Annotated in this window: 48 protein-coding genes and 2 tRNA genes (1 of these 50 running past the window's edge); 30 read left to right on the top strand and 20 right to left on the bottom strand. The window is 68.3% G+C overall.

Going from position 1 to position 57,671, the window contains the following annotated elements; translation table 11 throughout:
- The 4 genes from ABZ345_RS33875 to ssb all read right to left on the bottom strand — a co-directional run.
- Window positions 1-3,264 carry the 5' portion of an NAD-glutamate dehydrogenase gene (locus ABZ345_RS33875; RefSeq protein WP_359857903.1) on the bottom strand. Its footprint begins 1,680 nt before the window's first position, so only the first 3,264 of its 4,944 coding nucleotides appear in the window; it begins with the start codon at window positions 3,262-3,264; the stop codon falls past the left edge of the window.
- Window positions 3,265-3,613: 349 nt separating this feature from the next.
- On the bottom strand, window positions 3,614-7,684 hold the full coding sequence (locus tag ABZ345_RS33870; RefSeq protein ID WP_359857900.1) for a hypothetical protein: 4,071 nt from the start codon (window positions 7,682-7,684) through the stop codon (window positions 3,614-3,616).
- A gap of 18 nt (window positions 7,685-7,702) precedes the next feature.
- On the bottom strand, window positions 7,703-9,379 hold the full coding sequence (gene ettA, locus ABZ345_RS33865) for an energy-dependent translational throttle protein EttA (protein ID WP_359857897.1): 1,677 nt from the start codon (window positions 9,377-9,379) through the stop codon (window positions 7,703-7,705).
- A gap of 284 nt (window positions 9,380-9,663) precedes the next feature.
- Entirely contained in the window at window positions 9,664-10,059 is a 396-nt protein-coding gene (ssb, locus tag ABZ345_RS33860) for a single-stranded DNA-binding protein (RefSeq protein WP_359857895.1), read from the bottom strand.
- Between the two features lie 254 nt (window positions 10,060-10,313).
- Between ssb and ABZ345_RS33855 the strand changes: the two genes are divergently transcribed.
- From ABZ345_RS33855 to ABZ345_RS33845, 3 genes are read left to right on the top strand one after another with little or no spacing between them, the layout of a single operon-like run.
- Complete coding sequence (locus ABZ345_RS33855) at window positions 10,314-10,928, top strand: TetR family transcriptional regulator (RefSeq protein WP_359857893.1); 615 nt, start codon at window positions 10,314-10,316, stop codon at window positions 10,926-10,928.
- On the top strand, window positions 10,921-11,844 hold the full coding sequence (locus ABZ345_RS33850; protein WP_359857891.1) for an ATP-binding cassette domain-containing protein: 924 nt from the start codon (window positions 10,921-10,923) through the stop codon (window positions 11,842-11,844). The genes ABZ345_RS33855 and ABZ345_RS33850 overlap by 8 nt, the downstream gene beginning before the upstream one ends.
- A gap of 10 nt (window positions 11,845-11,854) precedes the next feature.
- Window positions 11,855-12,652, top strand: coding sequence for an ABC transporter permease (locus tag ABZ345_RS33845; protein ID WP_359857888.1), 798 nt, complete (start codon window positions 11,855-11,857; stop codon window positions 12,650-12,652).
- Here the strand turns inward: ABZ345_RS33845 and ABZ345_RS33840 are convergent.
- Window positions 12,649-14,580, bottom strand: coding sequence for a cytochrome c oxidase assembly protein (locus ABZ345_RS33840; RefSeq protein WP_359857886.1), 1,932 nt, complete (start codon window positions 14,578-14,580; stop codon window positions 12,649-12,651). The two genes, ABZ345_RS33845 and ABZ345_RS33840, sit on opposite strands and share 4 nt — an antisense overlap.
- Before the next feature lie 35 nt (window positions 14,581-14,615).
- On the opposite strand from ABZ345_RS33840, the gene ABZ345_RS33835 reads away from it, so the two are divergent.
- A complete protein-coding gene (locus ABZ345_RS33835) occupies window positions 14,616-15,131 on the top strand; it encodes a lipoprotein (RefSeq protein ID WP_359857883.1) in 516 nt (171 codons plus the stop codon).
- Here ABZ345_RS33835 and ABZ345_RS33830 read toward each other — a convergent pair.
- Window positions 15,109-16,269, bottom strand: coding sequence for an MFS transporter (locus ABZ345_RS33830; RefSeq protein WP_359857881.1), 1,161 nt, complete (start codon window positions 16,267-16,269; stop codon window positions 15,109-15,111). The two genes, ABZ345_RS33835 and ABZ345_RS33830, sit on opposite strands and share 23 nt — an antisense overlap.
- A gap of 73 nt (window positions 16,270-16,342) precedes the next feature.
- Here ABZ345_RS33830 and ABZ345_RS33825 point away from each other — a divergent pair, with 73 nt between their 5' ends.
- From ABZ345_RS33825 to ABZ345_RS33815, 3 genes are all read left to right on the top strand, one after another.
- Entirely contained in the window at window positions 16,343-17,422 is a 1,080-nt protein-coding gene (locus tag ABZ345_RS33825) for a LacI family DNA-binding transcriptional regulator (RefSeq protein ID WP_359857878.1), read from the top strand.
- A gap of 127 nt (window positions 17,423-17,549) precedes the next feature.
- Window positions 17,550-17,622, top strand: a tRNA-Arg gene (locus ABZ345_RS33820).
- Between the two features lie 1,727 nt (window positions 17,623-19,349).
- On the top strand, window positions 19,350-19,721 hold the full coding sequence (locus tag ABZ345_RS33815) for a hypothetical protein (protein ID WP_359857876.1): 372 nt from the start codon (window positions 19,350-19,352) through the stop codon (window positions 19,719-19,721).
- On the opposite strand, the gene ABZ345_RS33810 is transcribed toward ABZ345_RS33815, so the two are convergent.
- Entirely contained in the window at window positions 19,718-20,605 is an 888-nt protein-coding gene (locus tag ABZ345_RS33810) for a LysR family transcriptional regulator (protein WP_359857874.1), read from the bottom strand. The two genes, ABZ345_RS33815 and ABZ345_RS33810, sit on opposite strands and share 4 nt — an antisense overlap.
- A gap of 24 nt (window positions 20,606-20,629) precedes the next feature.
- Complete coding sequence (locus ABZ345_RS33805) at window positions 20,630-21,199, bottom strand: TetR/AcrR family transcriptional regulator (RefSeq protein ID WP_359857871.1); 570 nt, start codon at window positions 21,197-21,199, stop codon at window positions 20,630-20,632.
- An 88-nt stretch (window positions 21,200-21,287) separates the two neighbouring features.
- Between ABZ345_RS33805 and ABZ345_RS33800 the strand changes: the two genes are divergently transcribed.
- A complete protein-coding gene (locus ABZ345_RS33800; protein ID WP_359857868.1) occupies window positions 21,288-21,926 on the top strand; it encodes a class I SAM-dependent methyltransferase in 639 nt (212 codons plus the stop codon).
- On the opposite strand, the gene ABZ345_RS33795 is transcribed toward ABZ345_RS33800, so the two are convergent.
- Window positions 21,874-22,677: a DUF3152 domain-containing protein gene (locus tag ABZ345_RS33795; RefSeq protein ID WP_359857865.1), complete on the bottom strand. Its 804-nt coding sequence runs from the start codon at window positions 22,675-22,677 to the stop codon at window positions 21,874-21,876. The two genes, ABZ345_RS33800 and ABZ345_RS33795, sit on opposite strands and share 53 nt — an antisense overlap.
- A 79-nt stretch (window positions 22,678-22,756) precedes the next feature.
- Between ABZ345_RS33795 and ABZ345_RS33790 the strand changes: the two genes are divergently transcribed.
- Together ABZ345_RS33790 and ABZ345_RS33785 are read left to right on the top strand one after the other, a co-directional pair.
- Window positions 22,757-23,422 carry a response regulator transcription factor gene (locus tag ABZ345_RS33790; RefSeq protein ID WP_359857862.1) on the top strand — a complete coding sequence of 222 codons (666 nt, stop codon included), beginning with the start codon at window positions 22,757-22,759 and terminating at the stop codon, window positions 23,420-23,422.
- Window positions 23,419-25,179, top strand: coding sequence for a HAMP domain-containing sensor histidine kinase (locus ABZ345_RS33785; RefSeq protein ID WP_359857860.1), 1,761 nt, complete (start codon window positions 23,419-23,421; stop codon window positions 25,177-25,179). Before ABZ345_RS33790 ends, ABZ345_RS33785 begins: the two co-directional genes overlap by 4 nt.
- Here ABZ345_RS33785 and ABZ345_RS33780 read toward each other — a convergent pair.
- Window positions 25,163-25,969: an NAD(P)/FAD-dependent oxidoreductase gene (locus ABZ345_RS33780; protein WP_359857857.1), complete on the bottom strand. Its 807-nt coding sequence runs from the start codon at window positions 25,967-25,969 to the stop codon at window positions 25,163-25,165. The genes ABZ345_RS33785 and ABZ345_RS33780 overlap by 17 nt on opposite strands.
- Window positions 25,970-26,019: 50 nt before the next feature.
- On the opposite strand from ABZ345_RS33780, the gene ABZ345_RS33775 reads away from it, so the two are divergent.
- Window positions 26,020-26,580 carry a cupin domain-containing protein gene (locus ABZ345_RS33775; protein ID WP_359857855.1) on the top strand — a complete coding sequence of 187 codons (561 nt, stop codon included), beginning with the start codon at window positions 26,020-26,022 and terminating at the stop codon, window positions 26,578-26,580.
- A 7-nt stretch (window positions 26,581-26,587) separates the two neighbouring features.
- Window positions 26,588-26,857, top strand: a complete 270-nt coding sequence (locus ABZ345_RS33770) for a DUF2277 domain-containing protein (RefSeq protein WP_359857852.1) — start codon at window positions 26,588-26,590, stop codon at window positions 26,855-26,857.
- Here the strand turns inward: ABZ345_RS33770 and ABZ345_RS33765 are convergent.
- Window positions 26,854-27,069 carry a hypothetical protein gene (locus ABZ345_RS33765; RefSeq protein WP_359857849.1) on the bottom strand — a complete coding sequence of 72 codons (216 nt, stop codon included), beginning with the start codon at window positions 27,067-27,069 and terminating at the stop codon, window positions 26,854-26,856. The two genes, ABZ345_RS33770 and ABZ345_RS33765, sit on opposite strands and share 4 nt — an antisense overlap.
- A gap of 339 nt (window positions 27,070-27,408) precedes the next feature.
- Between ABZ345_RS33765 and ABZ345_RS33760 the strand changes: the two genes are divergently transcribed.
- Window positions 27,409-28,089 carry a hypothetical protein gene (locus tag ABZ345_RS33760; protein ID WP_359857847.1) on the top strand — a complete coding sequence of 227 codons (681 nt, stop codon included), beginning with the start codon at window positions 27,409-27,411 and terminating at the stop codon, window positions 28,087-28,089.
- 55 nt (window positions 28,090-28,144) lie between these two features.
- On the opposite strand, the gene ABZ345_RS33755 is transcribed toward ABZ345_RS33760, so the two are convergent.
- Together ABZ345_RS33755 and ABZ345_RS33750 are read right to left on the bottom strand one after the other, a co-directional pair.
- Window positions 28,145-28,795, bottom strand: a complete 651-nt coding sequence (locus ABZ345_RS33755) for an HNH endonuclease family protein (protein ID WP_359857844.1) — start codon at window positions 28,793-28,795, stop codon at window positions 28,145-28,147.
- Window positions 28,796-28,852: 57 nt separating this feature from the next.
- A complete protein-coding gene (locus tag ABZ345_RS33750; RefSeq protein WP_359857841.1) occupies window positions 28,853-29,806 on the bottom strand; it encodes a methionyl-tRNA formyltransferase in 954 nt (317 codons plus the stop codon).
- A 92-nt stretch (window positions 29,807-29,898) separates the two neighbouring features.
- On the opposite strand from ABZ345_RS33750, the gene ABZ345_RS33745 reads away from it, so the two are divergent.
- On the top strand, window positions 29,899-31,149 hold the full coding sequence (locus ABZ345_RS33745) for a SidA/IucD/PvdA family monooxygenase (protein ID WP_359857838.1): 1,251 nt from the start codon (window positions 29,899-29,901) through the stop codon (window positions 31,147-31,149).
- Complete coding sequence (locus tag ABZ345_RS33740; protein WP_359857835.1) at window positions 31,146-32,681, top strand: amidohydrolase; 1,536 nt, start codon at window positions 31,146-31,148, stop codon at window positions 32,679-32,681. Before ABZ345_RS33745 ends, ABZ345_RS33740 begins: the two co-directional genes overlap by 4 nt.
- Here the strand turns inward: ABZ345_RS33740 and ABZ345_RS33735 are convergent.
- Both ABZ345_RS33735 and ABZ345_RS33730 read right to left on the bottom strand, forming a co-directional pair.
- Window positions 32,659-32,970 (bottom strand): metalloregulator ArsR/SmtB family transcription factor, encoded by a 312-nt coding sequence (locus tag ABZ345_RS33735; protein WP_359857833.1) that lies wholly within the window; start codon window positions 32,968-32,970, stop codon window positions 32,659-32,661. The genes ABZ345_RS33740 and ABZ345_RS33735 overlap by 23 nt on opposite strands.
- A 69-nt stretch (window positions 32,971-33,039) precedes the next feature.
- A complete protein-coding gene (locus ABZ345_RS33730; RefSeq protein WP_359857831.1) occupies window positions 33,040-33,849 on the bottom strand; it encodes a hypothetical protein in 810 nt (269 codons plus the stop codon).
- A 153-nt stretch (window positions 33,850-34,002) separates the two neighbouring features.
- Here ABZ345_RS33730 and ABZ345_RS33725 point away from each other — a divergent pair, with 153 nt between their 5' ends.
- The gene (locus ABZ345_RS33725) at window positions 34,003-35,478 is read left to right on the top strand and encodes a CYTH and CHAD domain-containing protein (RefSeq protein ID WP_359857828.1); all 1,476 of its coding nucleotides are present in this window, start codon (window positions 34,003-34,005) and stop codon (window positions 35,476-35,478) included.
- Between the two features lie 512 nt (window positions 35,479-35,990).
- Window positions 35,991-37,607 carry a beta-N-acetylhexosaminidase gene (locus ABZ345_RS33720; RefSeq protein WP_359857826.1) on the top strand — a complete coding sequence of 539 codons (1,617 nt, stop codon included), beginning with the start codon at window positions 35,991-35,993 and terminating at the stop codon, window positions 37,605-37,607.
- A gap of 3 nt (window positions 37,608-37,610) precedes the next feature.
- On the opposite strand, the gene ABZ345_RS33715 is transcribed toward ABZ345_RS33720, so the two are convergent.
- Window positions 37,611-38,948 (bottom strand): aldehyde dehydrogenase family protein, encoded by a 1,338-nt coding sequence (locus ABZ345_RS33715; RefSeq protein ID WP_359857823.1) that lies wholly within the window; start codon window positions 38,946-38,948, stop codon window positions 37,611-37,613.
- A 179-nt stretch (window positions 38,949-39,127) separates the two neighbouring features.
- On the opposite strand from ABZ345_RS33715, the gene ABZ345_RS33710 reads away from it, so the two are divergent.
- The 8 genes from ABZ345_RS33710 to ABZ345_RS33675 are packed head-to-tail and all read left to right on the top strand — an operon-like array spanning window position 39,128 to window position 45,229.
- Window positions 39,128-40,501, top strand: a complete 1,374-nt coding sequence (locus tag ABZ345_RS33710; RefSeq protein ID WP_359857820.1) for a GAF domain-containing protein — start codon at window positions 39,128-39,130, stop codon at window positions 40,499-40,501.
- Between the two features lie 57 nt (window positions 40,502-40,558).
- On the top strand, window positions 40,559-41,833 hold the full coding sequence (locus tag ABZ345_RS33705; protein ID WP_359857818.1) for an NAD(P)/FAD-dependent oxidoreductase: 1,275 nt from the start codon (window positions 40,559-40,561) through the stop codon (window positions 41,831-41,833).
- Window positions 41,811-42,353, top strand: coding sequence for a DUF402 domain-containing protein (locus ABZ345_RS33700; protein ID WP_359857815.1), 543 nt, complete (start codon window positions 41,811-41,813; stop codon window positions 42,351-42,353). Before ABZ345_RS33705 ends, ABZ345_RS33700 begins: the two co-directional genes overlap by 23 nt.
- On the top strand, window positions 42,350-42,937 hold the full coding sequence (locus ABZ345_RS33695) for a uridine kinase (protein ID WP_359857812.1): 588 nt from the start codon (window positions 42,350-42,352) through the stop codon (window positions 42,935-42,937). The genes ABZ345_RS33700 and ABZ345_RS33695 overlap by 4 nt, the downstream gene beginning before the upstream one ends.
- A gap of 46 nt (window positions 42,938-42,983) precedes the next feature.
- Window positions 42,984-43,529 (top strand): sigma-70 family RNA polymerase sigma factor, encoded by a 546-nt coding sequence (locus ABZ345_RS33690; protein WP_359857809.1) that lies wholly within the window; start codon window positions 42,984-42,986, stop codon window positions 43,527-43,529.
- The gene (locus ABZ345_RS33685) at window positions 43,526-44,263 is read left to right on the top strand and encodes a hypothetical protein (RefSeq protein WP_359857806.1); all 738 of its coding nucleotides are present in this window, start codon (window positions 43,526-43,528) and stop codon (window positions 44,261-44,263) included. The genes ABZ345_RS33690 and ABZ345_RS33685 overlap by 4 nt, the downstream gene beginning before the upstream one ends.
- A gap of 10 nt (window positions 44,264-44,273) precedes the next feature.
- Window positions 44,274-44,558 (top strand): DUF6412 domain-containing protein, encoded by a 285-nt coding sequence (locus tag ABZ345_RS33680; RefSeq protein WP_359857803.1) that lies wholly within the window; start codon window positions 44,274-44,276, stop codon window positions 44,556-44,558.
- 41 nt (window positions 44,559-44,599) lie between these two features.
- Complete coding sequence (locus tag ABZ345_RS33675; RefSeq protein ID WP_359857800.1) at window positions 44,600-45,229, top strand: YidC/Oxa1 family membrane protein insertase; 630 nt, start codon at window positions 44,600-44,602, stop codon at window positions 45,227-45,229.
- On the opposite strand, the gene ABZ345_RS33670 is transcribed toward ABZ345_RS33675, so the two are convergent.
- On the bottom strand, window positions 45,211-46,734 hold the full coding sequence (locus tag ABZ345_RS33670) for a helix-turn-helix domain-containing protein (protein ID WP_359857797.1): 1,524 nt from the start codon (window positions 46,732-46,734) through the stop codon (window positions 45,211-45,213). The genes ABZ345_RS33675 and ABZ345_RS33670 overlap by 19 nt on opposite strands.
- A gap of 110 nt (window positions 46,735-46,844) precedes the next feature.
- Here ABZ345_RS33670 and pruA point away from each other — a divergent pair, with 110 nt between their 5' ends.
- Complete coding sequence (pruA, locus tag ABZ345_RS33665; protein ID WP_359857794.1) at window positions 46,845-48,473, top strand: L-glutamate gamma-semialdehyde dehydrogenase; 1,629 nt, start codon at window positions 46,845-46,847, stop codon at window positions 48,471-48,473.
- Window positions 48,473-49,396 carry a proline dehydrogenase family protein gene (locus tag ABZ345_RS33660; RefSeq protein WP_359857791.1) on the top strand — a complete coding sequence of 308 codons (924 nt, stop codon included), beginning with the start codon at window positions 48,473-48,475 and terminating at the stop codon, window positions 49,394-49,396. The genes pruA and ABZ345_RS33660 overlap by 1 nt, the downstream gene beginning before the upstream one ends.
- Here ABZ345_RS33660 and ABZ345_RS33655 read toward each other — a convergent pair.
- Together ABZ345_RS33655 and ABZ345_RS33650 are read right to left on the bottom strand one after the other, a co-directional pair.
- Complete coding sequence (locus tag ABZ345_RS33655) at window positions 49,383-51,800, bottom strand: hypothetical protein (protein ID WP_359857788.1); 2,418 nt, start codon at window positions 51,798-51,800, stop codon at window positions 49,383-49,385. The two genes, ABZ345_RS33660 and ABZ345_RS33655, sit on opposite strands and share 14 nt — an antisense overlap.
- A 111-nt stretch (window positions 51,801-51,911) precedes the next feature.
- Window positions 51,912-52,829 carry a class I SAM-dependent methyltransferase gene (locus ABZ345_RS33650; RefSeq protein WP_359857785.1) on the bottom strand — a complete coding sequence of 306 codons (918 nt, stop codon included), beginning with the start codon at window positions 52,827-52,829 and terminating at the stop codon, window positions 51,912-51,914.
- Between the two features lie 216 nt (window positions 52,830-53,045).
- Between ABZ345_RS33650 and ABZ345_RS33645 the strand changes: the two genes are divergently transcribed.
- From ABZ345_RS33645 to ABZ345_RS33635, 3 genes are all read left to right on the top strand, one after another.
- A complete protein-coding gene (locus ABZ345_RS33645) occupies window positions 53,046-54,689 on the top strand; it encodes a bifunctional 3'-5' exonuclease/DNA polymerase (protein WP_359857782.1) in 1,644 nt (547 codons plus the stop codon).
- Window positions 54,690-54,814: 125 nt separating this feature from the next.
- Window positions 54,815-56,194, top strand: a complete 1,380-nt coding sequence (locus ABZ345_RS33640; RefSeq protein WP_359857779.1) for a carbohydrate-binding protein — start codon at window positions 54,815-54,817, stop codon at window positions 56,192-56,194.
- A 56-nt stretch (window positions 56,195-56,250) separates the two neighbouring features.
- Window positions 56,251-56,322: transfer RNA gene (locus ABZ345_RS33635), tRNA-Val, on the top strand.
- A gap of 153 nt (window positions 56,323-56,475) precedes the next feature.
- Here the strand turns inward: ABZ345_RS33635 and ABZ345_RS33630 are convergent.
- Entirely contained in the window at window positions 56,476-57,603 is a 1,128-nt protein-coding gene (locus tag ABZ345_RS33630; protein WP_359857776.1) for an alginate lyase family protein, read from the bottom strand.
- Window positions 57,604-57,671: the final 68 nt, after the last annotated feature.

Below are 57,671 nucleotides of genomic sequence, written 5' to 3'. Positions count from 1 at the left end.
GGAGATCGGGATCGACTTGGCGGTCAGCGGGAAGATGCCGCCGCCCTCGCTGATCAGCGAGCGGTCGTAGTCGTCCCACGACGAGCGCGGGACGTTGAACAACCGCACGCGCTCGGCGAACGAGGTGTCCGCGACCGGGTTCGGGTCGATGAAGATGTGCCGGTGGTCGAACGCGGCCACGAGCCGGATGTGCTCGGACAGCATCATGCCGTTGCCGAACACGTCACCGGACATGTCGCCGATGCCGACGACGGTGAACTCCTCGGTCTGCGTGTCCACCCCGAGCTCGCGGAACGAGCGCTTCACGCTCTCCCACGCGCCCTTGGCCGTGATGCCCATGGCCTTGTGGTCGTAGCCGATCGACCCACCGGAGGCGAACGCGTCGCCCAGCCAGAAGCCGTAGCTCTGCGACACACCGTTCGCGATGTCCGAGAACGTCGCGGTGCCCTTGTCCGCGGCCACGACCAGGTACGTGTCGTCGCCGTCGTAGCGCACGACCTGCGGTGCGGGCACGACCTCGTTGTTGATCAGGTTGTCGGTGAGGTCGAGCAGGCCCGAGATGAACATCTTGTAGCAGGCGATGCCCTCGGACATGAAGTTCTCGCGGTCGATGCCGGGGTCGCCGGTCGCCGGGATCGGGCGCTTGACGACGAAGCCGCCCTTGGCGCCGACCGGCACGATCACCGCGTTCTTGACCGCCTGCGCCTTGACCAGGCCGAGCACCTCCGTGCGGAAGTCCTCGCGGCGGTCCGACCAGCGCAGGCCACCACGCGCGACGCTGCCGAAGCGCAGGTGCACGCCCTCGACCCGCGGCGAATAGACGAAGATCTCGAACTTCGGCCGCGGAGCGGGCAGGTCCGGGATCGCCTGCGGGTCGAGCTTGACCGACAGGTACGGCCGGGCGTTGCCGTCGGCGTCGCGGAAGAAGTAGTTCGTCCGCAGCGTGGCGTTGATCAGCGTGAGCAGGCTGCGCAGGATCCGGTCCGCGTCGAGGCTCGTCACGTCGTCGATCAGCTTGCCGGTCTCGGTGACCATCGTCTCGGTGCGGTCGGCACGCGTGGCCTCGTCGAGGCGCGGGTCGAACCGGGCCTCGAACAACGCGACCAGCGCGATCGCCACGCTGGTGTGGCCGAGCACCGCGTCCTCGATGTAGTCCTGCGAGTACGGCGTGCCCGCCTGCCGCAGGTACTTCGCGTACGCGCGCAGCATCGCGGCCTGCTGCCAGGTGAGCCCGCCCTGCAGCACCAGCGAGTTGAAGCGGTCGATCTCGGCCTCACCGCGCCAGACGGCGGCGAACGCGTCCTGGAAACGCACGCGCACGTTCTCCAGGTCGGACTCCGACAGCTGGGAGAGCGACTTCTGGTCGATGCGCAGGCCGAAGTCGTAGATCCAGCACTTCACGCCGTCTTCGCGGGTGATCTCGTACGGCCGCTCGTCGACCACGATCACGCCCATGCGCTGCAGCATCGGCAGCACGTCGGACAGCGTGATGCCGTCGCCGGTCAGGAACAGCTTGAACCGCCGCTCCCCCGGTTCGGCGTCCTCGGGCACGTAGAAGACCATGTCGAGGTCGCCCTCGACCAGCGCCTCGATGCGCCGGTAGTCCTCGAGACCCGTGGCGGCGTGGAAGTCCTCCTTGTAGGCCTCGGGGAAGACCGCGGCGAACCGCTGACCCTGCTCCGTGGCCGACTCGGCACCGAGCTCGCCGAAGTCGCCGCCGACGGCCTCGACCATGCGGTCGTCCCAGCTGCGGACGGCCTCGGCGAGTTTCTGCTGGATGGCGTTGGTGTCCGGCACCAACGTGCGCGCCGGGTCCGTGTGGACCATGAAGTGCACACGAGCCAGCGCGGACTCACCGACGCGCGCGCTGTACTCGAGGTTCAGGCCGCCGAGCTCGGCGAGCAACACCTCCTGCATCGCGAGGCGGCTCGTCGTCGTGTAGCGGTCGCGCGGCAGGTAGACCAGGCACGAGAAGAAACGACCGTACGGGTCGCGGCGCAGGAACAGCCGCAGCCTGCGCCGTTCCGCGAGGGCGATGACACCCGTCGTTGTCTGGTACAGCGTGTCGCCGTCGACCGAGAACAGCTCGGTGCGCGGGTAGTTCTGGATCACCTCGAGCATCCGCTGCCCCGAGTAGGACTGCAGCGGGAAGCCGGCGCGGTGGATCACGTCGCGCACCCGGCGCTCGATCACGGGGATGTCGAGCACGTCCTCGTGCAGCGCCGTCGTGCTGAAGATGCCCAGGAACCGGTGCTCGCCGGAGACGTTGCCCTCGGCGTCGAACGTCTTCACGCCCACGTAGTAGGGGTAGACGCTGCGGTGCACGCTGCTCTGCGCGCTCGCCTGGGTGAGCACCAGCAGGTCGGGGCTGAGCGCCTGCGCGCCGTTGTCCGGCCCAGCGGTGAGGCTGCGCGCCGCGAGGCTGTCCTGGCGCAGCACGCCGAGACCACTCGCGAGCACGGCCCGCAGCGCGGGCTCGCCGTCCTCCTGCACCAGCTCGTACTGCCGGTAGCCCATGAACGTGAAGTGCCCGTCCGCGAGCCACTTGAGGAGCTTCGCGGCGTCCGTGGTGGCCTCGGACGAGTCCTTCTCGAGCTCCTCGGCGAGCTGAATCGCCGTGGTGGTCATGCGGTCGGTGTCCTCGACGACCTCGCGGACGTCGGTCAGCACCGTCTGCAGCCGGGTCTCCAACTCCCGCGCCCGATCGGCGTCGGTGATGAGGTCGACCTCGACGTTCATCCACGACTCGGCCAGCGCGTCGGCGGGCGGGTCGGCCGGGTCGGCGGTCGGCAGCACCTCGGTGCGCTCACCCGTCACCGGGTCACGCCGCACGACGACGATGGGGTGCACAACGCGTTGCACCTGCACGCCACCACGCGTGAGCTCGGACGCGACCGAGTCCACGAGGTACGGCATGTCGTCCGTCACGACCTGGACCACGGTGACCGGACACTGCCACCCATCGGTGGCCCGTGTCGGGTTCAGGATGCGCACCGCGGCGCGTCCGGGAACGCGGCTCTCGGCGAGCTGGTAGTTCGACCGCACCGCTCCGACCAGGTCCACCGGGTCGTCGTCGTTGACTTCCTCGGCGGGCACGTGCCGGTAGAAGAGGCGGATCAGATCGGCGAGTTCGGGGGCATTGGCGGCGGCCCGTTCGATCAGCTCGTCACGGACCTGCTCAGGACTGGCCGGTCGAGCGCCACCGTCCGCGGTCGGGGCCGCGGAGGCGTCGTCGGTACGGGTCGGGGCTCCAGTCGAGGTCATCTTCAGGCGACTCCACGCTATCCGGCACCTCTGTGTGCCGGGTCCGCCTCCACCCTAGATGGGGTGGCGGCCGTCACCGGCAACGGGAGGGGCACTGACGGACCACTGAATCGTGGGCTGAATCGAGTCACATCATCAGTGGCTCCAACACATTTCGCATCGTGGGCGCGCGAGGGACATCGCCCAGCTCCGCCCCCGCGTAAGACCTCGCGTCCGGCCGATTCCGCGCCATACCAGCGCTCACCGGCCCGACGTCGTTCCGGCCGCGGAACCACCGCCTCACCCGCGCTCGGGGCAGGTGCCCGCGCGGGTGGGTTGGGCAAGGCTTGAGGTGTGGCGCTGACCACCGTCACGCACCTGGCAACGTCCAGCCGGCGGGGCCGTCCGGCAGGACGGGACGGATCGGGCCGGTGGTCTCGCTGTCCGGCGCGGCGCCGACGGGAACGATCGGTCCGGTCTTCTCCTGCTCGGACTCCGGTGCGCTCGGCTGCCCGAAGCCGGGGTGGGCCGGCTCCGCAGAAGGCTGGGCTGGGGGCTGGGCGAAGGGCTGGTCCGGGAGGAAGTAGGACGCCGAGTGCTTCGCTTCCGAAGCGGGCTCGGTGGCGGGGCGGTCCGATCCGAACGACGGTCCGGTGGTGAAGGCCGAACTCGACTGGCTTTCCGGGAGCTGCGGCGAGCCGAAGGGCTGGCCTGGCCGGAACAGCGAGTCGGTGCCCGGCTGGGCTTCTCCTGCCGACGCACCTGGCTGGAACAGGGAGTCTGCTGGCTGCTGGCTGCTGGAGGGCTGGCTCGGCCCGAACAGGGAGTCAACGCCGGCCTGGGGCCCGGCAGCGGGCTGCTGGGAACCGAAAGCCTGCCCAGGCGCGAACAGCGAGTCCGCGCTGGGCTGGGCTTCCGCGGCTGACATCCCCTGAGAACCGAAGGACTCACCTGGCCGAAAGAGAGAGTCCGCGCCCGACTGGGTTTCGGCCGCCGCTGGCTGCGGCGAACCGAACGGCTGGCCGGGGGTGAGCTGCGAGTCCGGACTGGACGGCTGTTCGGCTTCGGTCGCCGACCATTCCGGGGTGGTCAGGTCGGCGGCTTCGAACTGCTCCTCATCTGAGCGGCGACCGGTTTCGTAGGCGACCAGTGCTTCCGCGAGCAGGTCGGCGAGGCTCAGGTCGCTCGGCTTGCGGCGGCTGCTCGGACGGCCGGTACGGGTGCCGGCCTCGTCCTTGGACTCGGTGGTCGCCGACTCGGTGGCTGCCGGCTCGGCATCGGTCGGCGTGACCAGGCCCGGCTCGGTCTCGGCGACGCCGAACTGCGCGGTGGATTCCGCTCGGGCCGCCGGCTCGGACTCGGTGGCGAAGAAGTCGTACTGCGGCGTCGACTCGGCCTGGGCGGCCGAGTCGGACCCCGCACCGGAGTCCGCCGACCCAGCCGAGTCGAAGCCAGCCGAATCGAAGCCCGTCGAGCCAACTCCAGGGACAACAGCCGTCGCTGAGTCGAGTCCGGCGTCCGGGGTGGGCTGGTCGGTGGTTGCCGGAGCCGTCGACATCCTCACGATGGGATCGACGTCGAAGTCCGGGCCGATCTCGAAGTTGGCCCAGCCGGCGGGATCTGGCCGGGTGGGCTGGTCGGTGTCGGCGGCCGGAGCAGAGTCCTCGGACGGGGCGGACTGGGTGCCGAAGCCCGTCTGGGCGCCGAAGGTGGGCTGGGTTCCGAAGTTCTGGGTTCCGAAGCTGGTCTGCGTTCCGAACGTCGGCTGAGTGCCGAAGCTCTGGGTGCCGAAACTCGGCTGGGCACTGGAGCCCTGCTCGGTCCCCGGACCGGTCGGCGTGCCGAATCCCGGCTGTCCGGTGGTGCTCTGGTCGATGCGGACCGGGCCGGTGGGGAGGTTCGCGATGTCGTCGTCCGGCTCCACGTCCGCGGAGCTCAAGAACGAGCTGGAGAGCAGGTCCGGTTCCTGGGGTTGCGGGATCTCGTCCGGGGTGGGCACCGACGGGACCGGGTCCGGGATCGGTGGGAGCGGCTTCTGCTCCGGGTCCGGTTCGGGAGCCGGGCGCTCCGGGGATGGGCGCTCTGGCACCGGGCGCTCTGGGGACGGAACTGACGCCGTGGACCACTGGGAGGCGTTGAAGTCGAAGGTCGTGTAATCGCGTTCGGGGAGAGAGCGCTCGTCGGTGCCGGCCGGGGTGGCCGGGAAGCCCTGGGCCGGTGTCTGGAGCGGGTAGGCCGGAGGCGGGTCGTCCAGGTGGGGGCCGAAGTCCGGGGCCGCCGGAGGGCGCGAGAACGCTGCTGCCAGGCCCGAGCGGGACGAGCCGTCCTGGGTGTTCGGGTCGGCGAAGTAGTTCGGGGCGTCCGGGTGGTCGCCGAGGAAGGTCCGGGGTTCCGGGGTGGGCTCGTCCTCGCGCGGGCGGGACGGGGGTTCCACCCGCCACGACGGGGTGTCGGCAGCGGCGTCCGGGGCTCGGCGGCGGCCGCCTGCTCTGAGGCCTTGGGCCTTGAGCATGTCCAGGACGCTTTCCGGCTGGGACGGGGAGGCGTCCTCGCGGGCTGCGGCTTCCCGACGGGCCGCTTCCTCGCGGGCCAGGGCTTCACGGGCCGCGGCTTCCTGGCGAGCGGCCTCCAGACGGACAGCCTCCTGACGAGCGGCTTCCTGGCGCTCGGCCTCTTGGCGGGCGGCCTCCTGGCGGGCCGCTTCCTGCCGTGCGACCTCCTGGCGTGCGGCTTCCTCGCGGGCTGCGGCCTGGCGGGCTGCCTCTTCGGCCGCTTCGCGTTCGGCTTGGGCGCGTTGATCTGCGCGGGCCTGGCGTTCCGCCTCGATCTGGCGGCGGGCCTCGCGCTGCAGCTCCATGAGCTGCTCTTCGACCTTGCGCTTGCGTTCCAGTTCCGGGCTCAGCGGCTCGCCTGGTGGCTGCTCGGGAGCGGGAGACTCCGCGAGCGGGGTCGGCTGGTCGTCGTCGATCTCGCCCGCGGCCACTCGGGCCGCGCGGCGGCGGCCGCTCACCATGGCGCCCGCGGAGGCGATCAGGCCCGAGGCCGGGACTGTGCGGTCGGAGGGAGAAGAAGGCACGGGAGGCGGTGGGGGTTCCAAGGGTTCCGGAGTCTTGTCATCGGGTTCGCCGAACGGCTGGACCGTGCGCCACCTCTCGGCGGCGTGCTGGCGTGCCGCGGACAAACCCTCCACGGTCATGTCTTCGGCAGCTCTGCGGACGCGCTTGACCTTCAGGCCATCGCCCTTGCGGACCTGGACCGGGCGCCACGTGCGGAGCTGTTGCTTCAAAGCGGCGGACAGGACGCCGTCGGTCACCATCTGCATGCCCTCGGCCGGGCGGAGCAGGCTCGCCAGCTGCTGGTGCAGGCCCGCGGGCTGGCGGTGGACGCCGGAGAACTCGGCCGCGAGCCTGGCGCGCACCGCGTAGACGGCGCGAGCGCGGCGGCGTTCGGCGGCGTGGGCGGAGCGCAGGTTCGTCAGCGCCTCGGCCAGCTCGCCGGACACCTCGTGCACGTGCGCCAGCGCCAGCAGGCTTTCGGCCAGCAACGTGTCGAGCTGGTGGCGTTCGGCGCTCGCCGCGGCCTCGCGCAGCATCTCGCGGGCCAGTGCGACCCGGCCCGCGGGAAGGTGGACGCGCGTAGCGAGAGCCACCCGCAGCCAACCCGAGGTGGAGGCCGACGGGGCGCGCACCGGGCGGTCGAGCATCGGGGTGCCGACCTCGCTCGCGTCGAGCAGGCGGTTGGCGTCCATCAACGCCAGCACCAGTTCCAGCGTGAGACGGCCCATGGCCTGGCCGCTGTCCGCCGACGGATCGGTGAACCGGCTGAGCAGGTCGAGGCCTTCGCGGGCGGCACCGATGGCGGCGGCGATGTCGCCCCAGCGGCGGTGCTGGGCCGCCTGCACCGCGCGGATCAGGCCGCGCAGCAGCAGGCGGGTGTCGTCGTCGAGGGTCGTGTCGGCGACGTAGAGCTGGTCCGCCTCGGCGAGAGCCTGGGTGGGCTCGTCGCCCCGGCCGACCGTGACGAGGCATTCACTGGCCTGCACCAGAGCCGAGGCTCGCAGTTCCGCGGGCACGTCCGGGGCTTCCAGCACGGGCGTCACCGCGGCGAAGCCCGTCAGCGGTGCGCCCACGGACCGCGCGCACGCCGCGAGCTCCACCCGCAGCAGCCACGCGGTCTCGTGCTCACCGGCGGTCTCGGCCGCCTTCAGCGCGTCGATCGCCCGGTCCGCGATGCGGACGCCGCGGCCCACGCGGTTGCCCGCGAAGACCACCAGCGACTCGGCGCGGAGCCGGTCGGCTTCGTCGCGGCGGGTGGAGGCGAGCGCGACCGCGCGCTCACCGAGCACCAGAGCAAGCTCCGGTGCCCGCCAACGCAGCCGCCAGGCGGGCACGACCAGCGTGCTCACCTCGACGTTCGCCTGCGTCTCGCCCCTCGCCGCCACGACGTCGCCGTTGCCCTCTCAGTCCCGTGTCAGCTTGCGGTACGTGACACGGTGCGGACGGGCCGCCTCGGCACCCAGGCGCTCGAGCTTGTTCTTCTCGTAGCCCTCGAAGTTGCCCTCGAACCAGTACCACTTCGACGGGTCCTCGTCCGTGCCTTCCCACGCGAGGATGTGCGTGGCGACGCGGTCGAGGAACCACCGGTCGTGGGAGATCACGACGGCACAGCCGGGGAACTGCTCGAGAGCGTTCTCCAGCGAGCCCAGGGTCTCGACGTCCAGGTCGTTGGTCGGCTCGTCCAGCAGGATCAGGTTGCCGCCGAGCTTGAGCGTGAGCGCGAGGTTCAGGCGGTTGCGCTCACCACCGGACAGCACGCCCGCGGGCTTCTGCTGGTCCGGGCCCTTGAAACCGAACGCGCTGACGTACGCGCGCGACGGCATCTCGACGTTGCCGACGTGGATGTAGTCGAGTCCGCCGGACACGACCTCCCACACGTTCTTCTTCGGGTCGATGCCACCGCGGTTCTGGTCGACGTACGACAGCAGGACCGTCTCGCCGACCTTCACACCACCGGCGTCCGGCTGCTCGAGACCGACGATGGTCTTGAACAACGTCGTCTTGCCGACGCCGTTCGGGCCGATGACGCCCACGATGCCGTTGCGCGGCAACGTGAACGACAGCCCGTCGATCAGCACGCGGTCGCCGAAGCCCTTCTTCAGCTTGTCGACCTCGACCACGACGCTGCCCAGACGCGGGCCCGGCGGGATCTGGATCTCCTCGAAGTCGAGCTTGCGGGTCTTCTCCGCCTCGGCCGCCATCTCCTCGTAGCGATCGAGACGCGCCTTGGACTTGGCCTGGCGGGCCTTGGCGCCGGAACGCACCCAGTCCAGCTCGTCCTTGAGGCGCTTCTGCAGCTTCTGGTCCTTCTTGCCCTGGACCGCGAGACGCTCGGCCTTCTTCTCCAGGTAGGTGGAGTAGTTGCCCTCGTACGGGTGGGTCCGGCCGCGGTCGATCTCGAGGATCCACTCGGCCAGGTTGTCCAGGAAGTACCTGTCGTGGGTCACGGCGAGCACGGCGCCGGTGTACTGCGCGAGGTGCTGCTCCAGCCACAGGACGCTCTCCGCGTCCAGGTGGTTGGTGGGCTCGTCGAGCAGCAGCAGGTCGGGCTTGCTCAGCAGCAGCTTGCACAGCGCGACGCGGCGGCGCTCACCACCGGAGAGCTTGGTGACGTCGGCGTCCGGCGGCGGGCAGCGCAGCGCGTCCATCGCCTGCTCCAGCTGGGAGTCGATGTCCCACGCGTTCGCGTGGTCCAGATCCTCCTGGAGCTTGCCCATCTCCTCCATCAGCTCGTCGGAGTAGTCGGTCGCCATCAGCTCGGCGATCTCGTTGAAGCGGTCGAGCTTCACCTTGATCTCGCCCAGGCCCTCCTGGACGTTGCCGAGGACGGTCTTCTCCTCGTTGAGCGGCGGCTCCTGCTGCAGGATGCCCACGGTGTAACCGGGAGACAGGTAGGCCTCACCGTTGTTGGGCGTGTCCAACCCCGCCATGATCTTGAGCACGCTCGACTTGCCGGCGCCGTTGGGACCGACCACACCGATCTTCGCGCCGGGGTAGAACATGATCGTGACGTCATCGAGGATGACCTTGTCACCGTGCGCCTTGCGCACCTTTTTCATGGTGTAGATGAACTCGGCCATGGCGGCGATCGTAGAGCGGCGCTCAGAGGCTCCTGACCTCGGTCGCCGACAAGCAGCCGTCCACCCCCGGATCGAGCGTCACGCGACTCGGTGACCAGCCCGTTCCGTTCGAACGTGAACGACTCTCGGCGACCGGGCCTCAGCGGCCCCGATCTACGAGCTTCCCTCCTTCGTGATTCGCAGTGCGTACATCTTCACCGGCGGCGCTGCCGGATCGGGTGGGTTCCCGAACTCCCGGGGCTCGTTTGCCCCGAACGGCGCAAGTCCGTGTCAGAACGGGGTAGTCAGAACGGGATCGCCTCTTCGGCGAGATCCTCACCGACCCGCGGTTCAACGACCGGGGACGAGCCGAGTGACTGCACACGACTCAGATCCAGTCCAACGTGCAGCGCGTCGACGTTGAACGCCGTCTTCTTCACGTCGTCCTTCTCGTAGTGCCGCATACGGAGCTTGCCCTGGACGATCACGGGATCACCTTTGGACAGCGTGGTCTTGACGCTGTCGGCGAGTTTTCGCCAGCACGACACGCCGAACCAGAGCGTCTCGCCGTCCTCCCAGTCGCCCATCGACGTGTTGTAGCGGCGCTCGGTCGACACGATGCGGAAGAACGCGTTCGTCTTGCCGTCCTCGCCGTGCTTGTACGTGATGTCGCCGGTAACAGTGCCAACAACGGTGATCACGGTGGAATTCCAGGACATCGGGCTCGCCTCCAGGTCGCGGGTGTGCTGGTCCAGGTTGCTCCGGGAGGCGGGGGTGGGAAGCGGGTCGCGGGGGATCTGTGGATTACTCGCGGGTTGTGGACAGGTCGCGATCTTGGAGCACCTCGGACCGCGGAATTGTCGGTGGCGTGTGCTAGTGCGGCGCTCGAGCCCGGACGAATGAGTGAGCGCCCACTCATTGACATGAGTGAGGACTCACTCATACAGTTGCGGACGTGTCAGAGGAACCACGCCGCCGCCGCGCCCCCGCGATGAGCCCGGAAGACCGCCGCGAAGCGATCGTCCAGGCCACGCTGCCGCTCGTCGTGAAGGACGGCGCGAACGTCACCACCAGCCAGATCGCCGCCGCGGCGGGGATCGCGGAAGGCACGGTGTTCCGCGTCTTCAAGGACAAGGCCGAGCTGCTCGGCGCGGTCATCCAGCGCGCGTTGCTCGCCGACGACGAGGTGGCCCGCATCGAAGCGGTGTCCACCGACCTGCCGATCGAGCAGCGGCTCGTGGAGGCGACCGGCACGGTGACCGGCTACCTCGACCGGATGTGGAGCGTCATGGGCGCCCTGCGCGAGTCCGGTTACCAGCCGAGCCAGGAGGACCACGAGAAGCACAAGGGCCCACCGGCGGGCATGCAGCGCGTTTCGAACGCGATCGCCGAGCTGTTCGGCGACGCGGACCTGCGCACCAGCCATGAGCACGCCGCCCGCCTGCTGCTCGGTTTCGTCTTCACCAACCGCCTGCAGGGCAAGGGTTTCGGCGAGACGACCGTCGAACCGGCACAGCTCGTCGAACTGTTCCTGCACGGAGCACTCAAATCAGGGGGAGCAGATGTCTGAGTTCATGATCGAAGCAACGAACGTGAGCAAGAAGTTCGGTGACGTGAACGCCCTCGACGGCGTGAGCGTCACCGCGAAGAAGGGTTCCGTTCTCGGCCTGCTGGGCCACAACGGCGCCGGCAAGACCACGCTGATCAACATCCTCACCACGATGCTGCCGCTGTCCGACGGCAGCGCGCGGATCGCCGGCTTCGACGTCTCGAAGCAGAGCCACGAGGTCCGCAGGCGCATCGGCCTGACCGGCCAGTTCGCCGCCGTCGACGAGCAGCTCAGCGGCCACGACAACCTCGTGCTCATCGCCCGCCTGCTGGGCGCCAGCCGCAAGCAGGCCCACCAGCGCGCGGACGACCTGCTCGAGCAGTTCGACCTCACCGACGCCGCCAAGCGCAACGCCAAGACCTACTCCGGCGGCATGCGGCGCCGGCTCGACCTGGCCGCGTCCCTGGTCGGCAATCCCGAGGTGCTGTTCCTGGACGAGCCGACCACCGGCCTCGACCCGGCCAGCCGCCTGGCGATGTGGGAGATCGTCGAGAAGCTCGCCGCGGACGGCACCACCGTCCTGCTCACGACGCAGTACCTGGACGAGGCCGACCGGCTCGCCGACACGATCACCGTGCTGTCCCACGGCAAGGTCGTCGCGTCCGGCACCAGCTCCGAGCTCAAGGCCCAGGTCGGCCAGCGCACGGTGACCGTCACCCTCGACACGGTGTCCGAAGTGGACATCGCGCTGAAGGCGATCGGCGCGGTGGGCCTCCACCCAGTCGCCGAGGGGCTCACGCTCACCACGCCCGTCAGCGCGTCACGCGACCTTGCGACGGTCGTGCGCGCGTTGGACGACAACGGCTTGGAGGCGCACGAAATCGGCCTCGCCGAGCCCACCTTGGACGACGTCTACCTCACTCTCGCCGCGAACTAGGGGGACAACCATGGCGACCTTGACCTGGAACGGCAGCAGCTACCCGACCCAAGTTCTGGTGCTGACCGGCCGTTCACTCAGAGCCTTGCTGCGCACGCCCGCACTCGTGTTCTTCAGCGTGCTGCAGCCGTTGATCATGCTGACGCTGTTCAGCCAGATCTTCGGCAGCATCACAGGCACGGCGAACTTCCCGCCGGGCATGAGCTACATCGACTACCTGCTGCCCGCGATCCTCGTGAACACCGCGATGCAGTCCTCTCTCGCGTCCGGCATCGGACTCGTGCAGGACATGTCGAACGGTGTGCTCGCACGGTTCCGTTCGCTGCCCATCAGGCCGAGCACGGTTCTGTTGGCACGCAACCTCTCCGACGCGGTGCGCACGGCGTTCCAGCTCGTGCTGATGATCGCGTTCGGCGTGCTGGTGTTCGGGTTCCGTCCCGACGGCGGCATGCTCGGCACGCTCGCCGCGCTCGGCCTCGCCCTGGTCGTCGGATGGGCGCTGAGCTGGGTGTTCATCGCGATCGCCGCCTGGGTGCGCAAGGCCGAGCTGATGCAGACCGTCGGCTTCCTGGCGATGTTCCCGCTGATGTTCGCGTCCAGCGCGTTCGTGCCGGTGGGCGGCCTGCCGGGCTGGCTGCAGACGATCGCGAAGATCAACCCGCTGACCTACGCGGTCGACGCCGCCCGCAGCCTGGCACTGGCCCACCCCGTCACCGGAGTGGCCGGCGCGCTGGTCACGAGCGGCGCGATCGCCGTCATCGGAGCGTTCTTCGCGGTCCGCGGATTCCGCCGCCCGCTGTCGATCTAGTCCTTACCGGCCATCTTCCGGAGCATCGCGTTGTAGGCCTCGAGGTCGGCGCCCCCATCGGCGTCGGCCTTGCGGTCGTACCGCTTCGCGTCACGGCCGTCCTGCCGCGCCCACTGCGTGAGCAGGGCGACCATGACCACCAGCAGCGGGATCTCCCCCGCCGCCCACGCGATGCCGCCGCCGAGTCGCTGGTCCTCCAGCAGGTTCTGCACCCACGGCAACGCGAGCCCGCGGTAGAACTGCTCGCCGATGACCGTCTGAGAGCTCATCAGCACGATGCCGAAGAACGCGTGGAACGGGATCGACGCGAACAACAGCCCCAACCGCCCGAGCGGCGGCAGCTTGTTCGGTGAGGGGTCGATGCCGATCACGGGCCAGTAGAAGACGTAGCCGGCGAGGATGAAGTGGGCGTTCATCGCGAGGTGCGCCCAGTGGAACGGCAGCGCGGCCTCGAACAGCCCCGAGAAGTACAGGGCGTAGAACGAACCGACGAACAACCCCAGCGCCACGAAGGGGTTCGTCAACACCCGCGCGACCGGTGAGTGCACGAAGGCCAGCACCCACTCTCGCGGCCCAGGCACTTCCTTGTTGACCGGCAACGCGCGCAACGCCAGCGTGACCGGTCCACCCAGGACGAACAGGATCGGCGTCAGCATCGAAAGCACCATGTGCGCTTCCATGTGGATGCTGAACATCGCCGGCGAGTACCGGCCCATGCCCGACGATGTGGCAAACAAGAGAGAGAAACACCCGCACAACCACGCGACCGTGCGACCGACCGGCCACTTGTCACCGCGCTTGACGAGCCTGCGCACACCCACCACGTAGAGCACGGCCAGAGCGAGTGCCGCAGTGCCGTAGATCAGGTCGAAGCGCCAGTCGAACAGGATGCGTGCGAACGTGGGCGGCCCGTCGAGGTCGTAGCCGATGGCGAGCTCCGTGCGGCTGGGCAGTTCGAAGCTGCCGCCGGGAGGAGGCGTGCGAGCCAGCGCCACGGCCAGGCCGATCGTGAACATCATCAGCAGCACTTCGAGGCCGGCGAGCTTGAGCAACGCGTGCGGCTTCCCGTCGGCCACGCCCTTCACGCCGCGTTCGCGCTGGAAGTAGCCGAACACGCCGAGCAGCAGCAGACAGGCCAGTTTGCCGAGCGTCAGCCAGCCGTAGGTCGACGTCACGAGGTCAGTCGGTGTGATGCGCACGAGCGCGTTGACCACACCTGAGACGGCCATCACGATCCAGCAGACCAGTGCCAGCTTCGAGAACCTCGTCGCGGCCAGCGGCAGATGTGCGCCACCACGCCTGCTGTGCGCGAGCAACGCGATGAGGCCACCCACCCACAACACAGCGGCGATGAGGTGGAACAACAGGCTGTTCGTCGCCATGTCGTGCGAGCCACCCGACGACGAGTGACCGGTGACCGCGACTGGCACCAACGCGAAGATGGCCAGGAACAGCAGGACAGTCGTCCATCCCCACGTCAGCACCAGACGGCAGCTCAACGCGAGCAACGCGACGATGATCGCCGTCAGCAGCCACGCCTTCGACTGCTCCACCACCATCGCCGTCGCGATCATCTGGCTGAAGCTGAACGAGCTGACCGGCCGGTCGATCGCGGCCGCTGTGGTGAACGGCACGGAGAGCACGGTGCCCGCGAGCCACACGAGCGCGAACCACCCGGCTGTGCGCATCGCGGCGTAACCGTCGGCTGCGAGGGTGCCGGACTTCTGCGGTGGCACGAGGAACGCCGCCAGCAGCAACGAGCCGATGGTCACCACTGCGCCTGTCTCGGTCAGCACGCGCACGATCTGCAGCCCCACCGGAGGATTGCGTGAAAGCGCGCTGAACGCGACGGCGACGAATGCCGCCACCGCGAACCCGATGACGACTAGGGGCACCAATCCCGTTCTGGTGGAGCGTTCGATTGCCACGTCCAGGAGCCTACGACCCTCTAGTGTTGCGCCGTGTGAGACGTTCTCTCCTCCTCCTGCTCGCCCTGTTGGCCGTGGCCGGCTGCTCGTACCGAATCCAGGGCGAACCCATCGCGGCACCACTGCCGCCGCTCGCCATCGCGACGCCGCGCAAGACCGCCGGCGTCGACCCGTGCGGGCTCATCACGGAGAAGGACCTCAAGCCGATCGGGACGCTCAAGTACAAGCCGGCGCCGCGTGCCGAAGTGCCGAACTCGTGCCTTTATCAGTTGAACGAGAAGGCGTACGCGGTCACGGCAGTCCCCTACCGGTCGTTCGAGGAGTCGAAGAACTCGCAGAAGAACGGCCGTGAGGTGCAGACCGCCAAGCACGCCACGTGGCTCAGCTGCGGACAGCAGGAACAGGACATGGTCTGCACGGCGACCATCGCCGTGACGCGCAGCGAATCAATGCTGGTCGCCCTCGGCATGACCGGCGGCACCGAGACGAAGACGCGTGACCTGCTCGAACCGGTCGCGCAGGAGGCGCTCAAACGGCTGCCGGCTGCCTAGCTCGTCTCGCCAGCCAGGTCATCGGGATGATCAGCGCGGTGACCAGCGCCACGAACCCGAGGGACACCACAAGAGAGCTCACGTGCGCCAGACCGCCCACGATCGGCGGGCCCGCGAGGAAGCCCGTGTAGGCGATCGTCGTCACGAGGCCGAGCTCACGTTCGCCGCCGCTGCCGTCCGCGCGTCTGCCGGTCTCGCTCGCCAGGTCCATGACGACCGGGAACGAGAACGCGAGCCCCAGTCCGGCCAGGCCGAACCCGAGGTAGCCGGTGGCGGGCACCGGTATGAGGACGGCCAGCGCCAGCCCCGTCGCGGCAAGTCCACCGCCCGCGGCGAGGAGGCGGTGCGGGCCGAGCCGGCGTTGGATGGGTTCGCCGAACCACCGTGCGAGTGCCATCGCGACGGAGAAGCCCGCGTAGGCGTACGCGCCCGCCGCGTCGCCCATGCCGCGCTCACGGACCATGAACAACGCCGACCAGTCCGCCGCCGCCCCTTCCGCGATGGCACTGCACAGCGCGACGCTCGCCAACAGCCAGAGGACCAGGCTCTTGAGCACGTTGGTGCGTTCGGTGACTTCTTCCCTATGGCGCTCCCCTACTCCTCCGGGGATGTTCTTCGCGATGAGAGCGGTCACCAGGAGACCGGCGACTGCTGCCAGGACGAAGTGCTTCATCGGCGTCCAGTGCGCCTGAGCGGCGGCGGCGCTGCCCAACGACCCGATGAGACCGCCGAAGCTGAAGCCCGCGTGGAACTGCGGCATCAACGGCCGTTGCAGATCGCGGACGACAACGACCGCAGCGATGTTCATCGACACGTCCATCGCCGCAACACTCGCGCCGAGTGCGATGAGCGTCAGTCCGAACTGCACCGGTGACTGCGAGAGCGCGAGCACGGGCAGAAGGAGCGGGCTGAGGAGACTGCTCGCTATCAGGACCTTGCGCGATCCGTGCACCGCGCAGATCCGTGCCGCCACCGGTGCCGTGAAGGCCAGGCCGGCGCTCGCCCCGAGCAGCGCCAGGCCGAGGCTGCCGGGTTCGGCGCCGATCTGCTCGGCGAGGGCGGGCACGCGGGAGGCCCAGGTGCCGAAGACGCCGCCGTTCAAGAGGAAGACGACGAACGTGGCGAGGCGTGGGGACATGCGCTCCAGCATGACTGAAGCGCTTCAGCCGCGCCAGCGATTGTGGTGCCGTCTGTCGCATACGATGCTTTCCGTGGACTCCGATCGCCGACGAAGGCCGACGCTGGACACCGTCGCCGCCGCGGTCGGGGTTTCCAGGGCAACGGTGTCGAACGCGTACAACCGGCCCGACCAGCTGTCGTCGTCGTTGCGCGAACGCATCTTCGAGACGGCGCGCTCTCTGGGATATGCGGGCCCAGATCCCGTTGCGCGCTCTCTGGCTACACGGTCGTCAGCGGCCGTGGGTTTCATGCTGCCGCAGGGGCTGTCCGGCGCGTTCTCCGATCCGGCCCTGTCGATCGTGCTGGACGGCCTCGCCTCGACCGTCGACGGCCACGACCACAGCCTCGTGCTGATGCCCGGCGACTCCACGGGCGGTCCTCGCCCCTCGATCGTGACGCGCGCGCAGGCGGACGTGATGGTGGCCTACTCACTACCGGACACCGCACCGGCGTTGGACGCGGTCGCCGCGCGCGGACTGCCTCTCGTGGTGATCGACCAGCCGGTGCTGCCCGGTTCGGCGCGGGTCGAGGTGCAGGACTACCTCGGCGCCTCACTCGCCGCTTCTCACCTGCTCGACCTGGGGCATTCCCGTTTCGGCGTGCTGACGTTCGCGCTACACCCGGACGGAGTATCCGGGCCCGTTTCCGCTGAGCGTCGTTCGGCCGTGCCGTTCCGCGTGAGCCGCGACCGGCTGGGCGGCTACCTCGACACTTTGGAAAAAGCCGGGGTGAAACCGGACAATGTTCCGGTGTGGGAGGCGCGCGGCAGTGATCGCGAACTCGGACGTCTCGGCGCGCGGTGGTTGCTCACCCGCACGCCACGGCCGAGCGCTGTGCTGTGCGCGTCGGACCAACTGGCCTTCGGCTGCCTGCAGGCCGCCCGCGACCTGGGCCTGACCGTTCCCGCGGACGTCTCCGTCGTCGGCTTCGACGACGTCCCCGAAGCGACCTACAGCGACCCACCGCTGACTACCGTGCGTCAACCCTTGGCAGACAAGGGCCGCCGCGCAGGCGAACTGGCGCTGAAGTTACTGGCCGGAGGCAGACCGCCGCGGCCGACGAGACTCGACGTTTCACTCGTGCAGAGAGCCTCGGCAGCCCCACGGACGTGATACACGTCACGTTTAGGCCGTTTTTATCACCCGTTTGGACGTAGGGCGGAAACGGTCGATCGACTCCGGACGATGTGTCCGGTGGGGGCACCGGCGACCACGGTTCGTGGCCGCGCGGACTCCTCAAGCCTCCGTAGCTCAGTGGAGAGAGCGAGGGACTTCTAATCCCGAGGTCGCAGGTTCGAATCCTGCCGGGGGCGCTCAAGCGCTGATGAGAGTGATGTGGGCCGATCTCCTTGGAGGTCGGCCCAGTGTTTGTCCAGTGGGTTCACTCGGTCGACTTCAGACCTTCGAGGGCGTCCGCCGCCCGCTGGTTACCGACTTGCGGTTCATGTGCTTGTCCTGGGTGATGCTGACCTGGGCGTGACCGAGGTAGTTGGCGATCTCTCTCACGGCAAGGCCTGCCGCGTCCAGTTTGGGTCGCGACGAAGTGTCGAAACGCGTGCGCGTGGAGCCCTTCCCCTTCGAGCCCTCCAGGACGCTGCGAAGGGCCTTGCGGGTGTTGCCCGGGTCCCGCGCAGCGTGTCAAACGAGGACGCGAACACCCGTCCGAAGGTCTCCGTCTCCCGCCGCTTGCAGAGGATCCAGAGTTTCTCTCTTCGTCAAAGCGGCCCCTGTGGGGCCGCTCGGTCGCCGCACGCACCCCGTTCGGCAGGAGCTTCACGGTCCTTCCCTTTTTCGCTCGGGCAAGCGGGCGGAGCCCGGCCTCCGGCCACCCACCCACAGCCGGCGACGGAGGCGGCCTACTCCGACCGAACGGGACAGCGACCGAGCGGCCCCACAGCCACCGCTAGTGGGTAGAGGTATGTCGGCCCAGCGCTTGCAGGTAACCGCGGGAGGCTCCACCGCCGCCCGGTCTCAGCCATCGTTTAGCTCCAGAAGACCCGCGTCGAGAGCGCTACGCGATGGCCTCCGACCACTCTCGACACGGGTCTCCTGGAGCTAAGCGCAGCAGGGACGAAGGGAGGAGCGGTCGTTGTTTCATGCGTGAGCGAACGAAGCGGTCGGACTAGCTGGTGCTCCTGTGGGCTTATCAGTAGTCGCATTCGAGGTTGCACCTTACGTGCACATCCTGATTCACCTGGACATATGGCACTTTTGGATCGGGCGGTTTGTGACGCTAATACGGCGATTGCGACGCAAATATGACGGCCACGCTAATGCCGCTATTCTGGCCCCAGGACCAAACGTGCAAATTGTGTGCGAGGATCTTCCAGCACCAGCCGCCTCAGCTGATCGGCTGGAGCACCGGCCGCCCAGGTCGATCACCACTAACTGGCCGGTATGGGACTGATAATGAAGAAGCGCAGGAAGAGGGAAACGACCACCGGTAACCGTCGCCAGAACATGCTGGCCCCGGCGCAGCTGGTCGTAAGTACCGCCAGGCTCGTGCTGGAGTTGTTGAAGGACTACTTTTGATCTTCGTTGTAACGGCATGAGACAGAGATGCGCGCCGCGCGCCTTGACCGCAACGACCTCTACGTCGACACCATGCTGGATCACTGCCGAGCTGGGCGAATATGGGGGGGAGATGTGACCCGCTCGTTGCTGGCAGTGTGATGATCACAGCTAGATGCAGCAGCGCGGCCGAAAAAAGACCATTTCCATTGGCTATCCAGGCCAAACGACGCCAGACACCCACGAACGATCGTCCACAGTGATGACTCAGACTCGCGATCCACGCAGCTCAGCGGCCACAACGGCAGACGCCCATGAGCACTGCGAGATGTGGATCTCTAATCCCGAGGTCGCGGGTTCGAATCCTGCCGGGCGCTCGTGACGAGCCCCCAGCCCCCAGCCAGACGGCTGCGCCACGGTGGGCTGAGCTGACGGGGACGACCGGGTGGCAGTGCTTAGCCTGGCATTCAGGCACCGAGTAGATCTATGTCGTGGTCTGGATCTGTCCTAAGTAGATAGCCTGCGGGTTGTGGACGAGGTTCGGGTTGGCGTTGGGCTTGTGGTCGGGGTTCTGGTTGTGCAGGTATTGGCCAGCGTGTTGTGGAGTGCTGATGCGGCGTTGACCGGGGTGGCGTTGGCGTTCAACGCGGTGGCTGCGGTGTCGACCTGGCTGTTCGTGCGGCGGGGTGGGCGGGGCGCTTGGGTGGTGGCCGGGTGGTGTGCCGGGTTTTTCGGGTGGCACGTTGTCGGGCTTGGGGCGTTGGCCGGGTGGTGGGCTACCGGGATGGATGCGGTGTTCGAGGTGGCTTCGCGGTATCAGGTTTCGGTCGTCTACCAGGCGGTGCTGGCTACGGCCGCCGGGTTTGCGGTGCACTTGTTGGTGCCGCGGCGTGAGCGCTAGCTGGTGCGGCGTGGCTGCGTTACGTCCAGGCAGCACTGGACGAAGTCGGCTACCGCTTCGCCTGCGTCGGGGAGCCAGGCGACGCCTACCTCGCTGGGGCTGAGGCCGGTGACCGGTATGTAGGCCACGCCTGGCCTTTCGTGCAGCAGCGCGGTGGAGGCCGGGACCAGGGCTATGCCGTGGCCGTTGGCGATGGCGGCCAGGAACTCGTCGGGCTGCTCGGTTACGGCGCCGATTCGCGGCTCGCGACCGTCCCTTTCGGACTTTGCCAGCCAGTGGTCGCGCCAGGTGCCCTTGAGGGCCGGGGTGACGACTACCGGGTCGTCCCACAGTTCAGGGAACGGGATTTCGTGTCGTTGGGCCAGCGGGTGGGTGGACGAGAGGGCCACGCAGCGAGGTTCGCTGAACAGCGATCGGACACCGAAGGATTCCTCGCCTGGGAAAGGCAGGCGCAGCAACGCTACCGGCACCTCGGCGTTCGCCAGGCCCGCGGTCGGGTCGGTCCACGGTGTTTGGCGCATGTCGACACGCCAGCCCGGCCTGCGTTTGCCGAACTCGGCGACGATGTCCTTGGTGGCGTCGTTCGCGGCGCCCGCCAGGGTACCGACGCGCAGCACGCGGGCCGTGCTTCTGGTGTCGCGCACGGCTGCGTCCCAGTCGGCTAGGACCGGTGGGACTCGGGCGGCGAGGGTGTGGCCGGCGTCGGTCAGCGTCATGCCGGTGCTGGACCTGATGAAGAGCCTTACGCCCAGTTGGGATTCCAGGTGCTTGAGCTGCTTTGTCAGCGATGGTTGTGACACGAAGAGCCGGTGAGCCGCGCGCGTGAGGTTGCCCTCGTCGGCGATGGCGGCGAAGTACCGCAGCAGTCTCGTGTCCACATCCATGCCGTCAGGTTATGGAGACGGGTATCAACCAGAAGTGAGCAGACGGGCGAGTTGGTGATCTACGAGCGCCTTAGCCGAAACTTCGTCCACCTGGCCGATCAGCATCTGCATCATCAGGCCGTCCACGAACGCCAGCAGCGCCATCGCGTCCCGTTCCGCGTCACCGCCGGGACGTACCTGGGTGATCAGGTGAGCTATGAACGCCACCATCTGCGGGGCGCCCTCGCGCAACGGTTCGGCGAGGCGTGGCTCGACGACCGCCTGGGCCAAGAACGCGGCCAGCACCGGGGCTTCGGCACGGGCCGCGGGGCTCAGCGGCAGGAGTTCCAGGAGCAGGTCCCGCAGGAACGTTCGCGGGTCGGGCGAGTGGACCGCGCCGATGCGGTCGGCGACGCGGGAGCTGATCTGCTGGAACGCGAACAGGAGCATCTCGTCCTTGGTCGCGAAGTAGTGCTGCACGCGGCCCATCGACACGCCTGCCTCCGCGGCCACGTGGCGCAGGCTCACGGCGTCCAGGCCCCGGGAAGCCATCACGCGGCACACCGCGTCGCCGATCTCGCGGCGGCGTTCGTCGTGGTCTACCTGCTTCGGCATGCGGGCATCTCCAATGCAATCGCATTGCATCCTACGCCCGAGCTGTTTTACGATGCGATCGCATTGCAAAACAGAAGAGGGGGATGTCATGCAGCTGTGGGACTTTGCCGCGCTCACCTACTACCGCGTGCTCGATCGGTTCGCGGGGACGCTGCACGAGCTCGTGATCAAGAAGCTCGAGCTGAAGCCGGGTGACGCGGTGCTCGACATCGGGTGCGGGACCGGGGCGTTGATCCCCGCACTCGTGAAAGCCGTTGGGCCGCAAGGACGTGTGGTCGCGACGGACTTCAGTCCGCGCATGGTCGCCATCGCCGGGAAGCGGAGCAGGAAGTGGCCGAACGTCGAGGTGCGCCACGCCGACGCGTGCGCCACCGATCACGGGACCGGGGAGTTCGACGCGGCGGTGGCGCTGGGGGCGTTCAGCGCGATGCCGGACGTGCCGGGAGCGATCGCCAACGCCGCCGATGCGCTCAGGGACGGCGGGCGGTTGTTCGTGTTCGACGTGCGACTGGCCAAGACGAACCGGACCACGAGGTTCCTCCGGGCCGCGTACAAGAAGATCGCCGGGTTCAGCGGAGCCGATGTCGTCACGGAGCTCCGGAAGGTTTTCGAGCAGGTGGAGCCGGTGTTCGGCGCGGAGGGTGAGACGACGACCGTGGTGATGGCCAGGAAGGTCACGGATACGGCCACGGATTCGGCGCGCACACCTTCCCGTCCTGCGGGATGACCACGCCCTGAGGTGCGCCGGCGGTGATGTGGACGATCTCGTCGTTCGAGACGCTGAACGTCTGCTGCATCATCACCGGAGCCGGGCCGCCTGCCGCGGGGCACGGGCGGTGGCCCTGGCCGAACGCGTGCCCCACCTCGTGGTTGACCATGTACTGCCGGTACGAGGTGAGGTCCGGCAGGTAGGCCACGGCGCCGCGGAACCAGCGGGCCCCGCTCAAGAACACCAAGTTGCCGTTGCGGCACGAGACGTCGACCGGGATCTCGAAACCGCAGACGGAACGCGCGGTCTGCTGTGACGTCAGCCTGATGCGCACCGACGCCGGGCCAGCCACGCGTTGTACCGAGCGCTCACCCTTGGCGGTCCAGCCGCGCGGGTCGGCGAGCGTGGAGTCCACGAACGCCGCGAAAGCCTGCTCGTCGACCGTGATGCCGTCCTCGATCTCGACGGCGTAGGTGCGCAGCGGGCCGGAGCCGACCGCCGGGCCGGAGCCGGGGACGACGTGAAAGGTGGCGGCCCCGGAGGCGGGAAAGGACGGGCCGTCCGGGAGATCCGAACTGGACGTGTACACCCGCGCGGGAGGAGGAGGCGGCGGCACCACGGACGAGGACGACACCGCAGACGACGACACGGAAGACGACGGCGGTGCAACGGCCGGAGCCGCCGCCGGGGCCGTTTCGCCTGCTAGTTGAGATGTCGTGAGCATCAGCGCGGTCATCGCCACAGCCCCCAGAACCAGATGCGCCTTCATGACGGCAACACTGGCCGGAACTCGTGAAGAACCTGTTTACGTCCCGCTTGACTGTCGTGAAGGACTGCATACTTCAGTGGTGTGTGCCCACATCCTCGTGGCCGAGGACAACGTTCACCAGGCCGAACTGGTGCGCCGCTACCTCGAGCACGACGGGCATTCCGTGGTGGTCGTGCACGACGGGCGCGCGGCGATCGACGAGACGCGGCGGCGGAACCCGGACCTGCTGGTGCTGGACGTGATGATGCCGTTGGTCGACGGCATCGACGTCGTGCGCGCCATCCGCACCGAGTCGGACGTGCCCATCGTGCTGCTGACGGCACGGTCCACCGAGGACGACGTGCTGCTCGGGTTCGACCTGGGCGCGGACGACTACATCACCAAACCGTTCAGGCCACGGCAGATGGTGGCTCGCGTGCGGACGATCCTGCGGCGCACCGGGCGGGCGCGCGAGACCAACGCGACGGTGCTCAAGGTCGGTGACCTGGTCATCGACCCGATCAGGCACGAGGTCCACCTCGACGACGAGCCGGTGAGCCTCACGCCCGCGGAGTTCCGGTTGCTGGCGAGGATGGCCGCGCAGCCGCAGCGGGTGTTCACGCGGGAACAACTGCTGGAGGACGGGTTCATCACGGCGCGCACGGTCGACGTGCACATGATGAAGCTGCGGCGGAAGATCGAGAAGGATCCGCGCAGGCCGGAAAGACTCCTCACCGTCTACGGCATCGGGTACAAGCTCGTATGAAGTCGCTGCTGGTCCGGTTCTTCCTGTTCTCCGTGGTGATCGCGGCCTGCTCGATCGCGGTCACGGCGTGGCTCGCGAGCCAGGCCACGACCGGCACGATCCGGCAGGAGCAAGGAGAAGCGCTCGCCACGGAGACGCAGATCTTCGACGACGTGCTGGGATACGCGGCCACGCACCAGAACTGGTCGCAGGCGAAGTCCGAAATGGACAAGATCGCGCGAAAGTACAGCCGCCGCATCGCGTTGACCGACCACAACGGCAAGAAGCTCGTGGACACCGGCGACGCGAGCTCGCCGCCGCTTCCCGTCACCCCCAAGGCGATCGTCGACCCGCTCAACGTCAACGGCAAGATCGATCCGAGGGCGGTCGGGCCGTTCAAGCTCACCCAGGACGAGTTCGACAAGCTGCACGCGTTCGCCGAAGAACTCAAGCACTGCAACCGTTCCATCCAGATCGTGGACGCCCCGAACGGCCGCCCGCGACTGTCCACCGACGAGCCCGGCAACCTTTCGACGTGGGAAAGCTGCGAGGTCGGCAACGCGCTCTACACCCTGACGAGGACCGAGACAGTCGCCTACCAGGAGCTGCAACGACTGTTCACGCAGTGCGTCGCCAAGATCCCCGGCAACGAGCAGCTCCTCTACAGGGACCCCGGTCGCGTCCAGTTCGACTGGGAGATCCTCACCGCCCGCTACGCCCCACCCGAGATCGCGGCCTGCATGGAGAGCGCGCGCCACACCCAGCTGCAGCCCTACGTCGCCGAGCAGGCGCAGTTGTACCTCACCTCACCGACCGGGCAGGAGCCGCAGTCGATCGACCTGTCGACGACGGGCGTCACGCGGATCACGGTGGTGGCACTGGGGATTCTCGCGCTGGCCGGGTTCGCGTCGTGGATCACCGCGACACAGCTCGTGCGGCCGATCCGCGCGCTCACCGCCGCCACCAAGCGCACCGCGGAGGGCGACCGGACGGCACGGGTCGACGGTGGCGCGGGTGAGATCGGCGAGCTGGCCAAGTCGTTCAACGCGATGTCCGAGAAGCTCGCCGACACCGAACGACAGCGGCAGGCGATGGTCAGCGACGTCGCACACGAACTGCGCACACCGCTGGGCAACATCACCGGCTGGCTGGAAGCGACGCAGGACGGGCTGGCCGAGCCGGACCCGCACCTGATCGACATGCTGCTGGAGGAGTCCCTTCTGCTGCAACGACTGGTGGACGACCTGCACGACCTCGCCCAGGCCGACGCGGGCACGCTGAGGCTGCATCCGGAACCGATCGCGCTCGACGACGTCGTCGACCAGGTCGTCAACGCGCAGCAGAACCGCGAGATCCTGCTGCGCGCCGAGACGGCACCGGTGCACGCGACGGCGGATCCGGTGCGGCTGCGGCAGGCTCTCGGCAACCTCGTCGCGAACGCCGTGCGCTACACACCGCCGGGCGGCGAGGTCGTCGTGAAACTGTTCCAGGAAGGCGACAACGCGATCCTCGAAGTGCGGGACACCGGTACCGGCATCGCACCGCAGGACGTGCCGCACGTGTTCGACCGGTTCTGGCGCGCGGACAAGTCCCGCAGCCGTCGCACGGGTGGCAGCGGGCTCGGGCTCGCGATCACCCGGCACCTGGTGGAGGCGCACGGCGGCACGGTGTCGGTGACCAGCGCGATCGGCCAGGGCTCCACGTTCAGCATCAGCCTTCCGATGAGCTTCCCGGACCACGACGGTCCAGCTGAACGAAGCCCTATGAGGCAGCGGTGATCAGATCCACGTTGATCATCCCGGCCGTCTGGGCACCCTGCGCGGCGGCGACGATCACGATGGCCGCCGGGTCCGTGACGTTGCCCGCCGCGTAGACACCCGGCACGCTCGTGCGTCCCTTGTCGTCCGTGCGCACGAACGGGCCCATTGGCGTTTCCGACGTCTCGGCGCCCAACGCCAGCAGGAACTCGTCGCGCGGTGTGAGCTGCGCGGAGTACACGAGCGCGTCGGCCGGGATGCGTTCGGAGCCGGAGATCACCGCGACCAGGCGGTCGTCCTCGACCTCGATGCCGTCCACCGACGGGACGTGGGTGACGTCGGCGGACCACTGCCGGACCAGCGCGACCTTCATCTCCTCGCCGAACACGGCCAGCTTCCGGTCGCGGAACTCGTAGCCGTGGCAGTACGGGCAGCTGAAGACGTCCTTGCCCCACCGCGAGCGCAGGATCTCGGGCACCTCGTCGACCAGGCCTGTCGCGAACAACAGCCGCTTGCCCGTGACGACACGGCCGGAGAGCTCGACCGCGAACCCGTCGCCGGTCTTCGTGACGCCGCGGACCGTGTCGTTGGCGATCTCTCCGCCGTAGCCCTCGACCTCGGCGCGACCGTGCTTGAGCAGGTCCAACGGCGATTGCCCGTCACGAGAGAGAAAGTTGTGCATGTGCGCGGCCGGCTTGTTGCGCGGCTCGGCACCGTCGACCACGAGCACGCTGCGGCGCGCCCTGGTCAGCATCAGAGCGGCACTCAGCCCGGCCGCTCCACCTCCGATGATCACCACTTCGTAGTTCATGGTTCGAGAGTGTGGTCGACAGTCCAGTTTTGGCAAAGTAAGTTGCTGTTATGGCAACTTCCGTGGGGCAACGGCTCGCCGCGCTGCGAGCCGAGCACGACCTGACGCTGGCCACGTTGTCCGAGATGACGGGCATCTCGAAGTCGACGCTGTCCCGGCTGGAGACCGACCAGCGCAAGCCGACGCTGGAGTTGCTGCTGCCGTTGTCGCGGACGTACCAGGTCTCGCTGGACGACCTGGTCGGCGCGCCCGAGGTGGGCGATCCGCGCGTCACGATGAAGCCGCGCGAGCTCGACCACGGCCGGGTCGGCGTCCCGCTGACCAGGTCGATCGGGCCGCTGCAGGCGTGGAAGATGATCCTCACCGAGGCGGAGCTGCACGAGCCGCGCGTGCACGAGGGCTACGAGTGGTTCTACGTGCTGAGCGGGCGGATCCGGCTGCGGCTCGGCGACAAGGAGGTCGTGCTGCGCGCCGGCGAGGTGGCCGAGTTCGACTGCCGGCAGCCGCACGCCCTGAGCAGCGCGGACGGCAACCCCGCCGAGATCATCAGCCTGTTCGGCAAGCAGGGAGAACGCATCCACACCCGCGCGGCGCCGCCGAACAGGTCATAGTGGAGCCATGTGCCGAAACATCCGGGTGCTCCACAACTTCGAACCGCCGGCGACGTCCAACGAGGTGCAGGCCGCGGCGCTGCAGTACGTGCGGAAGGTGAGCGGGGCGGCGAAACCGTCGGTGGCGAACCAGGCGGCGTTCGACAAGGCCGTCGCGGCGGTGGCGGCGGCCACCCAGGAACTGCTCGACGCGTTGGTGACGGCGGCGCCGCCCAAGGACCGCGAGATCGAGGCGGCCAAGGCGAAAGCACGCTCAGCGGAGCGCTACGGGCGTTAGTTGCGCACGCGGGTGTCGAGGTACATGCAGATGAGCTTGGCCGCGACGCCCGCCGAACCGACGATGAACGCCTGGTCGGGACCGAGCGTGAGGGCGATGGCCCAGAGCAGCAGGGCGATCAGCACCAGGATGACCGTCAGCTGCGCGGCGTGCGGCCACTGGGCGGGGTGGACGAGCCACCTCGTCGGCTGCCTGGGCTCCGGGACCTCCACGTCACCCGCACTATCGGGTGAACGCCCAGAGTCCCGAACCGCCTTGACCGACATCTCTCTCCCTCGCCGCGATTGCTCCTGCTGGACCTATTCTCCTGAGTTGATCTTCTACGGAGGGTGACTTCCGCCTGTCGTGCGGTGAGCGTTGCGTGAGGATCGCCGAACGGCAGACGAACGGTCATCAGCGTGATCAGTCGCCGGTCCGTCACCGTCCGTTTACCGAATGAGGTCCAGGCCACCACATTGAGTGGTGCTCATCTAGACCATCGTTCAACTCTACGTAGTCATTACACCGTTCGGAGCAACGCCGTTTTTGTCAGACCCCTCCGATAACGTCAGGTGAAGATCGCGGTACGAGGGGAGAAAACGTTGCCGGACAACAACGTCAGCGTCACCGCACTGTCGTTCACCGAGTACGTCATGAGCGGCCAGCGTGGACGCATCAACATCGTGTCGGAACAGCGGGGGATGTACCTGACCGACGACCCCAGGGTGTGCGGGTTCTACAACCCGATCCGCGACGCCATGCGACGAGCGGTCAACTCGACCGAACCTGAACTGGAGCTGAAGAAGGCGGTCCAGAACGCCAACCGGACGGGGCAGCCGCGGGCGTTCGAGGAGATCGCGGACGGGTTCCTGCCGTGGCTCGCGTCGTTCAAGGCCACCGGGGTGCAGGTGGAGGGCGCCACGTACCGCGTCGGTGACCTGACGCTGAAGGTCCGCCCGCACCTGGGGCTGCGCAAGAAGGACGGATCGGCGTACGCGGTGCTCGTGCACACCAAGGAGGTGCCGCTGACCAGGGAGGCGGCGAACGTCGGACTGCGGATCCTGCAGCACACGATCTCCGACACGTTGCCGGGGGCGACACCGATGGTGCTCGACGTGCGGCGGGGCAAGGCGTACCAGATGCCGGTGCGGACCAACCTCGGGAAGCTCGACGTGCTGATCGCGGCCGAGGCCATGGGGTACGTCACGCACTGGCAGCTGTCCGGGCTGTTCGAGTCGGTGCGCGCGATCTAGCGGGGATGGGCGACGCGGCCCGTCCGGGGGGTCGGGCCGTGTCGTCCCAACACAGTCAGCAGGCCTTGAGCATCACGGCCAGCGCGTCGTGCTCCGCCTGGTCGACCGTGAGCTTGTAGGTGATCTTCACCGCGATCCAGTGCTGCGCATAGGTGCACCAGTACGACTCGACCGGCGGCTTCCACTTCGCCGGGTCCTGGTCGCCCTTGGAGCGGTTGGACTTCGCGGTCACCGCCACCAGCTGGATGCCGCCGAGGTCGTTGGCGAACGCCTTGCGGTCGTCGTCGGTCCACTTGTCGGCGCCGGAACGCCAGGCTTCGGCCAGCGGCACGGTGTGGTCGATGTCGACCTCGCCCGCGTCCTTGATCACCACGCCGTCGTAGGCGCTGTTCCAGGTGCCGGAGACCGCCTTGCAGTCCTTGTCCTGCTTGACGTCGGTGCCCTGCCGCTGCAGCACGATCTCCCTGGTGTCGCAGGAGTTTCCCTGCGAGGCCCAGTGCGGGAACCGGTCGCGGCTGTAGCCGGTCATCTTGCTCTCGGGCGCGATCTGCAGGGCGCCGAGATCGGACGAACCGGCCGGAGCGGACCCGGTGGGCACCGGGGTCGACGGCGGATTCTCCTTGCGGGACTGGACCTCCGTGAGGTACCAGCCCAGTGCCACGAGCAGCACGAAGACCACCAGTGACGTCACCGCCGCGCGATTCATGCGCTAATGATCGACCATGCCGATCACGGTTCGATCAACCGGCCGTTGATCGGCATGTCACAACTGGGGACGCGAGGTGAGGTAGCCGCCCATGTGCTTGAAGTACTCGTGCGCCTTGAGCTCCACGCCGTCGGCGGTGCGAACCTTCTTGACCAGCAACGCCTTGCTGCGGCCACGACGGGCCTCGGCGCCCGCGACGACCGTTACGCCGTCGCCCTCGCGGTAGAAGATCCGGCCTGGAGTGCCGCCGTAGACCTCGGCGGACACGTCCGCCTCGATGATCTCCAGCCGCTGGCCGCGGTGGAAGCAGAACGCGCTCGGGTACGGCGAACACTGCGCGCGCACCAGGCGGTCCAGCTCCTCGGCGGTCCACGTCCAATCAATCCGCAGGTCTTCCTCGGCGCGCTTGTGGAAGAACGAGGCCTGCGAACGGTCCTGCTTCACGAAGTCCGTGCGGCCGGAGGCGATCTCGGCGAGCCCGTCGACGGTGATCGGGCCGAACAACTCGAGGGTCTTCTCGAACAGGTCCGCCGTCGTGTCGCGCGGGCCGACCGGAACCGAGCGCTGCAGCACGATGTCGCCGGCGTCGAGCGTGTCGTCCATCATGTGCGCCGTCACGCCGACTTCCTTCTCGTCGTTGAGAAGCGCCCAGATCAACGGCGAGAAGCCCGCGTACTTCGGCAGCAGGGAATCGTGCACGTTCAGCGTGCCGCGCTTGGGCAGTGCGAAGACCTGCGGCGGGATCCAGGTGCGCCAGTTGCAGGCGACGATCACGTCCGGGTCGGCGGCCTTGAGCTCGTCGAGCAGCTCCTGGTCCTCCGGGCGCTCGCGGACGACGACCTCGATGCCGTTCTCGAAGGCCAGGTCCTCGACCGAATCGCTCCAGATCTTCTCGTACGCGCCCTCACCCCGTGGATGGGTCACCACCAGGACGACCTCGTGCTCGGACGCCAAAAGTGCCTGCAGGGTGCGATGACCCCAGGTCTGGAACCCGAACATGACGACCCTCATGGGGGTGTCCTCCTTCACTTCGGTGAGATATGGTCAGGCTAACCTAACTCGAGCTTGCCAAGTAAGCTTAGGCTGCCCTAAATTTGATCCTCATGCATCCGATCTACGACATCGTCGGCATCGGGTTCGGCCCCTCGAACCTGGCGCTCGCCATCGCTCTCACCGAGCACAACGAGCAGGCCGAAACCCCTGTCACCGCGGTGTTCCTCGAACGTCAGCAGGCGTTCGGATGGCATCGGGGCATGCTGCTCGACGACGCCACCATGCAGGTCTCGTTCCTCAAGGACCTGGTCACGATGCGGAACCCGACCAGCCGCTTCTCGTTCCTCTGCTACCTGAACGACCGCGGCCGGCTCATCGACTTCGTGAACCACAAGAACCTGTTCCCGCTGCGCGTCGAGTTCCACGACTACTTCGAGTGGGCCGCCGCGCAGGTCGACGACCTGGTCTCCTACGACACCGAAGCCGTTGGCGTGGAAGCGATCCACGACGACCTGTTCGAGGTGACGACAGCCACTGGTGACGTGTACCACGCGCGGAACCTGGTCTTCGCCACCGGACTGCGGCCGACCGTGCCGGCCGGCATCGAACTGTCGGACCGCGTGTGGCACAACAGCCAGTTCCTGCACCGCGTCGGCGAACTCGGCAACCCGCGGCGCTGCGTCGTCGTGGGCGCCGGGCAGAGCGCCGCGGAGGCCGTGGCGTACCTGCACCGCGAGTTCCCGGACGCCGAGGTGTGCTCGGTGTTCTCGCGCTACGGCTACTCCCCCGCCGACGACAGCTCGTTCGCGAACCGCATCTTCGACCCCGAGGCCGTCGACCACTACTACGACGCACCGGACGCCGTGAAGCAGCGGTTGATGGACTACCACCGCAACACCAACTACTCGGTGGTCGACGTCGACCTCATCTCGCAGCTCTACCGCACCGTGTACCAGGAGAAGGTCCTCGGCACCGAGCGGCTCAAGATGATGAAGATGACCAGGCTCGTGGCGGTCGAGGAGTCGGCGGGCAAAGCACGTGCGGTGATCCAGTCGCTCGTCACCGGCGAACAGGAGCTCGTCGAGGCCGACCTCGTGCTGCTCGCGACCGGCTACGACGAGGCTTCACCGGTACTCGGCTCGCTCGACGGCAGCTGCGCACGTGACAAGGAAGGCCGACTGGTCGTGGGCCGGGACTACCGCGTGCAGTCGTCGTTGCGCGGTGGCATCTACCTGCAGGGCGGCACCGAGCACTCGCACGGCATCACGTCGTCGCTGCTGTCCAACGTCGCGGTCCGGTCAGGTGAGATCCTGGCGTCCGTGCTGACCAACACTCCTGTGCCGGTCCTCGCGACCGCGTGAGACTCGACCTCAAACTGACGGGCTGCCGGGCCGTCACGATGGACCCGGCACGCCCCGCCGCGCACACGATCGGCATCTGGCAGGGCCGCATCGCCGGGCTGGACGAACAGGTCGAGCACCTGCCCGCCGCCGAGACCGTCGACCTCGGCAACGCCGTGGTGCTGCCGGGGTTCATCGACGCCCACACCCACCTCGCGTGGAACGGCCGCCGCACCATCGACGTGACGGGGCTGGCCACCGTCACCCAGGTCGTCGAACGACTGGCCGGCGCGCCCGGTGAGGGCTGGATCGAGGCGTCCGGCTACGACCGGCGGATCATGGACCGTCCGCTGACGGCCGCCGACCTGGACCCCGTCACGGGTGAACGACTCCTCTACATCGCGGACATCTCCGGGCACGCTTGCGTGGTGAACTCCGTGGTGCTGCGGCAACTTCCGGGCATCACGAGCGACGGCTGGCTGACCGAGAACGAGCAGCTGGCCGCGAGGTCGCTGCGGCTGCCGTACTCGCTCGAGGAGATCGTCGCCGAGCTGCACAGGAGCGCTCGGCAGGTGCTGTCCGAGGGCGTCACGATGTGCGCCGAGGCGGGCATCGGCGCAGGGCTGATCGCGAGCAGCCCGCTGGAAGCCGCCGCGTACCAACGGGCCGAGCTTCCGATCCGCGTGCAGCTCATGGTCTCGGCGTACGTGCTGCACGACGTCGCCGCGGAGCCGGCGGACGGGATTTCGCGGGCGATCGACCTCGGGCTGCACACCGGGTTCGGCGGCGACATGCTGTCGCTGGGCGCGATGAAGCTGTGGACCGACGGCGGCATGATCGCGCGCACGGCCGCGTTGTCCGAGCCCTACATCGGCACCACGAACTCCGGTCAGCTCGCAGAGTCCGACGAGTTCATGCGGGCGGCGATCGTCGACGGGCACCACGCGGGATGGCAGCTCGCGATCCACGCCATCGGCGACCGCGCGATCGACTTCACGCTGGACGCCGTAGCGGAGGCGCAACGGCGACGACCACGCGAGGACGCGCGGCACCGCATCGAGCACTGCGGCCTGGTCCGGCCTCATCAGCTCGAACGGATCGCGACCCTCGGGCTGATCCCCGTCGTCCAGCCGACGTTCCTCTGGTCCTACGGCGACGACTACAGCGAGATCATGGGCGAGAAACGGGCACCCTGGATGTACCGCGGCCGGTCGTTCCTCGACCACGGGATCACCGTCGCGGGCAGCTCGGACCGGCCGGTCGCGGACGGATCACCGTTGCGCGCCATCGAGTTCATGGTGCGGCGGCGCTCCCGCGGCGGCCGGGCGGTCGGACCGGACGAGGCGATCACCGTCGAGGAGGCGATCCGTGCGTACACGCTCGGCAGCGCCTACGCGTGCCGCAAGGAGCACGTGCTGGGCAGCCTCACGCCCGGCAAGCTCGCGGACCTCGTCGTGCTCGGCGACGACCCGCGCACGAGCGACGCGATCGCGGACATCCCGGTGCTGGCCACCATCGTCGGCGGCACCCTCATGCCTCAGCGATCTTCTTGATCGCGGCCAGGCGCCTGTCCCACTGGGAAGCGAGCGAGGCCATCCACGTGGCGGTGGCGTCCAGCGCGCCGGACCGGACCGAGAAGTTGTTCTCCCGGCCGGCCCGCTCGGACGCCACCAGCTCCGCCTTCTCCAGCACGGACAGGTGCTTCACGATCGCCTGACGGCTGACCGGCAGCTCGGTGGCGAGCGCGGAGGCCGAGACCGGCCCCTTCGCCGCCACGAGATCGAGCACCCGGCGCCGCATCGGATCGGCGAGCGCGGCCAGGACGTCGTCGACCTGACTCACGCGGTGATCACCACGTCACGTTCGATCCGGTCCATCGAGCCCTCCTGCAACCGAGCGGTTGCAGAAAGACTACTGCAGGTGGAACGTGGCGGCCAGCGTCGTGAGCCGGTCGCTGACGTCCGCGTAGACGTTCGTCCGCCGGACCCAGTTCTCACACCCGCTCTTGGCCGACGGCGGCGTGCCGAGCGGCGTGACCGCGTCCGTGACCCCGTACTCCAGCCGGTACGCGAGCACGGCGATGGCCGACTCCAGCCAGAACGACGGGTCGGGCGTCGGAATCTCGCCGAGTCCCACCCGGAACCACACCGGCATGCGCGCGTACTGCCCGAGCGCCTCCGAGATGCGCCTCGCGGCCGCGTCCTTGATCTCCCCGCGAGCCTTGTCCCCCGCGAGCACCGCCTCGGTGCGCCACTCCTCACCGGCGGCGTCCTCGTCGGCCTCCAACCGCTCGGCGGCCCGCTTCGCGCTCGCCTCGTTCGCGTTTATCAGCCACTCCATCTGGCGAACCTCGTGCGACAGCGCGTCCCGTTCGAACCTGGGCACCCGCCCGCCGTCCAGTTTGGACTTCGCGTCGTCGCGGCGAGCCTTGAGCCCGTCGAACTCGAGCACCTCCTGCTTGAGCTCCATCCGCGCGGGCGCGGCGAGGATCTCCTGCTCGGCGTCCCACGCCTTGCGCAACGCCTCGACGAGCGGCGCGACATCTCCCGTCACCGCGTCGAGGTCGACCAGAGGTCCGTCACCGGCCCCCGACAACCGCCGTTCCAGCACTGTCAGCCGGGCGGTGACGCGTTCGAGCTCCGCCGAGAGCTGACCGACATGACTGATCAACGTGGCGACCTGCGGCTCGACAACTTCAAGCCGTTCCTTCTCCGTGGGCACCCGACCAGCGAACCGGACACTTCGAACGCGGCCAAGGCGATCACCACCAGTTACACGCATTCGAGGTCGGGATTCCGCCCGGCCGAGGCAACCACCACTCACGCACCGTCACCACAGTGGGTGAACTGCGACGAAACGAGGTATTACTAGTAAATGGCGACCTCAGTTACTGAGACCGAACGCAAGTACGAGGCCCCATCGGACGCGAGTCTGCCGGACCTCACCGCCATCACCGGTGTGGCGACCGGCCCGGAGGAGTTCGACCTCGAAGCCACGTACTTCGACACGGACGACTACCGCCTGGCCCGAGCCGGCGTGACCCTGCGCCGCCGGGTGGGCGGCGACGACGAGGGCTGGCACCTCAAACTCCCGGCAGACCAAGCAGACTCCCGCCAGGAAGTCCGAGTCCCACTGGGCCGCGCGGTGAAGAACCCGCCCAAGGACCTCTCCTCCCTGGTCCGCGCCCACACCCGAGGCTCGGGCTTGGGCCCGATCGCCGAAATCCGCACCAACCGCCGCCGCTGGCAACTCACCAACGGCAACGGCGAACTCCTCGCCGAGGTGGTCGACGACGTAGTCACCGCCCAGACCATGGGTTCCTCGACCACCACCACCTCGTGGCGCGAGATCGAGGTAGAACTCGGCTCCGGCGGCGACCGCAAGCTCCTCGACACCGTCGAGCAACACCTGGGCGAAGCAGGCATCCACCCTTCCGCCTCGAAATCCAAGCTCTCCCAGGTGATCGGCGTGAAACGAGACGTCATCCCCTCAATCGGCAAGAAGTCCACCGCAGGCGAAGTAGTCCTCGCCTACCTCTACGAACAGCGCGCGGCCCTCCAGAACCAGGACCCCCGAGTCCGCCGCAACGAGGACGACGCCATCCACCAGATGCGAGTGGCCACCCGCCGCATGCGCTCGGCCCTCCAAGCTTTCGGCAAGATCGTCGACCGCGAAGCCACCCGCTCCCTGACCGACGAACTCAAGTGGCTGGCCTCGGTCCTGGGCACCTCCCGCGACCTGGAAGTGCTCCGCATGCGCTTCGAAGACGCCCTCCACGCCCTCCCCCCAGAACTGGCCCTGGGCGACGTGGCCGCCCGCATGACACGCCACTTCGCCCCGCTGGAAGCCAAGGCCCACAAGGACTCCGTGGCCGCACTGGACGACAAGCGCTACTTCTCCTTGCTGAACGCGATCGACTCCCTACTGGCCTCGCCTCCCCTCACCACCCTTGCCTCCGGCAAGGCCAAGGACGTCCTCCCCCGCCTGGTGGAAAAGGCCCGCCACCGCCTGGACGTCCGCGTAGAAACAGCCCTGGGCGCCCGCGACACCGACGAACCACTGCACGAGGCCCGCAAGGCAGCCAAACGCCTCCGCTACTCCGCCGAGGTAGCCGAACCGGCCCTGGGCAAGCACGCCACGGACCTCCGCAAGCGAGCCAAGGACGTCCAAACACTCCTGGGCGAACACCAAGACTCGGTGGTGGCCCGCCCCGTCCTCCTGGAACTCGGCCGTGGCGACGAGAACGGCTTCACCTTCGGCCTCCTGTACGGCCAAGAAGTAGAACTGGCCCACAAAACCGAAGCCGAACTCCCCAAGCTGTGGCACAAACTGAGCAAGGAACACCTCTAGTCGCCCAATAGCCCCGATGCCGAAGGCGAGGCGACCCAAAGGCAAAGCCGAGGCAATGGCGACGCCGAAGGCGAGCTGCATTTCCCGTGCGCTTCGGGTGGGGTCCCGTCACGAGTCGTGCCTGATCGTCTGCCGCACGCGAGGAGGGTGTCAACTCGACACGCTTTTCGTCGAGTTGACACCCCTGCCCTGGCGCGGCTCGCTCTGGCTCGGCTTGGGACGGGATCCCACCCGGACCGCACCACCTACGCAACGCGCAGCCGCCGAACGCACCAGGCGTGCCATCAACCCGCAAGCGGCGCTGGCTGGTCCTTGATCAGATTGGCGGGGTCCGGGGCGGAGCCCCGCGCCCTAAACAGGACACGCCCAAAGCAAGGCGACCACCCACGAAGCCGCGGATCGCACGGAACGCGACACGCTCAACGCAACGCGCCCCACCCACAAAGCCGCGGATCACACCCACGCACCCCCATTGGTCTAAACCTTGACATCCCAACACACCGCCTGAAACCGTGAGCCCTTCGCCGCCACCACAAGGTCCCCCCTTGCCCTGGAGGATTGGCGTGAAATCCAAAAGAGTGCTCACAGCACTCACAGCGCTGGTGATCGCCGGATCAGGAGTCCTAGTGACCACCCCATCCGCAACCGCCGCAACCCCGCTGCAGGAACTGGTCCCCCAGCCAGTCCAAATCCAGCCCCACACAGACATAACCTTCACCCTCACCACAGACGCCAAGATCCAAATCGCCACAGATTCGGCCCGCAAACCGGCCGAACTACTGGCGTCGATCCTGCGCCCGTCCACGGGCTTCCCACTCACCATCGCAGACGGCGTGACCAGCGAAGGCATAGTCCTGCTGAACAACGCAGACCCAAAGGTCGGCCAAGACGGCTACCAACTGGACGTGACCCCGAAACAGGTCATCATCCGAGCCAACACCACAGCAGGCCACTTCAACGGCATCTCAACCCTCCGCCAACTACTCCCACCCAAGGCAGAGGCGAAGACGAAGCAGGCAGGCCCGTGGCAAGTCCCCGGCGCCAGCATCCTCGACTACCCGCGCTACCAGCACCGCGGCGCCATGCTCGACGTGGCAAGGCACTTCTTCACCCCGGACCAGGTCAAGCGCTACATCGACCAGATCGCAGCCTTCAAGATCAACTACTTCCACCTCCACCTGAGCGACGACCAGGGCTGGCGACTGGAGATCAAGAGCTGGCCGGAGCTGACCAAAATCGGCGGCAGCACCGAGGTAGGCGGCCGCAAGGGCAACCTCTACTACACCCAGGACCAGTACAAGGACCTGGTCGCCTACGCACAGACGCGCGGCATCACCGTGATCCCCGAGTTCGACATGCCGGGCCACACCAACGCGGCGCTCGCGAGCTACGCCGAACTGAACTGCGACGGCAAGAAGCGACCGCTCTACACCGGCACGGACGTCGGCTTCTCGAGCCTCTGCATCAGCAAGGACATCACGTACAAGTTCATCGAAGACGTCGTGAAGGAGGTCTCGGCGATCACGCCGGGCCAGTACTTCCACATCGGCGGTGACGAGGCCCTGAGCACGCCGGACGCGGACTTCGTGAAGTTCATGAACCGGGTGCTGCCGATCGTGAAGAAGTACGGCAAGACCACCACCGGCTGGCACGAGTTCATCAAGACCACCAAGGACACCTCGCTCGTCCCGCAGTTCTGGGGCACGGAGACGTCCGACGCCAACGTGGCCGCGGCCGCCCAACGCGGCAACAAGATCCTCATGTCGCCGGCCAACCGGATCTACCTCGACATGAAGTACAACAAGAACACCAAGCTGGGCCAGGACTGGGCCGGGCTGGTCGAGGTCAAGACGGCTTACGGCTGGAACCCCGGCGCGTACCTCAACGGCGTGGGCGAGAACAGCATCCGCGGCGTCGAGGCTCCACTGTGGACGGAGACCCTCAAGACCTCCGCCGACATCGAGTACATGGCGTTCCCGAGGCTCCCGGTGGCCGCCGAGCTCGGCTGGTCGACGGCCGCGAGCCACAACTGGGACAAGTTCGCCCCGCGCCTGGGCGCGCAGGGCCCGCGCTGGAAGGTCCAGGGCATCAGCTACTACGCCTCAACCCAGGTGCCCTGGAAGAAATGACCGTCAGAAATATCCCTGCGCGCGGTCGGAGTAGCTGACCAGCAGGTGCTTCACGCGCCGGTACTCGGCGAGCACCGCGGTGTTCGCCGGGTACGCGTAGTAGTTGTTGACCCACACCCGCTCGGCGGTGAGCTCCTGGCCGACGTTGTGCGCCCGCGCGACGTCGCGGCACCAGACGCCGGCGCCGAGCTGGGCGGTGACCTCGTTCGCGATCTTCACCGCGTCGTCGCGGTCGTCGAACCTGGTCACCGAGACGATCGGGCCGAGCACGTCGTCGGAGAACACGGCGGAGCGGTGATCACCCTCGAAGATCGTGGGCTGGACGTAGTGACCGGAGGCCTCGCCGCCGGTCACCAGTCGCGCGCCCTCGGCCTTGCCGCGCTCGACGTAGGCGAGCACGCGGTCGCGTTGCGCCAGCGACACCACGGCGCCGACCATCGTGTCGGTGTCGAGGGGGTCGCCCAGGCGGAGCTGCTGCGTGCGAACGGTCGCCAGGTGCAGCAGTTCCTCGTAGATCGCGGTCTGGATCAACGCCCGCGACGGAGCCGTGGAGACCTCGCCCTGGTTGGCCGCGAACATCGCGAAGCCTTCGAGGGCCTTGTCCAGGAAATCGTCGCGCTGGGCGGTGACGTCGGCGAAGAAGATGTTGGGGCAGCGGCCGGAGAGGACCTTGTGGTCAGCGGATCCGGTGACGACGTTCACCACACCGGGCGGCAGCAGGTCGGCGATCACGCCGAGCAGCACGTGGATCGACGCCGGCGTCTGCAGCGCGGGCTCCAGCACGACCGCGTTGCCGGCGGCCAGCGCGGGTGCCAGCACCCGGCCCGCGTTCATCAGCGGGAACGTCCACGGCAGCCGTTCGTGCACCACGCCGAGCGGCTGGAACGTGCGGTAGTCGCAGGTGTTGCGGCCGAGCTGCTCGACCTGGCCCACCTCGGTGCGGATGACGGCGGCGAACTGGCGGAACTGCTCGATCAGCAGCGGGATGTCGGCGACCAGGGCCTCGCGGACCGGCTTGCCGTTGTCCCACGTCTCGGCGACCGCGAGCTCGGTCGCGTGCTCCTCCACCCGGTCCGCGATCTCGCCCAGGACCGTGGCGCGCTCTCGTGGCGTGGTGTTCCCCCACGCGCGCGCGGCACTACTGGCCGCGTGCAGGGCACGGGCACGGTCGGCGTCGGTGCCGCGGGCGACCTCCGTGAAGACCTCGCCGGTCACCGGCGTGACGTTCTCGACGTACTCACCGGAGACGGGCGGCACGTAGTCGCCGCCGATGAAGTGGTCGTACCTCGGCCGGTACGCGACCACGCTTCCGGGCTGACCCGGTGCCGCGTACTGCGTCATTCTCACTCCACGGGTTTCGATGGCCTGCTGCAAGTCATGGGTGGGGGAAATGAGAAAGTAGGCCGCAGAACGTTGCATGCTCGTTGCAAGCCGTGGATGGATCAGTGACCCACGACCCCGGGCAACACGCACTGTTGCTGAGTCGAGTCAGAGATGCCGTGTTGAGTGGTACTCGCACGGTGGATTCGCCACGCTCGGTGATTTCCGCGTCGTGGCAACGGTCACTTGCCGCCAACGTGAACCCGGACCTGCACACCGCGCCGACGGTGTTCGCCGCGGACGAGCTTCCCGACCTGCGTGAACGGCATCCGCTGCACCCGAGCCTGCCGCTGCTGCGAGAAACGCTGCTGGGCTTCGCGCAGGAGGCGAAGCACATCATGATCGTCGCGGACGCCCAGGGCCACATCCTGTGGTGCGAGGGCTCCCACGACACCCGCACCAGCGCCGAGGACGTCGGCCTGGCGGAGGGAACGCGCTGGTCGGAGGACGCGGCGGGCACGAACGGGATGGGCACCGCGCTCGCGGTGAACTCCCCCGTCACGGTCCACTCGGCCGAGCACCTCGTGCGCACCTACCACCACTGGACGTGCGCGGCGAGCCCGATCCGCGACCCCGACTCGGGCTCCACGATCGGTGTCGTCGACCTGAGTGGCCCGATCGAGACCGTCCATCCCTCGATGGTGGCGTTGGTGTCCGCGTCGGCCCGGCTCGCCGAGGCGGAGATGCTCGCCAGGATGCACGCGCAGGACGAGGAGCTGCGGGCGCGCAACATGCGGCACCTGATCGCGCTCAGAGGCGAACCGGGCGCGCTGCTCAGCCCCACCGGCCGGGTCGTCGCCGTCGAGCCGTACGGGCTGCTGCCGTCGCGCGTCGACGTCTCCAGCGACCGGGTGCTGCTGCCGGACGGCCGTGAAGCGGTGCTGGAAACGCTTGCCCAGGGCTACCTTCTCCGCGTCCCGAAGCAGCGGCACGTGCGCAGATCCGTGCTGTCGCTGTCGTTCCTGCTGCCCGAACCCAAGGTCGTGCTCGACGGCCGCGAGGTGCCGATCTCGCTCAGGCACGCGGAGATCCTGTTCGCGCTGGCGTTGCACGGCAGGCTGTCCGCCGATCAGCTGGCACTGCGCCTCTACGGCGAGCGCGGCAACCCCACGACCGTGCGCGCCGAGCTGCACCGGCTGCGCGCCCAGCTCGGCACCGACGTGCTGTCGACCAGGCCCTACCGGCTCACCGCCGACGTCGAAGCCGACTTCCTGGCGGTGCGCGCCGCGCTCAAGGACGGCGACGTGCCGCTGGCCGCGTGCAGGTACCGCGGCTCCCTGCTGCGCCGCTCCGAGGCACCTGTGGTGCTGGCCGAACGGGACGACCTCGCGACCGGCGTGCGCAAGGCCGTCCTGTCGCGCGGGGACGCGAACGCGATCTGGACGTTCACCCAGACCGACTCCGGCGAACACGACGTCGAGGCGCTGGAACAGCTGGTCAGGCTGCTTCCCGTGGACGACGTGCGCCGTGCGATCGGCTCGGCGCGCTTGAGGAGACTCAACCAAGACGATTGACAAGAGTCTCGCGAACTGAATATCTTCTCAACTAAGAGACTTAGTTGAGGGGGATTCATGCGCGTACTCATCATCGGAGCGGGGACCGGTGGCCTGTGCCTGGCGCACGGGCTCAAGAAGGCCGGCGTGGACGTGGCGTTGTTCGAACGCGACCGCACGCCGCGCAGCATGCTGATCGGCTACCGGGTCGGAATCAGCCCGGACGGCAGCAAGGCGCTGCACAGCTGCTTACCCCCAGACGTGTTCGCCGAGTTCGTCCGCACCACCGCCAGGCCGCCGCGCTACATCAACATGCGCACCGAGAAGTACAAGGAGCTGCTGGTCGGCGAGTTCTCGCCGGGCACCGACGAGGCCCGCAGCGAGAAGTCGGTCAGCCGCATCGCGATGCGCACGGCGTTGCTCAACGGCCTGGAGGACGTCGTCCAGTTCGGCAAGACGTTCACCCGCTTCAGCCGCAACGACGACGGTTCGGTCACCGCGTTCTTCGACGACGGCACGTCCGAGACCGGCGACGTGCTGGTCGGCGCGGACGGCGCGCAGTCCAGGGTGCGCAGGCAGTACCTGCCGCACGCCAAGATCGCGGACACCGGCATCACCACGATCGCGGGCAAGCTGCCGCTCACGCCGGAGAACGTGAAGCTGCTGCCGCCCAATGCCGACGGCGGGGTCACGCTGCTGTACGGGCCCAAGGGCGCGTTCGTGATCATCCACGTGATGCGGTTCGACGGCGAGGGCGTCGAGGACGACTACATCATGTGGGGTTACGCGGCCTCGCACGACAAGTTCCCGGACATGAAGGGCATGAGCCAGGAGCAGCTCAAGCAGGTCGTGCTCGACATGACCCCGAAGTTCCACCCGAACCTGCGCGAGCTCTTCCGGCTGGCCGACCCGAAGACGGTGTTCGAGATCAAGGTCCGCACCTCGGAGCCGGTGGAGGGGTGGGAGCCGAGCAACGTCACGCTGATCGGCGACTCGGTGCACCTCATGACGCCGGGCCGCGGCATCGGCGCGAACACGGCGCTGCGGGACGCGGAACTGCTCACCCGCAAGCTGACCGAGGCCAATCAGGGCAAGGACCCAGTGCAGGCGATCTCCGAGTACGAGCAGGAGATGGTCAAGTACGGCTTCGAGGCCGTGCTGGCGTCGCGCGAGCAGATGGACGGCAACGGCGCGATCCACAAGCCGGTGATCGGACGGGTGGTGCTCGCGTTCCTGCGGACGTTCCTGCGCGTCACCAACGCCGTGCCCGCGTTCAAGCGGAAGATGCTGGCCGACGAAGCCTCCCACCGCGATCACGTAAATTCTGACCATGAGGTTGTTCACGCCGGGTGAGGTGGTCGTGCGGCGTGAGGTGCTGCACGGCAAGGTCTGGTCGGAGATGCCGACGAGGGTGGTCGCGGACGAGCCAGGACTGCTCGCGGTGTTCGTGGAGCCGGGCACCCGGCTCACCTACCCCGACCACCACCACCCGCATCCGTGGGACAAGCCCGAACGCGGGTTCTGGCGCGGGCACGGGAAGCTCATGCTGCACCGGCCGGACGACGCGTACTCGGTCGACCTGTTCTGGCACGGCGACGACCGGGTGTTCGGCAACTACTACCTGAACCTGCAGGCTCCCTACCGCCGCACCGACGACGGTTTCGACACGCTCGACCACGCGCTGGACTACACGATGCGCGCGGACGGGACGTGGGAGCAGCGCGACCTCGACGAGTTCGAGGAGCAGGTCGCGTCCGGCAAGTACTCCGCCGAGGAGGCCGAAGCGATCCGGGCGGAGGGCGTCAAGATCGAGAAGATGCTCGCGTCCGGTGACATCTGGTGGGACACGGCCTGGGCGGACTGGCACCCGTGAAGGTTCGTCCGCTCACGTTCGACGCGCTCGTCGCCGAGATCGTCGACCGGGTTTCGGCACAGCAGGGCCGGGTGCGGGTGCTGATCGACGGCGCACCCGCCGCCGAACCGGGGAGGCTCGCGGACGCGGTAGTGGAACCGTTGCGCGCCTTGGGTCGTGCGGTCCAGCGGGTGTCCACTGAGGACTTCCTGCGTCCTGCGTCGGTGCGGCTGGAACACGGCCGCACCGACACGTACTCGTACCGGCACGACTGGTTCGATCTCCACGGCCTGCAACGCGAGGTCCTCGACCCGGCGCTCGACGGCAAGGTGCTGCCGTCGTTGTGGAACGCCGCCACGGACCGGGCCAGCCGCGCCGAGTACGTCGACGTGCCGGAGAACGGCGTGGTGATCGTGGACGGCACGCTGCTTCTGGACCGCTGGCTGCCGGCCGAGCTCACGGTCCACCTGTGGCTCTCCCCCGGCGCTTTGAAACGCAAGACCACCGAGCAGTGGACGCTGCCCGCGTTCGACGACTACGAGCCGGTGGCCGACCTCTTCGTCCGTTACGACCACCCGGAACGGCCAGGTCTGGTCGAGTCGTGAACCACCCCTGCGCCTGCGGACATAGACGGGGCAGAGAGGAGGGTCCGTGACCGACGAAGAACTCTGGGGGCAGGTCCGGGCCGGCGATGGCGAGGCTTTCGGGCAGCTGTTCGAACGCCACGCCCAAGCCGTGTTCGCCTACTGCCTGCGCCGCACCGGCGCGTGGGCGGCGGCCGAGGACCTGATGTCCGTTGTGTTCATGGAGACGTGGCGCAAGCGCATGTCGGTGGCGGTTGAGGGGTCGCTGCTGCCATGGCTGTACACGGTCGCGCTCGGTGTCACCCGCAACCACCAACGCTCCCGGTCGCGGTACCGGGCCGCGCTGGGAAAGGTGCCGCTGCCCGACCCGGACGACGACCACGCCGACGACGTGGCACGGCGGGTGGACGCGGAAGCCAGGACCAAGGCGGTGATCGCGGAGCTGGAGAAGCTGCCCGCGGGAGATCGGGAGGTGCTCGAGATGTCCGCGTGGTCCGGCCTGAGCCAGGCGCAGATCGCCCAGGTGCTCGGCATCCCGGTCGGCACGGTGAAGTCCCGCCTCGCTCGCGCGCAACGAACAGTTCGTGGCGCTCTGGTGGAGGAGGCACTGTGAGCATCAATCCTGGGAACATCACCCCTGAAATCCCGCAGCTCGACCCTGGGCGCGTGCAGGTCCGCAAGCACGCGCTGCTCAACGCGCTCGAGGAGAAGCCGCGCCGCCGGTGGTGGCGGGTCGTCGTGCCCGCGAGTGCGCTGGCCGCGGCGGCCGTCGTCACGACCGTGCTGTGGACGCCGGCCAACCCGTCCGCCTACGCGTCCTGGACCGCCGAGCCACGCGCTCCCGGTCCCGCCGCGGACGCCGTCGTCGCGCAATGCAGGCAGATGATCACTCAGAACAGCGGCTTTCACGGGAACGACCCCACCTGGCCGGATCCGCCGACGGACCTGACGATCGTCGACCAGCGCGGCGACCTGACGCTGGTGCTCTTCACCGGCCCGGAGATGCAGGAGTCGTGTCTGGGTACGCCGAAGGGCATCGAGACGGCGGGAGGTGGCGGCGATCCCCGCGGACGGCCCCCGCTCGGCTCGGACCTGTTCCGCCTGCAGAGCCTGGTGTCGAGCAATCCCGATCCCGGCGAGGGCGAGCCGCGCCGGACGCTGGTAGCGGAGGTCGGCTCCGCGGTGGCGAAAGCACGCGTCAGCACCGAGGACGGCAAGCAGGTCACCGCCACGATCGCCAACGGGTGGATGGTCGCCTGGTGGCCGACCGCCGCGAAGCCGCTCTCGGTCACGCTGTACGACGGCGGAGGCGACGTTATCGGGACGGAGAGTGCGGAAATCAAGTAACCTCGACGGCATGTGGCGGCCGGAGACCAGGAACCGAGCGATGCTGGTGCTCGCGGTCTTCCTGCCTGCCCTCTACGCCTTCACGCTGTTCTCGTCTCCGACCGAGGTCGTCGCGGCCGTGACCGCGCTCGCCCTCGCGCTGGTCGTCGTGGTCGCGCTGGTGCCGCTCTCCGTGGCGCCGGCGCGCTCGCTGTCGATCAGGGAACGCGCACAACGATCAGCCCAACTGCGGCTGCGAAACCCTGACGCCGCTGGTCGGCCCCGTCCTCGAGCACCGGGATGCCGGACGTTCTGACACGTCCGCAAGATCCCCAACTCGATACGGAGAAACAACCCTTGTTCGCTGACCTGGGCGCTGCCCTGGCGAGCCTCGGCGCACCCGCGCTCGCCATCGTTCTGTTCACCATGGCGGTGCGGCTGATGCTGCACCCGCTGGCCCGCGCGGCCGTCAAGGGCGAGAAGGCCAAGGCCAAGCTCGCCCCGGAGATCCAGAAGCTGCAGAAGAAGTACGGCAAGGACGTCATGCGGCTCACGGAGGAGTCGCAGAAGGTCTACAAGGCGAACGGCGTCTCGATGTTCGCGGGCATGCTGCCGATGCTCGCGACGATGCCGTTCTTCATGGTCATGTACCAGGTCGCCACGACCCCCAGTCCTCTCCTGGAGGGGTCGATCTTCGGGATCTCACTGAGTGCTCATTTCGTGAGCACTTTCGCGTGGGTGTTCTTCGTGCTGTTCGGCCTGATGGCGGTGGTCGCGTATCTGACCGTGCGCTGGCAGCAGTCGCGAATGGCGGCCAACCCGTCGCCGACTCCCACCCCCGGCTTCATGACCGGCCTGATGAAGGTGCTGCCGTTCATGACGATCCTGGTCGCGGCCTACCTGCCGCTGGCCGCCGGTCTGTACCTGCTCACCACGTCGACGTGGACGATCGCGGAACGGGCGCTGCTCTACCGCATCCTGAGCTGAAGCTGGGCGATCAGCCGGACGAGCGGATCGTCCAGGTCGAGGTCGCCACCACTCTCTCTGGCACGCTTCAGCCGGTACCGCAACGTGTTCGGGTGGACGTGCAGCCGGTCGGCAGCCGCGCGCACGTCCCCCAGCGCGTCCAGGTAGGCCAGCAACGACTTCGCGAGCTCCGGGTCGAGCGCCTCGATGCGGGGATCGCGGATCCGGGGATTGTCCTGCAGCAGAGCCAGAATCTCGCTCACCAGCACCTGGGAGCGGACGTCGGCCAGGGTCGCCACCTCGTCGTCGAGGTCGCGGGCCATCGCGTCGAGCACTCGTTCGGCCTCCTGCCGGGAGACCTGCACCTCGTCCAATGTGGACACGGTCGAGCCGACCGCGGCCTGGACGGACGTGTGCAGGTGCCGTCGTGCGGTCGTGACGATTTCCCTTGTCAGGTTCAGAAGTTGGGCGTTCGGGGCGAGGTCCGGGAGCAGCACGTAGGTGCGTCCGCCGGACTCGCTGACCAGCGCGCTGCGCCGGTACGCCGCCGCGTGCACGGAGATCAGGCCGGTCATCTCGGCGCGCCGGAGCTCGTGCTCGCTGCGGTCGCCCTCGCCGCCTCGGAGCGCGAAACCCACTACCGCGGCGGGCTTTTTCGGGTCGGCGCCGATCTGGCCCGCGACGGTGGCGGCGTCCATCCGGCCGGTGAGCAGCGCGGCGAGGAGGTTCTCGCGGAACCTCGACGTGGGCTGGTTGCGCTGCTGGATCAGGTGCGGGGCGGTGACGCGGGCGGCGCCGAGCAACGCCCGTTCCGCCTGCTCGGTCAACGGCTGGTCGCCCTCCTGCACCCAGATCGCGCCCAACGGCTGAGCCCCCGCGTGGATGCCGACGGCGATGCGCTTGCGGATGCCCAGCTCGGGGCGTTCGTCGATGCGGACGACTTCCTCTGACGACCTGAGGAGGTTGTAGACGCCCCACTCGCGCAGCATCTTCAGGTACGGCTCGGGGCCCTGACGGCCGAGGATCGACAGCCGGCGCAGCTCGTCGACCTCGTCGGACGAGCGCGAATAGGCCAGCACGCGGCTCGCGGTGTCCTCGATGCTGACGATGCCGCCGGTCAGCGTCGCAATCGTTTGCGCCAACGCGAACAGGTCACCGAGAACCTCACCGTCGTCGGTCGTGGTCGTCAGCACCCCCTTGGCCAGCGACTCCAGATGTCCCCAGCGGACCTCGGGCCGGACTTCGAGCAACGCCACGCCCGCGTCGGTCGCGGCCTGTTCGAGGGCCTGGGAACTCTCCTTGACGGCCACCGCCGCGGCTTTCGCCCGTCCGGCGGCCCTGATCAGCGGCAATGCGGCCCGGCCACGAGCACCGATCAGCAGCGCGAGGTCACCGGCGGCCACATCCGGCGGGTCGTCCGGATCCATGATCACGACATCGCGCACGTCGACCTCCAGGCCGTTGGGCGCGACCTGCAGTTCGACGAGTGGATCACCCAAAGCGATCAGGATGTGGCGAAGACTCATAACTGTTCGATCGTACATCTGAACTGGTGAATCTTGGCCGTTTGCACAATGGCCGGACCGTGCCCCGGACTTACGGTTTGGGCACCCAGATCTCGAAGAGGAGTTGCCGAGTGGACGCTGTCACCCAGGTTCCCGCCCCGGTCAACGAGCCGGTGCTGCAGTACGCCCCCGGTACCCCGGAGCGCGCGGAACTGCAGGCCAAGCTGGCCGAGCTGCAGAAGGAGCCGCTCGAGCTGACGATGACCATCGGTGGCGAGCAGCGCATGGGTGGCGGCGAGCGGTTCGACGTCGTCCAGCCGCACAACCACCGCTCGGTCCTCGGCACGCTCGCCGGCGCGACCCAGCAGGACACGCACGACGCCCTGCGCGCGGCCCGCGAGGCTGCCCCGGCGTGGCGCGCGATGTCGTTCGACGACCGCGCGGCGATCATCCTGCGCGCGGCCGACCTGCTCGCCGGTCCGTGGCGGCAGACGCTCAACGCCGCGACGATGCTCGGCCAGTCGAAGACCGCGATCCAGGCCGAGATCGACTCCGCGTGCGAGCTGATCGACTTCTGGCGCTTCAACGTGCAGTTCGCCCGCACCCTGCTGGCCGAGCAGCCGATCTCCTCCCCCGGCGTGTGGAACCGCACCGACCACCGCCCGCTCGAGGGCTTCGTCTACGCGATCACGCCGTTCAACTTCACCGCCATCGCCGGCAACCTGCCGACCGCGCCCGCGCTGATGGGCAACGTCGTGCTGTGGAAGCCGTCGCCGACCCAGTCTTTCGCCGCGCACCTCACCATGCGGCTGCTGGAAGAGGCGGGCATGCCGCCCGGCGTGATCAACCTGCTGCCCGGTGACGGTCTGGCCGTGTCCGAGGTGGCGCTGAACTCCCCCGATCTCGCGGGCATCCACTTCACCGGCTCCACCGCGACGTTCCAGAAGCTGTGGGCGCAGGTCGGCTCGAACATCGCGAACTACCGCTCGTACCCGCGGATCGTCGGCGAGACCGGTGGCAAGGACTTCATCCTGGCGCACCCGTCGGCCGACCCGGACGTGCTGCGCGTGGCCATGATCCGCGGTGCTTTCGAGTACCAGGGCCAGAAGTGCTCGGCCGCGTCGCGCGCCTACGTGCCGCGCTCGGTGTGGAACAAGATCAAGGACCAGTTCCTGGCCGAGGTCGAGGCGCTGACCTACGGCGACGTCACCGACTTCTCGAACTTCGGTGGCGCGGTGATCGACCGCCGCTCGTTCGACAAGCTGTCGGGCGTGCTGCAGGCCGCTCGCAGCGACTCCTCGCTGGAGATCGCCGCCGGTGGTACCGCGGACGACTCGGACGGCTTCTTCGTGCGGCCGACCGTGCTCGTCGGCTCGGACCCGTCGAACTCCGTGTTCACCACCGAGTTCTTCGGCCCGGTGCTCGCCGTCCACGTGTTCGAGGACGCCGACTACCTCACCGTTCTCAAGCAGATGGAGAGCGCGGCGCCGTACGGTCTGACCGGCTCGATCATCTCTCGTGACCGTGCTGCCGTGGCGCACGCGCAGGAAGAGCTGCGGTTCGCCGCCGGCAACTTCTACGTCAACGACAAGCCGACCGGTGCGGTCGTGGGCCAGCAGCCGTTCGGCGGCGGGCGCGCGTCCGGCACGAACGACAAGGCGGGGTCGGTCCACAACCTGCTCCGCTGGGTCAGCCCGCGCTCCATCAAGGAGACCTTCGCGGCGCCCACCACCCACCTCCACCCGCACCAGGGGGCGTGATGCTGCGCAGCACCCTTCTCGCCGCCGCTCGCAACCGGAGCGCGCGCAAGCTCGTCGAGTCGACGCCGCTGACCCGGCCCGTCGTCGAGCGGTTCGTGGCCGGTGACGACGTCTCGGCGGCGATTCGCGCGACCGCCGAGGTCGTCGGCGACGGTCGTCTGGTCACGCTGGACCACCTCGGTGAGGACACGGTCGAGGAGTCGCAGGCCAACGACACCGTCGAGGCCTACCTGACGCTGCTGGGGCGGCTGGAGGCGCACGGTCTGACCGAGGGCGCCGAGGTGTCGGTCAAGCTGTCCGCCGTCGGCCAGTCGCTGGCGGTCGACGGCGAGAAGATCGCGCTGGAGAACGCCCGGCGCATCTGCGCGGCCGCCGCTGTCGTCGGCACGACCGTGACGCTGGACATGGAAGACCACACCACCACGGACTCCACGCTGGGCATCCTGCGTGAGCTCCGGGTGGACTTCCCGTGGGTCGGCGCGGTGCTGCAGGCGTACCTTCGCCGGACCGAGCAGGACTGCCGCGACCTGGCGTACGCCGGTTCGCGCGTGCGGCTGTGCAAGGGCGCGTACCAGGAGCCCGCTTCCGTTGCGTACCAGGACAAGCACGACGTCGACCTGTCGTACGTGCGCTGCCTGAAGGTGCTCATGGAGGGCGACGGCTACCCGATGGTGGCCTCGCACGACCCGCGCCTGATCGCGATCGCGGCCGACCTGGCCTGGGCGCGTTCGAAGGACTCCTACGAGTTCCAGATGCTGTACGGCATCCGGCCCGAGGAGCAGCGTCGTATTGCCGCTGAAGGCAACCGCATGCGCGTGTACGTCCCGTACGGCGACGAGTGGTACGGCTACTTCATGCGTCGTCTGGCGGAGCGTCCGGCCAACGTGGCGTTCTTCGTGCGGTCGCTGCTCACGAAGAGCTGAGCGCCTCGACCGTTTCGAGGGCGAACTCCAGCTTCACCGGCTCACCCACCTCGCGCATGATCTCCACGGCGCGGTGGGTGAGCCGGAGTGCTTTCCGCAGCTCGTACTCGGTCTCCGCGCAGAGCCGCGCGTAGACGGTGAGCGCGTCGGCGTATCCGGGTTCCTTCTCCAGATCGCCGGCGGTCATGTGCCACAACACGACGGCCATGTGGGCGGTGTTCCTGGCCTCCACACGTCGTTCCGCGCCGCGGAGCTTGCACGCGTGCTGCTGCACGGCCGCGAGATAGGCGCCCGGCGACTTGTCCTTGTGCGCCCGCCAGATGTCGACCATCAGCTCGGACGACTCCAGCGCGTGCGCGTGATACTCCATTTCGGACAGTGTGGACGTCATGGGCTGCATGGCGACCGCGAGCTCGGCGCCGAAGAAGTCGACGAGCTGGGAAGGCAGCCGCCGGGCGATGTCGAACACCTCCGTCGCACTGGTCAGTGCCCGGTCGACCTCGTCCTGGACGAGCAGCTGCTCGGTCAGCGCGGCCAGGGCGATCGCGAGGTCGACCTGGTGGCCGACGGTGTTCTCGGCGGCCAGTTCCCGGTACACCTCAACGGCTTCCTGCGCCGCGACCAGTTCGGCGTCGAAGTCCTGGGCGACCTTGACGACGTTGAGCAGCGCGGTGCCGAGCCCCTTGCGATCGTCGGTCTCCCGCCACAGCATCACGGCTTCCTGCGCGGTGAGCTTGGCGTCCGGGTCCTGGCACACGTCGCGCAACGCCTGGCTGTGCCGCATCAACGCGTCAGCCAGCTCGGGCCGGAACGTCTGCGGGTTCACCACGGCGAGCCTGCGGAAGACCTCGACGGCCTCCTTGAGGGTCTCGTTCGCGGCTTCGGCGCGGCGCAACTCGACGAGCATCGAGCCCGCCGCGGCCAGGTTGCGGGCCAGTTCCGGCTCGTAGCGCGGGTCCTCCTGGGAGAGGATGCGCCAGTTCGCGATCGAGAGCTGCATGGAGTCGGCGGCGTAGGTGTTCTCGCCCTCCGCGTGGTAGCGGCGCGCCACCGTGGCCGCGACCCTCGCGAAGTCGCCGCGGAACAGCGCGGGGTGCGTCTTCGCGAGCTCCTGGTACATCTGGGCCGCGCGGCTGATGGCGTCCATCGAGGCCTCGTGCATGCCGAGCGTCTGGTAGCGGTAGCTGATCTGCTCGAGGGCGGAGGCCAGCTGCGGGACGGTCTCCGGGTCGTCGATCGCGATCTCGTGCCAGAGCCGGATCGCCTCTTCGGAGACCTGGAGGACCTCTTCGGTGCGGTGCACGGCGATGAGCCGCAGGCCCAGATCTCCCAGCGAGTCGGCGAGCAGCGGGCGGTTCTCGCGGTCCTGGCCGACGAGCTCGCGGTAGCACTCGACCTCGGCCAGGGACGCTTCGACGGCTTCCTCGCGCAGCCCGCAGAGTGCCGTGCGGGCGCTGAGCATCCCGTACATCTCGGCGCGTTCGAGGGTGCTCTGGGCGCGGTCGACGAGGCGTTTCGTGAGGACGGCGGGAATCGAGTCGGTGGCGAACCGCTCGTCGCGGAACACCTGGCGGGCGATGTGGTCGACGGTGGCGGACGAGCCGATCTCGGCGGCGATGCTCAGGCTGTCGCGCTGCATCTCGAGCACGATCTCCGGGTTGGCGTCGATCAGCTCGTCGAGCTTGGTGTGCAGGTGCGGCCAGCGTTGGGCGGCACGGGCGAGCAGGTCCGGGTCAGGCGTGTCCGGGGTGTCCACGGCGAGATGGTCTTCGGCGAGACGGCCCGTTCTGGGACCGTTGTCGTGCTTGAGGAGCTGGCGGACGAGCTGGGTGCGGTTCACGTCGCACGGGTCGCCGCGGACCGCGGTCAACGCGGCCAGGTGCAGGTCGAGGACCGTTTCCTGGGCGATGTTCGGTGGCGGCTCGTCCGGTGCCGTGACGGTGAACTGCTTGGCGAAGTGCTGGCAGGCGAGGGTGAACGACTCCGCCCGGTCGTGGAGCGTCGGTTCGAGCTCGAGGTCGGTGACCTCGTGGTCGAAGTCCGCGATGCGCTGGCGGGTCGAGGACCACCACCAGCCCGTGGTCCTCGCCGCCAGCAGCACCCGCGTGCGCTCCGGGCCGTGCCGGAGCGTGTCCTGCAGCCTCAGGAAGATGTCGTTCCAGGTGAGGCGGTCGGCGTCGTCGATCAGCAGCAGCCTGCCGTGCGTCTGGTCGAACTCCTCCTCGAACCGCTGGAGGAGCCTGGTCTTGCCCGCGCCCGCCGGTGCGTGCAGCAGCAGAGACGCCAGGGGCGCGGGGCTGTCGCGCCACTGCGTCAGTACGTGCAGTTCGGATTCTCTGCCGTGAAAGGGGACCACCTGATGGGTGGGGTCCAGCAGTGCGGCGACGCTGAGTGCTCGGTCCACTGCCTCATAGTCGGCCGCTGGTCAGGCCAGGGGTAGGAAGACCACACCATCGTGGAGTCTTCCCGTTTCTCCTTCACTCCTTTGCTGACTGGCTTGGAGATCCTCCAACGGTTACACGCGCCGTGCGAGGTGGTGGCGGTAGCTCTCGTACTCGCCGACGAACTTCGGGCGGACACGGGCAAGTTCGAGGACGCGCGAGAGAGTGTCGCGGTGGCCGATGAAGTCCGCGCCGGCGTAGTGCGCGCCGCCGAGCCCGCCGATGATCCGTGCCCGCAACGGCATCTGCTTGCGGGCGTACTCCTTGCGGAAGAAGCTGCCCGGTGCCATGCGCTGGCGGATCGAGCTCTTCACGTTCTCCGTGACGTCGCGCTCGTGGATCCACGCGAAGTCGTCGATCTCCTCCTGGAGTGTGCTGAACCGCGCGGAGGACCGGGGATCGAACACGTCGATGATCGAGAAGTGGCCGCCCGGCTTGAGCACGCGGGCGACCTCGTGGAAGAACCGGTCGACGTCCGGGTAGTTGTGCGAGCTCTCGACGTTGATGACGAGGTCGAACTCGCCGTCCTCGAACGGCAGCCGCTCCGCGTCGCCCTCGACGTAGGTGAGCCGCTCGCCGCGCGCGAGCAGCGCGCTGGCCCGGCGGACGGCGGCTCCCGAGATGTCCAGCCCGACCGCTCGGGCAGGGTCGACGAGCCGGGTGAGGAAGTTCAGGCCCTCGCCCATGCCGCACCCGACCTCGAGCACGCTGAGGCTCTTGAAGTCGTTTTTGCTGTACGGCAGCCCGCGCAGAGTTTGGAAGTAGAGCTGCTCGGAGAAACCGTCACTCACGCCCGCGTTGAAGTTCGAGCAAATATCGGTCAGTTCATTCAGCAGTTCCGGGCAGTGCATGCCCCAGTTCCAGAAGTCGCCGGTCCGCGACCACGACGCCACGTCGTCGTAGACCGCCGAGACGGCACCTTTGATCTGGTCAGCGCCGGGGACGCCGGCGTTGAGGTCGCGCAGGCCGGTAGCCGCGTTGCCGTTGGTCATGAGGCTTCTCCCAAGGTGAGCGTTCCTTTGTTTCGCACTGTGGCAGCGCTCCCACCAGGAGATGCCCCTTCGTACATCCATTCCGGGAGAATCCATAGAATTCGAACGGGAATGGCGATAGTTGTAAAGGTTTCCAAATTGTCCCGGTCCATTTCCCGGTACAACTCGGTTCAGTCTGGACTGAAACTGTCAGACCTGGGAGGCACAATCTGAGGCGTGCTGGTCGCCCTCGTCCCGGAAGCGGACGGTGCGGGCCGGTGGCAGAAGCTGCACGACGACGGGACCCCTGCCGGTCCCGCGATGGCGGCCTCGTCGCTGGCCTCCGCCGTCGCGTCGCTGGAGCGCGCCCACAGACCGCGGTGGGTGTGGGCGGACACCGCCGAGGTCTACCCGGCACTGCTGGCCGCGGACGTGCGGGTCGACCGGTGCTGGGACCTGCACCTGACCGAGACGTTGCTGCTCGGCGCCGAGGGCAGGCACCGCGAGCCGAAAGAACTGCCGGCGGCCGTCGCGCGTGAGTTGAAGCTGCCCGCGCCCGCGGACCTGGGGCCGCGCAAGCACCACGTCGAGCTGACGTTGTTCGAGCCGGAGGCGGTCCGGCTGCCGGGCGACACCGACGAACTGGCGGCGCTGTCGCTGGTTTACCGGGCGCAGCAACGGAATCCGGGACTGGGACTGCTGATCGCGGCGGAGTCGGCGTCAGCGCTGGTGGCGGCGGAGATGACGTTCCACGGGCTGCCGTGGCGGGAGGACGTGCACAACCGGATCCTCGAGGAGGTCCTCGGGCCGCGACCGGCTCCGGGCACGCGGCCGAAGTTGTTGCAGGACCTGGTGGACCGGATCCAGGAGGCGTTCGGCGGCAGGGAGATCAACCCGGACGCGCCCGCCAGCATCGTGCGGGCGTTCGCGCGTGCGGGCATCGAGGTGCCGTCCGCGCGGCGGTGGGTGTTGAAGAACGTCGACCATCCGGCCGTGGAACCGTTGCTGGACTACAAGGAGCGCGCACGGCTGTGGGTGGCGCACGGCTGGACGTGGCTCGACGCGTGGGTGCGCGACGGGCGGTTCCGGCCGGACTACGTCGTCGGTGGCGTGGTGTCGGGGCGGTGGGCGTCGCGGGGCGGTGCGGCGTTGCAGATTCCGCGGCTGATGCGGCAGGCCGTGATCGCGGACGACGGCTGGTGCCTCGTGGCGGCCGACGCCTCGCAGCTCGAACCGCGGATTCTCGCTGCCCTGTCAGGAGATCAGCGGCTGATCGAGGTGTGCACGGACGACGATCTGTACTCGGCGCTGGCCGACGACTCGTTCAAGGGCGAGCGGCCGCGCGCGAAGATCGCGATGTTGTCGGCGATGTACGGCGGCACGTCCGGCGAGGCCGGGCCGCTGCTCGCCGTGCTGCGCAAGAGGTTTCCCGTCGCCGTGGGCTACGTGGAAGCGGCGGCGCAGGCCGGTGAGCAGGGCCGGATGGTGCGCACCCGGCTGGGCCGCACCTCGCCCACGCCTTCGGCGGCGTGGCAGGAGCTGACCGGCGGCGCCGACGACTCCGGCGAGGTGTCGAGCTCGTCGCGGCAGGCGGCGCGCAACTGGGGCCGGTTCACGCGCAACTTCGTCGTGCAGGGCAGCGCGGCGGACTGGACGGCGGCGCTGCTGGGCGTGCTGCGCACCAAGCTCCCGGCCGAGGCGCACCTGGTGTTCTTCCAGCACGACGAGGTGCTCGTGCACTGCCCGCTCGCGGACGCCGACGCGGTGATCGAGGCGATCGCCGTGGCCGGACGTGAGGCGACGCGGCTGCTCTTCGGGGAGACGGCGGTGCGGTTCCCGATGAACGCCGTGCCCGTCAAGTGCTACGCCGACGCGAAATAAGTCCAAACGAGACGCTGCACGACCTGCGCCGTTCGACGTCGTTGCTCCGATTGGCCGCTTGCCCTCACCCCCGTGAGAGCGCTCTCATAAATGGACTGCACCCGTGACAAGGAGGTCACTCGCGCATGAAGCCACGCCGCCGCATCCTCGCGGCCACGACAGCTCTTCTTGCCGCGGTACCCCTGGCGATAGCCGCCATGTCTGCCAACGCTTCGATCCCACCCCCTGCAGCGGGATGGACGCAGGTGTGGGGTGACGACTTCAACGGCCCGAACGGATCGCTGCCGTCGAGCTCCAACTGGATCTTCGATCTCGGCCACGCCTACCCAGGCGGCCCCGCGAACTGGGGCACCGGCGAGGTCCAGAACTACACGAACAACACTCAGAACATCAAACTCGACGGGTCCGGCAACCTGCGGATCACCGCGTTGAAGGACGGCTCGGGCAACTGGACGTCGTCGCGCATCGAGACCCAGCGCGCGAACTTCAAGCCCGCTCCCGGCGGCAAGCTCGCCATCGAGGGCCGCATCCAGATGCCGAACGTCACCGGCCAGTCCGCACTGGGCTACTGGCCGGCGTTCTGGGCGCTCGGCTCGCCGTACCGCGGCAACTACTGGAACTGGCCGGGCATCGGCGAGTTCGACATCATGGAGAACGTCAACGGCATCAACTCCGTGTGGGGCGTGCTGCACTGCGACGTCGCCCCCGGCGGCGCCTGCGGCGAGTTCACCGGCATCGGCAACTCGCGGGCGTGCCCCGGCGCGTCCTGCCAGTCGGCCTTCCACACGTACCGCTTCGAGTGGGACGACGCCGCGAAGACGTTCACGTGGTTCGTCGACGGCCAGTCGTTCCACCAGGTCACCCAGGCGCGTGTCGGCACGGCCGTCTGGAACCAGATGACGTCGCACGCGGGGTACTTCATCCTGCTGAACCTCGCGATCGGCGGCGCGTTCCCCGACGCGCTGAACAACGGTCAGCCGACCCCTGTCGCGGCCACCCAGTCCGGACACTCGCTCGTGGTGGACTACGTGGCCGTCTACTCGGCTGGCGGCGGTACCACTCCCCCGACCACCACGACCACGACGTCGAACCCCGGCGGTGGGGGTTCCGCGTACAGCGAGCTGCAGGCGGAGAACGCCTCGGAGCGATCCGGTGGCTCGGTGGGGGTGGGTGACGGCGGTTCGGCCGTCAACCAGATCGCGAACGGCGGCTACCTGAAGTTCTCCGGCGTGAACTTCGGTTCCGGTCCGGCCCGGCAGTTCTACGCCCGCGTGGCGTCGGGTGCCGGTGGCGGGGTGAGCGGACTGGTCGAGGTGCGACTGGACTCGCGAACGGCGGCTCCGATCGGCACGTTCGCGGTCGGCAACACCGGCGGGTGGGACGCGTGGAAGACCATTCCCGCCAACATCTCGAACGTCTCCGGTACCCACGACGTGTACGTGACGTTCACGAGTGGACAGCCGGCGCCGTACGTGAGCGTGAACTGGGTGAAGTTCGGAACCTGACCCCGGGGTGAGCGGCCCGGCTCGGCCTTGAGCTAGAATCTCGTCCTGCAAGTCGCGGACGATTAGCTCAGCGGGAGAGCACTACCTTGACACGGTAGGGGTCACTGGTTCAATCCCAGTATCGTCCACTGCACTCGGGGCGAGTTGTGTTCGCGGAAAGCGCGAACCGGCTCGCTCCGTTGTGTTTTCTGGGGGCGCAGCCCCCAGACCCCACCCGGTGGGCTCCGCCCCCGGACCCCCGACTGGCCCGTCAGCACTGAGCTGACGGGCCGTTTTCGCTTCTAGGCCGGGTTGTCGCCGTGGGTCAGCGTCTCCCACGACACGAACAGGTTGTTCGTGCCGAGCGGCCGGCGCTGGGTCGTCCACGTCTCGGTGTTGGGCATCGGGTTGCCGAGCCGGTTGTGCATGGCGTTGTAGCCGACCTCGGTGATCGGTCCGAGGCCGCGCTTGACCGTCCCGCCGCACAGCCACGACGGCGGCCCGGTCAGCTCGTAGGTGGTCTGGAAGCCCAGCGCTTCCTTGAGTCGCGTGCCCACCTCCGGGTAGAGGTCGACGCCCTGGATACGGGACGTCTCTGCCACGTGCGAGATGCTGGACAGTCCGTATCCCGTGTGGACGAAGTCGCGGCAGGTCTCCTGGGTGAGGCCGTTCACGAACGTCGACTGGTTGTGCCAGAAGCCGATGATCTTCTCTCGGGTGTTGAGGTTGTTGCTGGGCACCGTTTTGGGCAACGCGCCGTCGGACGTGAGGTAGATGAACGCGGGAACCCTCGCGCGGTACAAGGAGATACCGCGGTCGTAGATGGCCTTGTCGTCCAGGAACACGCCGATGCCGACGATCGCCTCGGCGATGCTGAGCTCCCAGTTGCCCGTGCGCGGGTCACTGCCCTGGATCTCGTTGTAGTAGACGTTGCGCAGCATCGTGCCGAACCGGCCGGAGTTGGGCCAGTTCCCGTAGACGTGCTTGATGATCTCCGCCGCGCGTGGCCAGCTCGACGCGGACCACGCGGTCTGCAGGTGCGCGTTGTCGTTGGTGTGGTCGCGGATCGTGGCCGACCAGGCGTCCATGATCTGGATGGACTTGGTGGCGTACCTGGCGTCCCGCGTCACGTACCACGCGAGGGCGTGGGTGTAGGCGGCGATCGCGTCCTCGCGTTCGTCGGTGCAGCCGAGGTTCGGGTTGGACACAGGCCCGCACTCGACGACGGCGCGGGGATGTGGGGTGTACGAGAGAGATGCGTACCGGGAACCCATCATCGCGTCGTATGCGCGCTTCTGCGGTTGGGTTCCGGCGTTGACGCGGGTGCGCACGACGTCGAGCTGGGCCTCGTTGACGAGCACACCGGGGTGGGTGAACGCCGGCGGGGCGGCGTTCGCAGGGGCCTGGGCTTGACCCGTTTTGACGGACACCTGAGATCAGGGGTTTTGCCCCTGGAAGGATGTCCTTATGAAGACCACGGGCTCGAACAAGCCCCGGC

The sequence above is a fragment of the Lentzea sp. NPDC005914 genome, from assembly GCF_040629405.1.
Classification (GTDB): Bacteria; Actinomycetota; Actinomycetes; order Mycobacteriales; family Pseudonocardiaceae; genus Lentzea.
Note: the sequence above shows the minus strand (reverse complement) of the source record. Positions and strands in the feature narration are given on the sequence as shown.

What these genes read in the sequence shown, in the direction of transcription:
- ABZ345_RS33800 (WP_359857868.1), top strand. Translation starts at nt 21,288, where the DNA reads ATGCAGCTGTGGGACTTTGCCGCGCTCACCTACTACCGCGTGCTCGAT.
- ABZ345_RS33830 (WP_359857881.1), bottom strand. Translation starts at nt 16,269, where the DNA reads ATGTCCCCACGCCTCGCCACGTTCGTCGTCTTCCTCTTGAACGGCGGC.
- ABZ345_RS33715 (WP_359857823.1), bottom strand. Translation starts at nt 38,948, where the DNA reads ATGACGCAGTACGCGGCACCGGGTCAGCCCGGAAGCGTGGTCGCGTAC.
- ABZ345_RS33680 (WP_359857803.1), top strand. Translation starts at nt 44,274, where the DNA reads ATGTGGCGGCCGGAGACCAGGAACCGAGCGATGCTGGTGCTCGCGGTC.
- ABZ345_RS33750 (WP_359857841.1), bottom strand. Translation starts at nt 29,806, where the DNA reads ATGAGGGTCGTCATGTTCGGGTTCCAGACCTGGGGTCATCGCACCCTG.
- ABZ345_RS33845 (WP_359857888.1), top strand. Translation starts at nt 11,855, where the DNA reads ATGGCGACCTTGACCTGGAACGGCAGCAGCTACCCGACCCAAGTTCTG.
- ABZ345_RS33810 (WP_359857874.1), bottom strand. Translation starts at nt 20,605, where the DNA reads ATGGATGTGGACACGAGACTGCTGCGGTACTTCGCCGCCATCGCCGAC.
- ABZ345_RS33805 (WP_359857871.1), bottom strand. Translation starts at nt 21,199, where the DNA reads ATGCCGAAGCAGGTAGACCACGACGAACGCCGCCGCGAGATCGGCGAC.
- ettA (WP_359857897.1), bottom strand. Translation starts at nt 9,379, where the DNA reads ATGGCCGAGTTCATCTACACCATGAAAAAGGTGCGCAAGGCGCACGGT.
- ABZ345_RS33785 (WP_359857860.1), top strand. Translation starts at nt 23,419, where the DNA reads ATGAAGTCGCTGCTGGTCCGGTTCTTCCTGTTCTCCGTGGTGATCGCG.
- ABZ345_RS33780 (WP_359857857.1), bottom strand. Translation starts at nt 25,969, where the DNA reads ATGAACTACGAAGTGGTGATCATCGGAGGTGGAGCGGCCGGGCTGAGT.
- ABZ345_RS33650 (WP_359857785.1), bottom strand. Translation starts at nt 52,829, where the DNA reads ATGACCAACGGCAACGCGGCTACCGGCCTGCGCGACCTCAACGCCGGC.
- ABZ345_RS33755 (WP_359857844.1), bottom strand. Translation starts at nt 28,795, where the DNA reads ATGAATCGCGCGGCGGTGACGTCACTGGTGGTCTTCGTGCTGCTCGTG.
- ABZ345_RS33705 (WP_359857818.1), top strand. Translation starts at nt 40,559, where the DNA reads ATGCGCGTACTCATCATCGGAGCGGGGACCGGTGGCCTGTGCCTGGCG.
- ABZ345_RS33770 (WP_359857852.1), top strand. Translation starts at nt 26,588, where the DNA reads ATGTGCCGAAACATCCGGGTGCTCCACAACTTCGAACCGCCGGCGACG.
- ABZ345_RS33725 (WP_359857828.1), top strand. Translation starts at nt 34,003, where the DNA reads ATGGCGACCTCAGTTACTGAGACCGAACGCAAGTACGAGGCCCCATCG.
- ABZ345_RS33640 (WP_359857779.1), top strand. Translation starts at nt 54,815, where the DNA reads ATGAAGCCACGCCGCCGCATCCTCGCGGCCACGACAGCTCTTCTTGCC.
- ABZ345_RS33745 (WP_359857838.1), top strand. Translation starts at nt 29,899, where the DNA reads ATGCATCCGATCTACGACATCGTCGGCATCGGGTTCGGCCCCTCGAAC.
- ABZ345_RS33700 (WP_359857815.1), top strand. Translation starts at nt 41,811, where the DNA reads ATGAGGTTGTTCACGCCGGGTGAGGTGGTCGTGCGGCGTGAGGTGCTG.
- ABZ345_RS33660 (WP_359857791.1), top strand. Translation starts at nt 48,473, where the DNA reads ATGCTGCGCAGCACCCTTCTCGCCGCCGCTCGCAACCGGAGCGCGCGC.
- ABZ345_RS33670 (WP_359857797.1), bottom strand. Translation starts at nt 46,734, where the DNA reads ATGAGTCTTCGCCACATCCTGATCGCTTTGGGTGATCCACTCGTCGAA.
- ABZ345_RS33775 (WP_359857855.1), top strand. Translation starts at nt 26,020, where the DNA reads ATGGCAACTTCCGTGGGGCAACGGCTCGCCGCGCTGCGAGCCGAGCAC.
- ABZ345_RS33850 (WP_359857891.1), top strand. Translation starts at nt 10,921, where the DNA reads ATGTCTGAGTTCATGATCGAAGCAACGAACGTGAGCAAGAAGTTCGGT.
- ABZ345_RS33795 (WP_359857865.1), bottom strand. Translation starts at nt 22,677, where the DNA reads ATGAAGGCGCATCTGGTTCTGGGGGCTGTGGCGATGACCGCGCTGATG.